The 57671-nt window shown below is 54.4% G+C and carries 52 protein-coding genes, 1 tRNA gene, 1 other RNA gene and 1 pseudogene (2 of these 55 only partly in view); 34 read left to right on the forward strand and 21 right to left on the reverse strand.

Translation table 11 applies throughout. From position 1 onward, the window contains the following. From BEQ56_05180 to BEQ56_05230, 11 genes are all read left to right on the forward strand, one after another. Positions 1 to 2074: the 3' portion of a hypothetical protein gene (locus tag BEQ56_05180; GenBank protein AOH42920.1), read on the forward strand. 392 nt of this gene lie to the left of the window's left edge; 2074 of the gene's 2466 nt are visible here — the last part of the coding sequence; the start codon falls outside the window, past its left edge; it ends in the stop codon at positions 2072 to 2074. A 95-nt stretch (positions 2075 to 2169) separates the two neighbouring features. Next, positions 2170 to 3615 carry a hypothetical protein gene (locus BEQ56_05185; GenBank protein AOH42921.1) on the forward strand — a complete coding sequence of 482 codons (1446 nt, stop codon included), beginning with the start codon at positions 2170 to 2172 and terminating at the stop codon, positions 3613 to 3615. Positions 3616 to 3682: 67 nt separating this feature from the next. Further along, on the forward strand, positions 3683 to 5047 hold the full coding sequence (locus tag BEQ56_05190) for a hypothetical protein (protein ID AOH42922.1): 1365 nt from the start codon (positions 3683 to 3685) through the stop codon (positions 5045 to 5047). A 156-nt stretch (positions 5048 to 5203) separates the two neighbouring features. Further along, positions 5204 to 5600, forward strand: an RNA gene (gene rnpB / locus BEQ56_05195) — RNase P RNA component class A. 360 nt (positions 5601 to 5960) lie between these two features. Then, a complete protein-coding gene (locus BEQ56_05200; GenBank protein ID AOH42923.1) occupies positions 5961 to 7721 on the forward strand; it encodes a hypothetical protein in 1761 nt (586 codons plus the stop codon). 146 nt (positions 7722 to 7867) lie between these two features. Further along, positions 7868 to 8716, forward strand: coding sequence for a hypothetical protein (locus tag BEQ56_05205; protein AOH42924.1), 849 nt, complete (start codon positions 7868 to 7870; stop codon positions 8714 to 8716). Further along, on the forward strand, positions 8713 to 9360 hold the full coding sequence (locus BEQ56_05210; protein ID AOH42925.1) for a hypothetical protein: 648 nt from the start codon (positions 8713 to 8715) through the stop codon (positions 9358 to 9360). Before BEQ56_05205 ends, BEQ56_05210 begins: the two co-directional genes overlap by 4 nt. Before the next feature lie 32 nt (positions 9361 to 9392). After that, a complete protein-coding gene (locus BEQ56_05215) occupies positions 9393 to 10082 on the forward strand; it encodes a hypothetical protein (GenBank protein ID AOH42926.1) in 690 nt (229 codons plus the stop codon). Continuing rightward, a complete protein-coding gene (locus BEQ56_05220; GenBank protein AOH42927.1) occupies positions 10079 to 11533 on the forward strand; it encodes a hypothetical protein in 1455 nt (484 codons plus the stop codon). The genes BEQ56_05215 and BEQ56_05220 overlap by 4 nt, the downstream gene beginning before the upstream one ends. Positions 11534 to 11614: 81 nt before the next feature. Beyond that, on the forward strand, positions 11615 to 12112 hold the full coding sequence (locus tag BEQ56_05225; GenBank protein ID AOH42928.1) for a hypothetical protein: 498 nt from the start codon (positions 11615 to 11617) through the stop codon (positions 12110 to 12112). Positions 12113 to 12349: 237 nt separating this feature from the next. Next, positions 12350 to 13822 (forward strand): hypothetical protein, encoded by a 1473-nt coding sequence (locus BEQ56_05230; protein AOH42929.1) that lies wholly within the window; start codon positions 12350 to 12352, stop codon positions 13820 to 13822. Positions 13823 to 13863: 41 nt separating this feature from the next. Here the strand turns inward: BEQ56_05230 and BEQ56_05235 are convergent, their stop codons facing one another. The 7 genes from BEQ56_05235 to BEQ56_05265 form a co-directional block, all read right to left on the reverse strand. Further along, positions 13864 to 14937, reverse strand: coding sequence for a hypothetical protein (locus BEQ56_05235; GenBank protein AOH42930.1), 1074 nt, complete (start codon positions 14935 to 14937; stop codon positions 13864 to 13866). A 163-nt stretch (positions 14938 to 15100) separates the two neighbouring features. Further along, positions 15101 to 17002: a hypothetical protein gene (locus BEQ56_05240; GenBank protein ID AOH42931.1), complete on the reverse strand. Its 1902-nt coding sequence runs from the start codon at positions 17000 to 17002 to the stop codon at positions 15101 to 15103. 72 nt (positions 17003 to 17074) lie between these two features. After that, complete coding sequence (locus BEQ56_05245) at positions 17075 to 17503, reverse strand: transcriptional regulator (GenBank protein ID AOH42932.1); 429 nt, start codon at positions 17501 to 17503, stop codon at positions 17075 to 17077. 141 nt (positions 17504 to 17644) lie between these two features. After that, complete coding sequence (locus BEQ56_05250) at positions 17645 to 18775, reverse strand: hypothetical protein (protein AOH42933.1); 1131 nt, start codon at positions 18773 to 18775, stop codon at positions 17645 to 17647. Positions 18776 to 18783: 8 nt separating this feature from the next. After that, the gene (locus BEQ56_05255; GenBank protein AOH42934.1) at positions 18784 to 19839 is read right to left on the reverse strand and encodes a hydroxymethylglutaryl-CoA synthase; all 1056 of its coding nucleotides are present in this window, start codon (positions 19837 to 19839) and stop codon (positions 18784 to 18786) included. After that, on the reverse strand, positions 19836 to 21101 hold the full coding sequence (locus BEQ56_05260) for a hydroxymethylglutaryl-CoA reductase, degradative (GenBank protein ID AOH42935.1): 1266 nt from the start codon (positions 21099 to 21101) through the stop codon (positions 19836 to 19838). Before BEQ56_05260 ends, BEQ56_05255 begins: the two co-directional genes overlap by 4 nt. 86 nt (positions 21102 to 21187) lie before the next feature. Further along, positions 21188 to 22057 carry a hypothetical protein gene (locus BEQ56_05265; protein ID AOH42936.1) on the reverse strand — a complete coding sequence of 290 codons (870 nt, stop codon included), beginning with the start codon at positions 22055 to 22057 and terminating at the stop codon, positions 21188 to 21190. On the opposite strand from BEQ56_05265, the gene BEQ56_05270 reads away from it, so the two are divergent. The 7 genes from BEQ56_05270 to BEQ56_05300 all read left to right on the forward strand — a co-directional run bounded on the left by BEQ56_05270 (position 22022) and on the right by BEQ56_05300 (position 30560). After that, entirely contained in the window at positions 22022 to 22819 is a 798-nt protein-coding gene (locus tag BEQ56_05270; GenBank protein ID AOH42937.1) for a hypothetical protein, read from the forward strand. The two genes, BEQ56_05265 and BEQ56_05270, sit on opposite strands and share 36 nt — an antisense overlap. After that, positions 22816 to 24237 (forward strand): dihydropyrimidinase, encoded by a 1422-nt coding sequence (locus tag BEQ56_05275; GenBank protein ID AOH42938.1) that lies wholly within the window; start codon positions 22816 to 22818, stop codon positions 24235 to 24237. The genes BEQ56_05270 and BEQ56_05275 overlap by 4 nt, the downstream gene beginning before the upstream one ends. Then, positions 24238 to 25839: a hypothetical protein gene (locus BEQ56_05280; GenBank protein ID AOH42939.1), complete on the forward strand. Its 1602-nt coding sequence runs from the start codon at positions 24238 to 24240 to the stop codon at positions 25837 to 25839. Beyond that, on the forward strand, positions 25836 to 26480 hold the full coding sequence (locus BEQ56_05285) for a hypothetical protein (protein AOH42940.1): 645 nt from the start codon (positions 25836 to 25838) through the stop codon (positions 26478 to 26480). The genes BEQ56_05280 and BEQ56_05285 overlap by 4 nt, the downstream gene beginning before the upstream one ends. Continuing rightward, entirely contained in the window at positions 26477 to 27940 is a 1464-nt protein-coding gene (locus tag BEQ56_05290; GenBank protein ID AOH42941.1) for a hypothetical protein, read from the forward strand. Before BEQ56_05285 ends, BEQ56_05290 begins: the two co-directional genes overlap by 4 nt. A 76-nt stretch (positions 27941 to 28016) precedes the next feature. Further along, positions 28017 to 29222 (forward strand): hypothetical protein, encoded by a 1206-nt coding sequence (locus tag BEQ56_05295; protein ID AOH42942.1) that lies wholly within the window; start codon positions 28017 to 28019, stop codon positions 29220 to 29222. 24 nt (positions 29223 to 29246) lie between these two features. Continuing rightward, positions 29247 to 30560: a UDP-glucose 6-dehydrogenase gene (locus BEQ56_05300; protein AOH42943.1), complete on the forward strand. Its 1314-nt coding sequence runs from the start codon at positions 29247 to 29249 to the stop codon at positions 30558 to 30560. Positions 30561 to 30684: 124 nt separating this feature from the next. Here BEQ56_05300 and BEQ56_05305 read toward each other — a convergent pair whose 3' ends face one another. Both BEQ56_05305 and BEQ56_05310 read right to left on the reverse strand, forming a co-directional pair. After that, positions 30685 to 31977, reverse strand: a complete 1293-nt coding sequence (locus BEQ56_05305) for a tyrosine--tRNA ligase (GenBank protein AOH42944.1) — start codon at positions 31975 to 31977, stop codon at positions 30685 to 30687. A gap of 18 nt (positions 31978 to 31995) precedes the next feature. Continuing rightward, positions 31996 to 32436, reverse strand: a complete 441-nt coding sequence (locus BEQ56_05310) for a GNAT family N-acetyltransferase (protein AOH42945.1) — start codon at positions 32434 to 32436, stop codon at positions 31996 to 31998. A 189-nt stretch (positions 32437 to 32625) separates the two neighbouring features. Here BEQ56_05310 and BEQ56_05315 point away from each other — a divergent pair, with 189 nt between their 5' ends. Next, positions 32626 to 32955: a hypothetical protein gene (locus BEQ56_05315; protein ID AOH42946.1), complete on the forward strand. Its 330-nt coding sequence runs from the start codon at positions 32626 to 32628 to the stop codon at positions 32953 to 32955. A 156-nt stretch (positions 32956 to 33111) separates the two neighbouring features. Here BEQ56_05315 and BEQ56_05320 read toward each other — a convergent pair whose 3' ends face one another. The 3 genes from BEQ56_05320 to BEQ56_05330 all read right to left on the reverse strand — a co-directional run bounded on the left by BEQ56_05320 (position 33112) and on the right by BEQ56_05330 (position 36130). Then, the gene (locus tag BEQ56_05320) at positions 33112 to 33528 is read right to left on the reverse strand and encodes a hypothetical protein (GenBank protein AOH42947.1); all 417 of its coding nucleotides are present in this window, start codon (positions 33526 to 33528) and stop codon (positions 33112 to 33114) included. 62 nt (positions 33529 to 33590) lie between these two features. Further along, positions 33591 to 34427: a hypothetical protein gene (locus BEQ56_05325; protein AOH42948.1), complete on the reverse strand. Its 837-nt coding sequence runs from the start codon at positions 34425 to 34427 to the stop codon at positions 33591 to 33593. After that, positions 34403 to 36130, reverse strand: coding sequence for a heme ABC transporter ATP-binding protein (locus tag BEQ56_05330; GenBank protein ID AOH42949.1), 1728 nt, complete (start codon positions 36128 to 36130; stop codon positions 34403 to 34405). Before BEQ56_05330 ends, BEQ56_05325 begins: the two co-directional genes overlap by 25 nt. Here BEQ56_05330 and BEQ56_05335 point away from each other — a divergent pair. Continuing rightward, on the forward strand, positions 36110 to 36325 hold the full coding sequence (locus BEQ56_05335; protein AOH42950.1) for a hypothetical protein: 216 nt from the start codon (positions 36110 to 36112) through the stop codon (positions 36323 to 36325). The two genes, BEQ56_05330 and BEQ56_05335, sit on opposite strands and share 21 nt — an antisense overlap. 80 nt (positions 36326 to 36405) lie before the next feature. On the opposite strand, the gene BEQ56_05340 is transcribed toward BEQ56_05335, so the two are convergent. From BEQ56_05340 to BEQ56_05365, 6 genes are all read right to left on the reverse strand, one after another. Next, the gene (locus BEQ56_05340; GenBank protein ID AOH42951.1) at positions 36406 to 36951 is read right to left on the reverse strand and encodes an ECF transporter S component; all 546 of its coding nucleotides are present in this window, start codon (positions 36949 to 36951) and stop codon (positions 36406 to 36408) included. Between the two features lie 69 nt (positions 36952 to 37020). Next, positions 37021 to 37770, reverse strand: a complete 750-nt coding sequence (locus tag BEQ56_05345; GenBank protein ID AOH42952.1) for an ABC transporter ATP-binding protein — start codon at positions 37768 to 37770, stop codon at positions 37021 to 37023. Further along, positions 37770 to 38615 carry an ABC transporter ATP-binding protein gene (locus tag BEQ56_05350; GenBank protein AOH42953.1) on the reverse strand — a complete coding sequence of 282 codons (846 nt, stop codon included), beginning with the start codon at positions 38613 to 38615 and terminating at the stop codon, positions 37770 to 37772. Before BEQ56_05350 ends, BEQ56_05345 begins: the two co-directional genes overlap by 1 nt. Continuing rightward, entirely contained in the window at positions 38612 to 39607 is a 996-nt protein-coding gene (locus BEQ56_05355) for a hypothetical protein (GenBank protein AOH44418.1), read from the reverse strand. Before BEQ56_05355 ends, BEQ56_05350 begins: the two co-directional genes overlap by 4 nt. A gap of 589 nt (positions 39608 to 40196) precedes the next feature. Then, complete coding sequence (locus tag BEQ56_05360; GenBank protein AOH44419.1) at positions 40197 to 41108, reverse strand: hypothetical protein; 912 nt, start codon at positions 41106 to 41108, stop codon at positions 40197 to 40199. Positions 41109 to 41579: 471 nt separating this feature from the next. Further along, positions 41580 to 42782 (reverse strand): hypothetical protein, encoded by a 1203-nt coding sequence (locus BEQ56_05365; GenBank protein ID AOH42954.1) that lies wholly within the window; start codon positions 42780 to 42782, stop codon positions 41580 to 41582. Between the two features lie 461 nt (positions 42783 to 43243). On the opposite strand from BEQ56_05365, the gene BEQ56_05370 reads away from it, so the two are divergent. The 7 genes from BEQ56_05370 to BEQ56_05400 all read left to right on the forward strand — a co-directional run bounded on the left by BEQ56_05370 (position 43244) and on the right by BEQ56_05400 (position 50228). Next, complete coding sequence (locus BEQ56_05370; protein AOH42955.1) at positions 43244 to 44188, forward strand: hypothetical protein; 945 nt, start codon at positions 43244 to 43246, stop codon at positions 44186 to 44188. Positions 44189 to 44203: 15 nt separating this feature from the next. Then, positions 44204 to 45496: a hypothetical protein gene (locus BEQ56_05375; GenBank protein ID AOH42956.1), complete on the forward strand. Its 1293-nt coding sequence runs from the start codon at positions 44204 to 44206 to the stop codon at positions 45494 to 45496. 128 nt (positions 45497 to 45624) lie between these two features. Continuing rightward, entirely contained in the window at positions 45625 to 46725 is a 1101-nt protein-coding gene (locus tag BEQ56_05380) for a hypothetical protein (protein AOH42957.1), read from the forward strand. Between the two features lie 18 nt (positions 46726 to 46743). Further along, positions 46744 to 47628, forward strand: coding sequence for a hypothetical protein (locus BEQ56_05385; protein AOH44420.1), 885 nt, complete (start codon positions 46744 to 46746; stop codon positions 47626 to 47628). A gap of 2 nt (positions 47629 to 47630) precedes the next feature. After that, the gene (locus BEQ56_05390; GenBank protein ID AOH42958.1) at positions 47631 to 48425 is read left to right on the forward strand and encodes a hypothetical protein; all 795 of its coding nucleotides are present in this window, start codon (positions 47631 to 47633) and stop codon (positions 48423 to 48425) included. A gap of 1 nt (position 48426) precedes the next feature. Continuing rightward, positions 48427 to 49455, forward strand: coding sequence for a hypothetical protein (locus BEQ56_05395; protein AOH42959.1), 1029 nt, complete (start codon positions 48427 to 48429; stop codon positions 49453 to 49455). Beyond that, on the forward strand, positions 49452 to 50228 hold the full coding sequence (locus tag BEQ56_05400) for a hypothetical protein (GenBank protein AOH42960.1): 777 nt from the start codon (positions 49452 to 49454) through the stop codon (positions 50226 to 50228). Before BEQ56_05395 ends, BEQ56_05400 begins: the two co-directional genes overlap by 4 nt. A 40-nt stretch (positions 50229 to 50268) precedes the next feature. Here the strand turns inward: BEQ56_05400 and BEQ56_05405 are convergent. The 3 genes from BEQ56_05405 to BEQ56_05415 form a co-directional block, all read right to left on the reverse strand. After that, positions 50269 to 50340 (reverse strand) — tRNA-Gly (locus BEQ56_05405). 362 nt (positions 50341 to 50702) lie between these two features. After that, positions 50703 to 51353, reverse strand: a complete 651-nt coding sequence (locus tag BEQ56_05410) for a hypothetical protein (protein ID AOH44421.1) — start codon at positions 51351 to 51353, stop codon at positions 50703 to 50705. Positions 51354 to 51435: 82 nt separating this feature from the next. Continuing rightward, positions 51436 to 52962 carry a glutamine-hydrolyzing GMP synthase gene (locus BEQ56_05415; protein AOH42961.1) on the reverse strand — a complete coding sequence of 509 codons (1527 nt, stop codon included), beginning with the start codon at positions 52960 to 52962 and terminating at the stop codon, positions 51436 to 51438. 308 nt (positions 52963 to 53270) lie between these two features. Between BEQ56_05415 and BEQ56_05420 the strand changes: the two genes are divergently transcribed. The 7 genes and pseudogenes from BEQ56_05420 to BEQ56_05450 form a co-directional block, all read left to right on the forward strand. Then, positions 53271 to 53981, forward strand: coding sequence for a hypothetical protein (locus tag BEQ56_05420; protein ID AOH42962.1), 711 nt, complete (start codon positions 53271 to 53273; stop codon positions 53979 to 53981). Between the two features lie 143 nt (positions 53982 to 54124). Next, complete coding sequence (locus BEQ56_05425) at positions 54125 to 54892, forward strand: alpha/beta hydrolase (GenBank protein ID AOH42963.1); 768 nt, start codon at positions 54125 to 54127, stop codon at positions 54890 to 54892. A 367-nt stretch (positions 54893 to 55259) separates the two neighbouring features. Then, positions 55260 to 55532, forward strand: coding sequence for a damage-inducible protein J (locus tag BEQ56_05430; protein ID AOH42964.1), 273 nt, complete (start codon positions 55260 to 55262; stop codon positions 55530 to 55532). Then, positions 55529 to 55675 (forward strand): annotated as a pseudogene (locus BEQ56_05435) (addiction module toxin RelE). The gene BEQ56_05430 and the pseudogene BEQ56_05435 overlap by 4 nt, the downstream one beginning before the upstream one ends. Before the next feature lie 165 nt (positions 55676 to 55840). Next, on the forward strand, positions 55841 to 56323 hold the full coding sequence (locus tag BEQ56_05440) for a diamine acetyltransferase (protein ID AOH42965.1): 483 nt from the start codon (positions 55841 to 55843) through the stop codon (positions 56321 to 56323). Positions 56324 to 56430: 107 nt separating this feature from the next. After that, the gene (locus BEQ56_05445; GenBank protein AOH42966.1) at positions 56431 to 57267 is read left to right on the forward strand and encodes a purine-nucleoside phosphorylase; all 837 of its coding nucleotides are present in this window, start codon (positions 56431 to 56433) and stop codon (positions 57265 to 57267) included. 102 nt (positions 57268 to 57369) lie between these two features. Then, positions 57370 to 57671, forward strand: the 5' portion of a protein-coding gene (locus BEQ56_05450) for a hypothetical protein (protein AOH42967.1). The gene runs 385 nt beyond the window's last position; the window shows 302 of its 687 coding nt (coding positions 1-302); the start codon lies at positions 57370 to 57372; its stop codon lies off the right edge, out of view.

The raw sequence follows: 57671 nt of genomic DNA on the forward strand, positions 1-57671 counted from the left end.
GGCAATGGACTGTGTAATGACCGCTCGATGGGCAGAGGGCGCGTCGTCTATGGGACCCGAGACGGGTACATGGACGATCCATGTCAATCATGATTTAAAAGGCGGGTCATTATATAACGGTACACTGCCCTGGCCGCATACCGTCATCACGCCCGTTGGTCAAAATGTGGATATGTTCGTGGCTTTCGAATTCGAGATGGAACATACGCCAGAGAAAGCAGGCAGTACGTTCGGGGGATGGAGCGTCATTTTCACCGACACGGCCACCGGCGATATTGTTTTCGACGGAAGAGATTCTATCTGGAGCCTGTCGGAACCTTTCGCTTACTATCCGGGCAACCCGCGGGAAATGGATCTCCTGATGATCGCCAACTGGAAATCGCCGGTGCCCGAGATTGTCGGAGGGAGCAACCTGTGGAAGGTCCATAACATTTTTGAGATTGACGCAGACGCGCAATGGGGAACTTATATCCCTGATTTTACGATAGCCGCTAAAATCGGCGACAACATGTCTTGGGGCAGCCTGGATCGAGCGAAGAACCCGAACGTCTTCAAACCCGGCTACAGGTTTAAAGGCTGGAGCGTCCGGTTCACCGACGCGGCTACCGGCAGCGTGATCTACGACAGCGGCGATGAGATCTGGGACCTGGATCATCCGTTCGATTACTATCCTGGCAACCCGGTGGAGATGAATTGCCGGTTTCTCGCCAGATGGGAAGAGGACCCGAATGCGAGGGCAGAGATCGATTTCTGGCGCATCGATATCATTTATGATCTGAACGGCGGGCACTGGGGGTCGGAGTTTGAGGGTTTGAAACAACTGATGGCTCCCGAATGGCAAAGCATACCCCTGGATGCCTTAAAGCGTATCGAACCGACAAGGGAAGGCTACAGATTCTCAGGCTGGAGCGTCCGCTTCTCCAATCCGGTCAACGGCTATGTGATCTATGACAGCGGTCAGGAGGTCTGGAACCTGGACGTTCCCTTTAATTATTATCCTGACAACCCGCCGGAAATGGACTGCCGGTTTCTTGCCAGATGGGTCGTGGACGCGCTGCCTCCGGACCCCGACGCGGAGAGTTGGAGCGTCATCGTCAGCCATGACCTGAACGGCGGGCATTGGGGCGCGGTTTCGATCGATCCGCATGTGTTAATGGCCCCCGTTGGTCAGAGCATGCCGTCGGACGGGCTGGATCCGGAGAAGAGTATCGAACCGGTAAACGAAGGCGCCTCGTTCAGGGGCTGGAGCGTCCGTTTCACTGATCCGGCTAACGGCAGCGTGATCTATGACAGCGGCGACGAGATCTGGGACCTGTATCATCCGTTCGATTACTATCCTGGCAACCCGCGGAATATGCATTGTGTCATGACCGCTCGATGGGGGGAGGCGTCGTTTCCGCAGCCCGGCCCGGAGGATACCTGGCGCGTCGTTATCAGCTATGACCTGAACGGCGGGAAATGGCCGCCGGAAGGGGCTCTTTCCCCGCGTACAATAACAGGCGTCGCCGGTCGAAGCATGCCGGACGGTGCGTTGGATCCGGAGAGGAAAATCAAGCCGAAGCATCCCTATCTAAAGCTGGCCCGGTTCAAGGGCTGGAGCGTCCGTTTCACCGATCCGGCTAACGGCAGCGTGATCTATGACAGCGGCGACGAGGTCTGGGACCTGGATCATCCATTCGATTACTATTCTGAAAACCCGAAGGAAATGGACTGCCTGATGATCGCTCGATGGAAAGAGCCGCGGGACGGGGAATGGGGCGTCTATATCGATGTTGATCTGAACGGAGGGTTTAGCGACGCCCAGATTTTTCCGGTGTTGGTAACGGCGCCTATCGGCGAAAGCATACCGACGGAAGAAATAAAGAAAGCGGCTGACTGGGCTCCTCGCTATGACGGGCTTTGGTTCAAGGGCTGGAGCGTCCGTTTCACCGATCCGGTCACCGGCAACGTGATCTATGACAGCGGCAAACATATCTGGGATTTAAACGAGCCTTTCCGTTACTATCCTGAAAACCCACGGGTGATGGAGTGCCTGATGACCGCTCGATGGTCATTGCTTCCCGTGGGGAAGTAAACCGATCCCGGTTCTGGTAACGGGCGGATGGATATGATTCGGAATATGATTTAGAAATCGATTCACGGAATCGAACAGAGAGAAGAGGTGGAAAAATGAAAACGAAACGTTTTGGATGGATGATCGGATTGGCGGCGGTCGTACTCGCCGTTGCCGGATCAGTTTTCAGCGGCGCGTCTGCGGCGCAGTGGATACCGGATTCCAGCGAAGACGGGACCTGGTGGGTGTACGTCAGTCACGACCTGAACGGCGGGCACTGGGACGCGGTTTCGATCGATCCGCATGTGTTAACGGCCCTCAGAGGGCAAAACATGCCGGCGGACGGGCTGGATCAGGAGAAGCGTATCGAACCGATAAAAGAGAACGCCTCGTTCCGAGGCTGGAGCGTCCGTTTCACCAACCCGGAGACTGGCGATGTGCTTTATGACAGCGGCGACGAGGTCTGGAATTTGGATCATCCTTTCGATTATTATCCTGGCAACCCGTTGGAGATGGACTGCCTGATGACCGCTCGATGGGTCGTGGACATGCCCCTTCCGAATCCCGTTGGAAGGGCCGTGGACATGCTGCCTCCGATTCCCGCCCGACGGGGTGTGGACATGCCGTCTCCGAATCCTGTCGGAAGGGACGGGGACATGCTGCTTTCGGATTCTGACGATTGCACGCGGTTTACAATGGTTGAGCATGTGACGGTCCCGCCCGGAACGATCATGAAACCGAACCAGAATTTTCGGAAAATCTGGCGGGTACGGAATGACAGCACCTGCACATGGACGCCGGAATTTTACTGGGAATTTGACGGCGGATATGATTCGGACGCCCCCTGGAAGACATATATACCGCATGATGTCGATCCGGGCGAGACGGTCGATATTGCCATGGAAATGAACGCGCTCTATTATGAAGGCGAATTCTGGGGGAATTGGATTTTGGCTTATCCCGGGCTTTATTGGGAGTTTACACCTGTGAATGAACGGAAATATATTTCGTACAACTATATTGTCGAAGGAGTTCAGGATCAGCCCCCCGCTGTGACGCCTATGCCGGATTCCGACGAATGCACGCGGTTTACAATGGTTGAGCATGTGACGGTTCCGCCCGGAACGATCATGAAACCGAACCAGAATTTTCGGAAGATCTGGCGGGTGCGGAATGACAGCACCTGCACATGGACGCCGGAATTTTACTGGGAATTTGACGGCGGATATGATTCGGACGCTCCCTGGAAGACATATATACCGCATAATGTCGATCCGGGCGAGACGGTCGATATTGCCATGGAAATGAACGCGCTCTATTATGAAGGCGAATTCTGGGGGAATTGGATTTTGGCTTATCCCGGGCTTTATTGGGAGTTTACACCTGTGAATGAACGGAAATATATTTCGTACAACTATATTGTCAAAGAAGTTCAGGATCAGGATTGGTTCCCTGAAATAAATGATACCTCATTGACGGTAATCGATAAGGATCTGCTGAATCTCGATTTACCGGATTTTTTCCCGGAACCGACGATTGCATGGCCGCCGGTTATTCGATGACGGGGGTATCGGAGCGAGGTTGCGAACCTCATGTAAGTTTGGAAGAGATTAAAGAGAGGAGTCCGACATGAAGAAAAAGATATTCTTTTTCATTGGAATACTGATTATCGGATTGATAACGTTTGGGCCGGCGAGCCGGGCGTTCGCGCAGGATTTAATCGCGACCATGGTCAGACAGACGATCGACGCGATGATTACGCCGACGCCGACGGTCTCGATTAAAGATATTAAAATCGGCGTTTTCGTCAACCAGACGGTCGAGGCCTACTATACCGGGACGCCGACGCCGCTCCCGAAGCCGGAGAATCTCGAAACGGCGGTTTACGGGACGTTGGAGGCGATGAAACCGACGGCGACGCCGTCGGCGGAGGATCTCGAAATCGCGATCGCGGTCCATCAGACGGTTCAGGCGCTCTTCCCGCCCGCCCCGACTGCCGACCTGGCCGCGCAGCTGCGGCAGACGATCGCGGCGTTCGAAGCGGCGCGGAACGATTCGGCGGTCCGCGCGCAGACGATGATGGCTCAGACGATCTCGGCGCTGGAGACGGCGGCGGCGGGGCGGAACCCGGTCGTTCCGACCCAGAGCGCGCCGGTCTGGAACCCAGCCGTCCCAGCCGCTCCGCCTGCGGCCCCCCCAGCCGCTCCGCCTGCGCCTCCCCCGGTCGTTCCGACGGCGAGGCCGTGCGAATCGTTCCGCTTTGTCGCGGACGTTTCGATCCCGGACGGGACAGTCATGAAGCCGGGGCAATCGTTTACGAAAACCTGGCGGATCCAGAATACGGGGAGCTGCGTCTGGTCGACGGCGTACCAGCTGTCCTTCGCGCGCGGGGACCAGATGAACGCGCCGGCGGGAGTTCCGCTGACGCGGAACGTTAATCCGGGCGAGTCGGTCGATCTTACCGTTCCGATGGTCGCGCCGATGGCCTCCGGGAAGTACCGCGGGAACTGGCTGATGCGCAGCCCGTCGGGCCAGCTGTTCGGGCTGGGCTCGGGCGGAAAAGACGGCGTCTGGGTCGATATCCGAGTCCAGGCCGGGAGCGCTCCCCCGCCGCCGGCTTCGCCGCCGCAGCAGTTCAGATGCGAACATGTTTCAACGGTTTTCAACGACGTTCGAATGCCTGAAGGGATCGACGCGATCCAGATGACGATCAACCTGAAAAATACCGGGAGCGCGACCTGGTCCAAAGATAACGTTGATCTCGTTTTTACGAGCGCGCGGTTTTGGACGGACGGTTATATCAGCGTCGGCAAGCGCTATGATTTAGCCAATTCAGTTTCGCCCGGGGATTCCGCAACGTTTACGGTGATTTGCGATGACTGCTATGACGATCTCTTTGAAAGTCCGGCGAACAATGTCATCTGGACGCTGATGAGCGGTTCGGATCGGATTTGCGAGTTTGACCTGACGAAAAATAAAATTGAAAACTGGTAACACGGTTCTGTATTTTGTAAAAGAGCCTCAAAGAGGCAGCCGGTCGCGGCAGAGCTTCCGTTTTCAGAAGCCTGCCGCGATGGTTTTTTTTCTGAGGTGAAAGAAAAATCGGGATCTTTTTCAATAGTTTTCAGATTTCGGGTAAAATATAGATGCCGGGTTGGTCAGATGATCGCGGTGTGACGTGGTTCATACCGAGGAAAGTCCGCACTCCTTAGAGCAAGATGCCGGATAACGTCCGGGGCGGGGCAACCTGCCGGAACAGGGCCACAGAAAAAAGATCGCTTCGCGGAAGCGGAGTCAGAGTGAAAAGGTAGTGTAAGAGACTACCGGCGTGGATGGCAACATCGCGGCCAGGCAACCCCCATCTGGAGCAAGGCCAAGCAGGAGCGAAGACTGTCGCGTACAGGCGAGGATCTGCTCGATCCCCATATAAGCTCCGGGTAGGCTGCTAGAGTCGTGCAGTAATGTACGTCCCAGAGAGATGGTCATCTCAGCGGGAGAACTCGAGGTCTCCTCTGAACAGAATGCGGCTTATAGATCAACCCGCTTTTTTATGAATCCGATAAGAGCGACTCGCCGTCGCTCTTTTACGTCTGCGCTTTCAGGCAGCGGCTGCTTTTAGCTGGAAGCAGGCCGTTATATAAAAACGTGTAATCAAATTTCCGCATATGACGTAAAAACTCCGCCTGTCATTCTAAGCTGAAAGCTGTTGATTCGGGTTCCCCTGCGTTTATCTGCATATGAATCGTCGGTTTTATATGCAGAAACGGGAAGCCTGTCTGCATATAAAACCGGAAAAACAGATGCAGAATCGAGGTTCGGTATCTTTTTTTATCTATACCAGTCTTAAACCAAATGAGCGGCCGATCCCGTACAATAAAATCAGGCTTATTGGAAACGGAGGGAAAGGATGAAAATCAATCCATTCAAAGCTTTACGAAGAATTGCGCCGCTGAACGCGGCCGCCGTACTCTTCATCGCGGGCATGATCGTTAACGGGGCCGGCGCGGCGGACGCGGAGACGATCCGCTTCACCGGAACGAGCGCAGACAGCGATTCGTCCGCGGTCAGTGCCGAGGGGTCGACCGTGACGATATCCGCGGCGGGAAGCTATCGGCTGACCGGCGAGCTCGCGGACGGTCGGCTCGTCGTCGATCCGGAGGACGGCGCGAACGTCGTTCTTATTTTCGACGGCGTTTCGATCCATTCTTCGACCGGGTCGCCGCTGGCGATTCTGAACGGAAAAGAAACGGAGATCGTTTTAGCGGATGGGAGCGTCAATAACCTTTCTAACGCGCGCGCAACCGTTTCTCCGGATCCGGAGACCGACGAACCGAACGCGGCGCTTTACAGCAGGGCCGACCTGACGATCAGCGGGACCGGTACGCTCAATCTGACCGGCGCTTATAACGACGGGATCAACGGCAAGGATACGCTGACGATTAACGGCGGGTCAATTAACGTTACCGCGGTTGACGACGGGATCCGCGGTAAGGATGCGCTGACGGTGAACGGCGGGAAGCTGACGGTAACGGCCGGCGGAGACGGGCTGAAATCCGATAACGATTCGGACGCGGCGAAAGGGACGATTACGATTTCGGGCGGCGAGCTCGAAATCGTCGCCGCAGGAGACGGCGTTTCAGCGTATACCGGCGTGATCGTCAGCGGCGGGACCGCGACGATTCAGAGCGGCGGCGGATATCAGTCGTCCGTCTCCTCGGATCAGTCCGCCAAAGGCGTCAAGGCCGGAAGCGATATCCGGATCGAAGCGGGAACGCTGACGGTCAGCGCCGCCGAGGACGGGATCCATTCCGACGGCTCGATTGCGATCCAGGGCGGAGAAATTGTCCTTTCCGCCGGGGACGATGGAATTCGCGCCGAAAGCGCGCTGACGATCGACGGCGGCGCAGTCACGGTCCGGACGGCGTACGAGGGACTGGAGGCGGCGGATATTACGCTCAACGACGGAACGGTAACGGTTACGTCTCAGGACGACTCGCTCAATATTTCCGACGGGAGCGGCGGTTCCCAGGACGGGTTCGGCTTCGGCCGCGGAGGGTTCGAGGTGACGGACGGAAAGCTGACGATTAACGGCGGGACGCTCCTGGTGACGACGGTTTCGGGCGACAGCCTCGATTCGAACGGCGGACTGGAAATTAACGGCGGACTGGTCCTGATCAACGGGACGACGAGCAACGGCAACGGGTCGCTGGACGTCAACGGCAGCTTCACGGTTAACGGCGGAACGCTGATCAGCGTCGGATCGGCGGGTATGGCGCAGGTCCCGGACGCGGCCTCGGCGCAGAATCTGGTAATGATTACGGTTTCGGGCGGAACGGGCGGAGAGCTGGTTCATATCGGCGACGCGAATGGGAACGGGCTGATGACGTTCGAGCCGACGACGGATTGGCAGGCGCTGTATTTTTCTTCGCCCGAATTGGAGATCGGCGAGACGTATACGCTTTCCGTCGGCGGAACGGTCAGCGGCAGCGAGATTTTCGGATATTATCCCGACGGGGAATATTCGGGAGGAACCGTGCTGGAGACGTTTACACTGACGTCGAATATTACAACGGTCGGCAGCGGCGGTTTTGGCAGTGGTCCTGGCGGTCCTGGCGGGGGCCCTGGCGGCCCCGGCGAGTTTGACCGTCCCGGTGGGGGGCGGCGCTGATCGCGGAAGAGTCGGGCAGGCGTTTTACGGGAATGCGTTCCGGAGGCCTTCGGGCTTTCGGGACGCGTCTTTTTCTTTTCTATACGGTTCCTAAACCATTCGCGCCTTCAGATCCGATATGATAAGCGCAGGATGTACAAGGAAAGTTGGAGGGAAAGGAGGCGGCGATGAACATGCCTGTTCACATCCCGCAAACAGATACGATCGCGCGGGTCAGCCTGGACAATCTGGAGCTGCGTGAAACCGCGACGTTGAAGAGGATCGCGGATCGTTTCGACGCGATAACGCTCGCTGAAATGGATTCCGTAAAGCTGATGGATCGGGTCGATCGGAAATACGTTTTAAAGCTGCATGATCTTCCGGAGATTTTAGCGTCGGTTCGCGGCGATTATCGGATTTTATCCGTTGAAGGAGCGCGGCTCAATCATTACCGGACGGTTTATTTTGATACCGACGGTTTCGAGCTTTATGCGAATCATGTTACGCTGCGGAAGAACCGTTATAAGGTCCGCGTTCGCGAATACTCGGAATCGCGCCTGACCTTTTTAGAAGTCAAGCGCAAGACGAATAACGGGCGGACGATTAAGACGCGCGAGCCGATCGGATCTTTTACTGAGATGTCGGCGGGAGGCGAGCGCCTTGAAATCGAGCTGGCTGGAAACGTTCGGCGGCTCGGCGCGAAGCTCTGGAATAATTTCAGCCGCATGACCCTCGTCAGCCGAACCGGACAGGAGCGCGTCACGATCGACGTCGGTATTTCGCTGTTGACGCCGGAAAACGCGCTGTATCTGGATCGGATCGCGGTCGCGGAGGTCAAAACCGGGAGCTCGGCTCAGGCTTCGTTGTTTGCGAATCAGATGAAAGCCTATCGCTATCATGCGCAGTCGTTCAGTAAATACGCCGTCGGGATTAACGCGCTGTACGACGGCGTGAAAAAGAATGCGATGAAGCCGATCATGCTGCAATTAAAAAAGATGATGGGAGGGACGTCATGATGTCAGACGTGAGTTTATATTTTATTGGTTTTTTGATTAATTTCATGGTCGCGTTCGCGCTGGTCCGCTGGATTTATTATCCGTCCTCGCCGGTCAAGTCGCATGTGTTTACCTTTTTAGCGTTCAACACGATTATTTATTTTGTGATCAGTATTCTGACCGATTCTGAAATGGGCGTGGGGATTGGCTTTGGGCTTTTCGCGATTTTCTCGCTGCTCCGCTATCGGACCGATCCGATTCCGATCCGCGAAATGACGTACCTGTTTATTATCGTCGCGCTTCCGGTCATGAATTCGGCGGCGACGTCGGATCGGAAATGGCTGGAAATGATCCTTGCGAACGGGATTGTCCTGCTCGTTCTCTGGGTCCTTGAAAAGGAATGGGGGTTCCGGTATGAGGTTTCGAAAACGATCCTGTATGAAAAGATCGACCTGATCATTCCAGAGCGGTACCCGGAACTGATCGCTGATCTCGAAAAGCGGACAGGACTGAAAATAAAGCGGGCCCGGATTGGAAAGCTGGATTTCATGCGCGATACCGCGACGATCGAAGTTTTTACGGAAGGCGCGGGCGAGAGGGGCCTCGTGAAGTACAATTCGGACAGTCGGATTTCCGTGAAGTCCGATATGGATGACGACGATTAATCAGATTTCTTTTTCAGACAGCGGGGGCGGCGATGGCTCGGAAAATTCTGGTGGTTGACGATACGAAGAATATGCAGGCGATGCTGCGCGATTTTCTCGAAACGCAGGATTTCGCGGTCGTCGCCGCCTCGGATGGCGTCGAGGCGTTCAACGTCCTCAGGAATGGCCCGGTTGATCTGATCCTGCTGGATATTATGATGCCCAATATGGACGGTTTCCAATTTATTACGCAGCTGAAACGCAGCTCGAATATTCCGGTGATAATGGTAACCGCCCGGCAGCAGGAATCGGATATCGTTCGGGGCTTCGAGCTGGGGGCGGACGATTACGTCGTCAAGCCGTTCCGGTTCCGCGAATTGCTGATGCGAATGCGTGCCGTGCTCCGGCGTTCAGCGGCGGCGAGCGAAGAGCCGGACGATCTTGTCGTCGGCCGGCTGACGCTCAGCCGCGCGGCGCATAAGGTTTTCAAGGCTGGGCAGCCGATCGACTTTACCCCGCTCGAATTTTTCGTTCTGGAGACGCTGATGCGCAGTCCCGGGCAGGTCGTCAAGCGCGCCGATCTCAGTATCCGCCTGATCGAAAACGGGTTCAGCGGATCGGAAGCGACGCTGAAAATTCATGTCCGCAATATCCGGCTCAAGCTGGGCGACGACTTGAACCGGCCGGTCTATATCGAGACGGTTTTCGGGATCGGGTACCGTTTTCTCGAAAACGCCGGATGAAAGGACGCGGGGTGAAAAAAATCGAGATCAGGGATTCGATCCGGGGGAAGTTCATCCTCTCTTACTTAGCGGTAGCGCTGATTGTCGTTGGTTTTGTGATCGTTTTTATCTATCTGAACAGCGGGCAATCCTTAATGAGTCTCGTCGTCGAGCAGGAAACGGCAGCGTTGAAAGCGTCGGTCCTGGCATACTATCAGGAATATGGGACGCTCGAAGGTTTCTGGATGGCGAACCGCGGGTTCGGCGGCCCGGGCGGCGGTCCGCCCCCGGACGAAGGCCCGGACATGCATGGGGATTTCCGGGCGGGGAACCTGCGGGGGCTTTGCGGGCTGGTCGACGCGGAGGGAAAAGTCATTCTTCCACTGGACGGGGCTGGCCCGGGGGAAACGGTTCCGGAGGAGTTCCTGAAATACGCGATCGAGGTTGAGGCCGGCGGACGGACGATCGCCAGAATTGTCCCGGAGCGAAAGCGCGAGTTCAAGCTCAGCAGTGAGGAAGAGCTCTATCTGAACCGCATGACGAAAGCGGTGGCGCTGGCGGGGTTATCCGGCGCGGCGCTGGCGATTTTTCTCGGCGTCCTGATATCGAGCGGGATCCTGAAACCGATCCGGCGGCTGACGCTGGCGTCGAAGGCATTGGCCGCCGGCGATCTCAGCCAGAACGTTGAAATTACGTCTAAGGACGAGCTGGGGCAGCTGACCGAGACGTTTAATCGGATGAGCGCGGATTTAGCGCGCGTCGATTCGCAGCGCAAGCGGCTGACCGCCGATATTACGCATGACCTGAGCACGCCGCTCCAGATCATTTCCGGGTATATCGAGATGGTCGAGGATGAAACGATTCAGCTCACGCCGCAGCGTATCCGAATCATCAAGACGGAGCTGGATCACCTGCGCCGGCTGGTCAGCGATCTGACGACGCTGAGTCAGGCGGAAGGCGGCGGGCTGACGCTTCAGCCGGAGCCGATTCAGCCGGCGGAGCTCTTAGACCAGCTCTACAGCACGTATCAGCCGATTGCGGCCGGACAGGGCGTGACGATGCGCTTTGCGGACGGCGGGGGCGCGCCGCTGACGGCCGATCCCGGACGGCTCCGTCAGACGATCCAGAATCTGGTTGAAAACGCGCTTCGATACACGCCGCGCGGCGGCGAAATAACGCTGTTGCTGCAGACGGAGGCCGGTCGGGTAAAAATCGCCGTGACCGACACGGGCAGCGGGATCGATCCCGCGGATATTCCGTACGTTTTCGACCGCTTTTATCGCGCCGATCCGGCGCGGGACGCGAACGCGGGGAAAATGGGCCTGGGGCTTTCGATCTGCAAAGCGCTGACTATCGTCCAGGGCGGAACGATCGCGGTCCGTTCAGCGGGAAAAGGAAAGGGGACGACGTTCGAGCTCTCGTTCCCTGCCGACCGACGCAGCGCAGGCGAACGGAAGCTATACGGGGAATAAATCCCTTCCGCCTCTTCTCTTTCCGCTTTCCGCAGCTATGTTATCATTGATTGCGAAAATGAATTATGACGGGACGCATTTATGAAAATTGGAATCCTTTCAGATACGCATGATCATGGCCCGCGGACGTCAGAGGCGCTTGAAATCTTTCGGCAGGAGGGCGTCCGCGAGCTGATTCACTGCGGCGATATGACCCGTGTCGCAACGGCGGAGCTCTTCCGGGATTTCACGCTGCATCATGTCCTGGGCAATAATGATTTTGATTCGATCGGGTTGAGCCTGACGATTCAAGAGTTTGGCCCGGGCTCCGGAAGCGGCGAAATCTTCACCGGCGAGATCGACGGGAAGCTGTTCGCCGCGATCCATGGGCATCGGCTGGCGGCGCTGACGCAGTTAATTCAGAGTCAGCGTTACGATTACGTCCTGACGGGGCATACGCACCGCGTCCGCGACGAACGGATCGGGAGGACGCGGGTCATTAACCCAGGCGCGCTGGGCGGCGCGCGCCGCGACCGGCGGAATTTCTGTATTCTGGAAATCGAAACGGACGACCTGACGCATTATTCGGCGTTCGATTAACTCGGTTCTCTTTTCTGGTTCAGGATAATCAGCGTAAAACCAAACGCGATAACCATGACGGCAAAATAAATTTCGATTGGATAATGATGTGGTTAGTTTGTGATATTGTCTTAGAGAAGTTTTTTGGAAACTGACCTGCCGTCTATCACGAGGAACTACAGGTTTGTTAAAGAGAATGCAGCGCTTTCCGGCTGTGCATACTCTCTATTACAATTAACCCGATAAAATGGAGGGCGCATGAGTGATTTTCTGGAATCCCGATTGGAAAAAATCGTTCTCGAAGCGCAGCGCGAATTTCAGACGCCGGCGATTTCTTTGGCGATTCTTCGCGGCGGAGAGATCATTTTTGAAGCCGGCTATGGAACGCGGACATTGGGCGCGGAAGAAACGGTCGACGCCGATACGTCGTACGCGATCGCGTCCATGTCAAAGTCGATGACGGCGGCGATCCTGGCGGGGCTTGTCGAGCAGGGCGCAATATCCTGGGACGACCGCGTCAGCGATTATCTCCCCGATTTCCGCTTGCAGGACGGGACCGCGAGCCGGGAGTTCCGGGTCCGAGATCTGCTGATCCATAACAGCGGGCTGCGAAGCGAGGCGGGCGGGACGATCTGGTATGGGTCTGACCGGACCCGGCAGGAGGTCGTTCGGGGGCTGCGTTTTCTTCGTCCGGTCAGCGATTTCCGCGAACGTTTCGCATATCAGAACGTGACATTTCTCGTTGCCGGGTTGGTTGCCGAGGCGGTCAGCGGCGAGCGTTGGGACGACCTCATCCAACGACGGATTTTTGATCCGCTCGGCCTGACGCGGAGCTTCCCAACGCTTTCGGCGCGGGACGCCTCGGCGATCGGCAACATCGCCTCGCCCCACGCCCTGATTCAGGGCCAAACCAGCGTCATTCCGTACCGGGGTCACGATAATATTGCGCCGGCTGCCTCGGTTCATTCGACCGCGCATGATCTGGCAAGGTACCTTGCGATGTTCCTGAATCGCGGCATGGCGGGGGAAAAGCGGATCCTCAGCGAAGCGTCTGTCGCAGAGCTTCATCGCTCGCATATGGTTGGCCGCGACCTGGTCCCAGTTGCTCATCCGCGCCTGAAACCGGCGTTCGCGACGTACGGGTATGGCTGGTTTATCGACAGTTACGGCGGCGAGAAACGCGTTTATCATTCGGGCGGCGTTGACGGCATGCGCGGGCAGATCGCGCTCTTTCCGGAACGCGGTTCGGGCGTCGTCGTCCTGTCGAACAGTGAAAATCAATATGCCTATCAGAGCGTCCTGATGACGATCGAGGACTGGCTGATCGGCGCGGAACCGGTAGATTGGGTTCGAACGTATTCAGAGTTCGCCCGAACGAATCCCGATCGAACGGAGCTTCCGGAACGGATTGCGGGAACGGCTCCGCTTCATGCGCTCGAAGCGTACTGCGGAACTTTCTGCGACAGCGTCGCCGGGGAAATCGTCGTTTCAGCGCGAGCGGGAAAGCTTCGGCTCGAATTCGTCCGGACGCCGGCTTTTCGAGCTGAGCTCAGCCATTATCATTACGACACATTCCGGCTGCGCTGGGACGACCGATATATTCCCGACGGACTGGTCACGTTCATGACAGGCTCGGCGGGGCGGGTCGGCGGGTTGACGCTGGACCAGCCCCGCTTACTGGACGTTGATTTCGGCGAACTCGATCCCGTTATTCGGCGGGCTGAAGCGTGAGCCATGCGTGTAAGAATTCCGGTTCATTTGGCGTTCAGGGCTCAGTAGCAGCCGGTCGGGTCCATCAGGTAAATTTCGCCCGCGCCTCGGCCCAGGCCGAAAACGCTGTACCATCCGTAAATCATCATTTTCGCCCGTCCGACCGTCGTTTTCGCGGCCGGGTTTTCTGTATACCCGCTGCAATAAATTTCTTCAGCCGTGCCGTTGACGACGACGAGCGCATTATTGACGTTCGTTTCGCCGTAAATCGCGCGGCCTCCCGCGTATACCCTGTCGACCCAGCCGTTGATAATGATAAAGACGTTATCCACGCTCGAACTGTGCCCCTTTTGCCCGGATTGTCCGCCGCCGTAGATCCACCAGGCCTTCCCGTTTACGATAATCGTGCTGTTATTGGCATGGACATTATGACGATCGTACGTAATCGATCCGCCCATGACCATACTTTTTTCGGTGAAGACAACCTCAGGCCCGATCACGAGCGGAATCCCGTTGCAGAAGAACCAGAAGGAGCGTCCGGAGGGCCGGACATTTTTGACGCCGCCGTCGGAAGAATGAATCTGGACGTAGGCGATTCCCCGATCGATCGGGATCCCGAATCCGTCCGGCGGCTCTTCCGTGTCGCTTGTCAGGAAGATCATGACTTCGCCGGCCTTCTTCGGAATATTTTTCAGCGCTTCCGCGATGTTCGGATATTGACCATAAGTTCCGACGGTAATTTCAACGCGCCGTGTTGTCGACGGGGGTTTCCAGACCGGCGGCGTATCGTCCGGAATAAGCGGTCGGGCCATCGATGGAAAATTCTGCATCGAGATCATATTTTGAAAGCCGAACGGGGTGGCGGTTGAGTAAAGCGCGGAGTCCTGCGACGCCCAGTTCATCATCCCCCCGCTGACCTGCTCTGGCGATAAGGTCGCTGTTGGTTGGGGCTGTGCCGGCGATGGTTTTGACCCGTTTAACGCGTCGATCGTCGATTGCAGCTGCATGATCTGGATTGACAATTGCAGTGCGTCGACGGTCGCCTGTAAATCCTGCGCGGCGGCTTGCGGCGCGGCAGTCCGGATCCATAGAAACAGGGCGAACCCGGCGGCTGAAAGGAGACGGTTAAGTTTCATGAGCGGTTCCTTGTGTAAATCGCGAATCACAAATAGGCACGAAAGACATGCAGGCCGATACGGCCTATATACAGAATATAGAGTTGTATAACGCTTCAACTGCGTAACGATAGTTTATCGCAAAAAGCGGAACCGTAAATGGGCAAAAAGTGGGCAAAACACTTTATTGCGTCAGGTATTCCATCTCGTCGATGACGACCTGCGTTTCGTCGGATTTCAGACCCTTTTCAAGGATGACCCAGTAGTCGCGGCGATAAGAACGGACCCCATAGGCCGGATCGCTTCGGATCCAGCGCAGGACGTTTTCGTACAGCCCCGGGACTTTCGAATCGCGCAAATCGATCGCGATCACGTCCGTTTCGTACATGAACGCGGTTGGGTATATTTCAGCCCTGCGGGACAGGTGCGAATAGAAATGGCTCGCGCCGGAGGCGCTGAGCTCCGCGGGAACCGCCGACAGTTCTTTTTCGAGCTCGCCGTACACGGTCCCTTCGGCGCAGTATTTATGAAAATAATCCACTTTGGGCAGGTGCGCCGACAGGACGAACAGGACAGTCGCGAGCAGCATGAAAGCGCTCAGCGCGAAGCGTCTGGAGGGCGTTCGGATCGCTTCGAGTTCGGAAATGACGAGAATCAGGAAACAGCTGACCGGCCCCATGAAGTATTGGCTGTCGATCGCCTGCCATTCGAGATCCTGGAGCAGGTTGAACGCAATAAACGGGAGCAGCAGGCTCAGGTTCTTCAAGCGGCGCGCCCCGAAAAGCGGCAGCAACGCGAGCGGCAGGAGCAGGAACGAATACAGCTTGAGCTTTTCGGGCGTGAAGACGCGGGTCAGGATTGCGAACGGCGACGTTATCAGGACCTTCGCCAGGTCGCCGATCGATCCGGTTTCCCAGGCCGGAAGCAGGCTTCGATAGCGGTATGTGAAATCCGATTCGTCGCCGAGGATGAAACCCGTGATTCCGACGAATACAAGTCCGGCGATCAGGATCACAACGATCGCTTTCTTTCTCGCTGAAACGGAGCGGAAAAGCGCGGTCAGCGCGTACGCGATGACGTAGATCGCGGCGTCTTCTTTGACCGCGAGCGTCAGGATCAGGAAAACCACGGTCGGAACGTCGAGAAATCGCTCGCTGTCTTCGTTCCGTTCGAAAAAGTATATAAAGCTCAGGAAAAAAACGGGAAGCAGCTTGATCTCATGAAAGTCTTTCAGCTGTCCGCCGAAGTATCCCGGCTGAAGGAGGAACAGGACGGCCAGGATCAGCGACGTTTTCCGGTCGAGGTGATGGGCCCGGGCGAGGCGATAGAGCGGGACAACCGCCAGCGTCGCGAACAGGCTCTGAAGGAAAAGGAGCGTTTCCGGGCTGGAGCGCAGCTTATAAATCGGGACGAGGAGATAGAAAATCGGCGAGAAATGAATCTCCAGCATGTGGTTCATCGCGTAGCCGACCGAAGTCGTGATCGGAGCGCCACCGCGCGACATCAGGTAAAACATCTGGTCAAAAATGCCCAGATCAAAATCGGACGTCAGGAAGATACGATGGCGAACGATTCCGGTCGCTGCCGTCAGGCAGAGCGTCAGCGCGCCCGCGGCGGTCAGCAGGCTCCCGGCGGCGCGGGCGCTCAGGTCTAACTTCGAACCCATGCCGCGGACGTTAAATAAATAATGACAAAGGTAAGCGGCGCCGATCCAGGCTATCAGCCGGGCTTCATCAGCGGAATCCGTTTTGACCGAAAACGCGATCCAGCCAATCAGGACGAATACCGACAGCGCGGCGATCAGAAGATCGAGCCAGCCGCGCCGGCGCAGCAGGAAAATAAACAGGAAATACAGCGCGGCCGCGGCCGCAAAAAAGAAAAGAAAAAATTTCGGATACCCGGCTATGATTTCGCTGGAAAGCCGGCTGAGCGGAACGCCGCGCGCAGCGCGATAAACCGAAAAGCTCAGGATCAACAGGAACGCGGCGAAAAACGATTCAACGACCTCGCTGACAATCTCGGCGAAGGATTTCGGCTGCGCTGGAGCGGGCGAAGGATTTATCATGGATTCAGCGCCCAGGACCAAAGCGAAAAGATTTCGTACAGTGTAGATTCAGCTCGTTCATTCCGCACTCGCGTCCAGTCGCCCGAAAAATAATCAGCCTGCGGTTCTCTCCGCCGCGGGAACTTCCTGCAGGATGGGGCGGAATTTATACCCGTAAAGAATTGCTCCGTGACGGTCTCCGTCGTCGCGAAGCTTCCGCGTTACCATCTCGACCGGCGTTCCGATCTTGATTTCTTCGTCGCCGATGTCGGTTAGCTGCGCCGTGATAATCGGGCCTTCCTGGAGCTTGATCAGCGCGACGAAATACGGTGCGTTCTGACGATAGCCGGCTGGTCCTTCGGTTAACTTCGTGTAGGAATAAACCTCGCCTTTCCCGCTGAACTGATACGCGGTTTTGGCTTCCAGTCCGCAATGCGGGCATACGTCCCGCGGCGGGAAAATTTTTCCGGCACAATGCGGGCATTCTTCTCCAATCAGCGCATATCGTTGTTTTTTTAGCCGCCAATGGCGAGGATTTTCCATACCGTTTCGCAAGTCTCCCATTCGTTTCGCCCGACTCCATCCGCGTTATCAGACGGGGTCGGACCCTTTTTTTATTCAACGGTTCGGATTATAGGCAAGTTTTCATGTCAGAAGCTATCCTGATAGGTTTTGAAAGCTTTTTCATGACGCTAAGACATGCGATATGGCGGTCGCGGCCCGTCCGCCGAGCGCCTGGACGAAGACGGTTCTCGCAGGCTTCTGCGTTCGGAGCCAGTCGATGGCTTCGATAACCTGGTAAATTCCGGCCGCTCCGGTTGGATAGCCGCGGCCTGAATTCCCGCCGCCGTGATTCAGCGGGATCCGGTCTGCCCGCCATCCCTGCCCTGGATGGGAAAGGCCGATCGCTTCAAGCGAGAGAATCAAGTCAATCGCGGTTTTATCGTCAAGTTCGAACGCGTCGATTTTCTTCAGTCGGATATTGGCCTGATTCAGCGCGCGTTCGGCGGATTGCGCCGCGGCGGTATACGTCAGGAGCTGGGGACGGTCATGGATCGAGAGCTGGGCCGTCGCGTTCGCGGACGCCAGGATCCGGATCGGCGGCGCGGAAACGTTCGGCGGAACGTTGCCGGCGCGCGTGACGACAACCGCGGCGGCGCCGTCGCCGAGCTGCGCCAGGTCGAACATGCCGAGCGGAGGCAGCGGGATAGCCTGCCGGTCGTAGACGTCGGGGCGAAGCGAACCGCGCGGGCGGGCGTACGGATTCATGGCCGCGTTTTCGCACGCGCGCTGCGCGAGCGCTCGGAAGATGTCACGCGGATGCGCATAGGTTTCGAGATATCGGCGCGCGATCAGGGCTGCCTGACTTTCGACGGTCAGTCCCTGCGAAGATTCATATTCGTAATTCAACGTCAGGTTGGCGGCGTCGTCGGCTTTCGATCCGACGACGTCGGTTATTTTTTCGACGCCGACGGCGACGGCGGTTTTAATCCAGCCTGATTCGACGGCGAGGAAGGCGGCACGGAGCGCGGCCGCGCCGGACGCGCCGGCCGCTTCGAAGGTCGTGCTTTCCAGGTGTGGATGCCCCACGGCTTCGGGAACAAGCGCGCCGAGGTTCGCCTGACGCGAGAGGATCGTGGCATAGGCATTCCCGATATAGATCGCGTCGGCGGGCGGGTCCCCGGCGTCGCGGAGCGCCAGGCGAACGGCCTCGGATGCAAGGCTGACGATCGAACGATCCCAATATTCGCCGACCCTGATCCGGCCGGCGCCGATAATAACGGATTCGGAAGCGGAAACTCTGACGTTTTTCATTGCTGAGCCTACGCGTCCATATCGATTTTTTCGCGGCAGCGCGCGTAAGTCGCATAGTCGATCTCAGTGCGTCGCCGGAGGTAGGCCTGCGTTGAAGGGGCGAACGAGCGGACGGCGTCGATTTTTTCGGTCACGATCAGTGAGAACGCGTCGGCTCCCGCGCCGGAACCGAAGCTGACCGCCAGGATCCGATCGCCGGGCCGGGCGATATCGAGCGTCGCGCAAAGCCCCAGCAGCACCGCGCCGGAATACGTATTCCCGATGACAGGCGAGAGGAGACCGAGGGTCAGCTGCTCAGGCGTGAACCCGGATTCTTTCGCGATTTTCTGAGGGAATTTTGCGTTGGGCTGATGAAATACGACGTAGGTATAGTCTTTCGCGGCCGTTCCGGTTTCCTCGAAATACGTATGGAGCGCGTGTTCGATGTGATTGAAGTAAGCGGGTTCGCCGGTGAAGCGCTGCGCGTGTTCCGGGTATTTCGCTGTCTGGCGGCGCCAGAAATCCGGCGTGTCGCTGACGAACGAATAGGCGCTTTCGATCGCAGCGCAGCTTTCGGCGGCAGCCCCAAGTATCAGCGCCGCGCCGCCGGCGGCGGCGGTATATTCGAGGACGTCTCCGGGCTTTCCCTGCGCGGTATCCATGCCGATAACCATGACGTAATCGCCCATGCCCGATCCGACGAAGCCTATTCCCGCGACCAGGGCTTCGGTCCCGGCTTTGCAGGCGAACTCAAAATCGGCGGCGGAAATCGAATTGCCCGCGCCGAGCGCTTCGGCGACGATCGTTCCGCTGGGTTTTACGGCGTAAGGATGCGACTCTGAGCCGATCCAGACGGCGCGCAGCGAAGCGGGGTCGATTTTCGCGCGGGAAAGCGCGTTTCTTCCGGCTTCGATCGACATGGTAATCGTGTCTTCGTCGAGGCCGGGAACGGATTTTTCTTTGACCGGTCCGGCTCCTTCGCCATGCCAGACGCGGGCGATTTCAGCCGTGCGGATCCGGTAGCGGGGAACGTACGCCCCATAGCCGATAATCCCGACCGGGCGTTCAGGTTTAAGAAGTTTCATAGCGTTGAAAGGATCTCCTTGGCGGATTCTATCGATATGCTTCCCGCGGCGCGCATTTTTTCAGCGACGCGTTCGATCTGGCCCCCGACGGCCCCGGCGGCGATGGCGACCTGCCGGGCGTGAAGCGCCATATGCCCTTTTTGGATACCGACGGTTGCGAGCGCGCGGAGCGCCGCGAGATTCTGCGCCAGGCCGACGGCGGCGAGGATCCCGGCGAATTCGCGCGAGTTCGCCGGGTTTATCAGCTTCAGCGCGGCGCCTGCGGTCGGATGCACGCGGGTCGCGCCGCCGACCGTTCCGACCGCGATCGGTAAATCGATCTCCCCGACGAGTTCGCCCGATGGGCTTTTTCGCCATCGTGTAAGCGTCTGATAAACGCCGCTGCGGGCCGCGTAGCCATGCGCCCCGGCTTCAACCGCGCGCCAATCGTTCCCAGTCGCGAGGACGACGGCGTCGATTCCGTTGAGGATGCCTTTATTCTGCGTCACGGCGCGATAAGGATCGACTTCCGCGAGCGCGGCCGCGTCGAGGATCCGGTCCCGAACCTGTTCCCCGTTGAATCCCAGAGTCGCTAACGTATCCGGATTGAGAACGCAGCGGGCGCTCGCAATCCGACGGTCGGCAAGATTGGAAAGAATCCTCAGTCGCGCTTCTCCGCCGCTGAGCGCTTCGAGCTTCGGCGCGATGGCTTCCAGCGCGCTGTTGATCGCGTTCGCGCCCATCGCGTCCGCGACGTTCATCTCAAGATAGACGACTAAAAACGGGCCGATCGGAGAATCGTCGAAGATTCTCGTTTTCAGCTCGACAGGCCCGCCGCCGGCGGAAACGAGAACCGGATTCAGCGCGCGTACCTGATCGAGGAGATCGTCCCGGCTCGCGCTGATCGCCTTTACGGCGCGCGGAAGCTCTGGAACGCCGACGAGCTGAATTTGTCCAATCATGATTGGATCGGCGGCCTGCGCCGTGAAGCCGTTATTCTTCGCGACGAGCTTCGCGGCGTTCGAAGCGGCCGCGACGACCGACGGTTCTTCGATGACCATCGGGATATCGTAAGTTTTCTGGTTGACGAGGAAGCCGCGGGCGACGCCTAACGGGAGCGTAAAGGTCCCGACGACGTTTTCGATCATGAAATTCGCGGTATCGAGCGTCAGTCCGGCTTCGCCGCGGAGCCTGCGCTGATCCGTGTCGCTGATTCCATGCTCCTGCGTCAGGATCGCGAGCCGTTCGGCCGGGGTTGATTGGTAAAATTTTTTCTCAGGCATGATGTCTCAAAAGGTCTCTTTCCGACGATGAATTATGACGGAGGAATCCTGTCAAAAGCTATCGGATTCCGTTTCGCCGGCGGATTTCAGCGGGCAAGCGTCATCAGTGCCGGCAGCGACCCCAGCATGATAAACGTTGAGAGCGCGACCGTTTTCGACGCCAGGTTCACGTCGCAGTCGTATTCGTTCGCTAAAATAACGTTCATCGCGCCGCTGGGCAGGCCGCATACCATGATCAGTACCGCAGTCAGCGTCGGATCCAGCCGCAGCGGTTTCAGGACCAACGCCGCAATTGTCGGGAGGACCGCCAGGCGGACGGCGGTCAGGATCCAGGCGAGCCCATCGGTAAAGAAGCTCAGGAAGCGGATCGACGTCATCCGGCAGCCGATAATCAGGAGTGAAATTGGCGTCATCATGCTCCCCATTAGCTGGAAGCAGTCGGCGATCACGTTTGGAAGCTTGACCGGAGAGACGAAGAGCGGAATCGCGAGGAACGAAGCGACGATCCCCGGATCGGTCAGGATCGACCGGACGACGTTTTGCCGCTTGCCGGAGATATATGTCTGCGCGAAGCCGAGGAAAAAGAACTGGAAAACCAGATTGAATATAACCGTATAAATCAATCCGGTCGGGCCATATAGTTCTTCCGTGATCGGAAATCCGAGGAATCCGACGTTCTGAAACGTTCCGAGGGTTACGAAGATTTTTTTCGTTGTCTCCTGAAGCTTCGTGAAGCGCATGATCAGGATCAGCGCGGCGATCGCGAACGCGTAAAAGGCGACCGCGAACAGGGCCGCGTGAGCCAGGTTCAGCGACATACCCGGGTCGAACGTCGTATTCGCGGACCGGAGGATACTGAACGGAAGAATCACGCGCATCAGGAACGCGCCTAAGTCTTTTTCCAGCCGGGAAGAAATCGTATGCGTCTTTCGCAGGATATACCCGATCAGGATCAAAAGAAAAAATTTCGTCAGAAGTACAACCAGCGTCGTTTCCGTATGGCCTCCGATTTTGATCCGAATGCGGTTAAGTTTACAATAAAATCAACTTTGGAAGCTTCTGACAGGCGGGGAACGATGATTGTTCGGCGGGACGGGCGAGAGTATAATTCGGGTATGGAGCTTCAACCGTCGTCGATGATTTTAGTTGCGCTGATGCCGAAGGCGCGCGACATGGAAATCGCGCGTTTATTCGGCTGGTACCGGATCCCGATGAAATCCGCGCCGAAGATTTTACGCGTCGACTATATCGCGTTTTATCAGACGGCGGATTTCGGCGCGGATCGGGCGGGCCGGATCGAGCGGTACGCGCCGGTCAACGGCGTCGAGCTGACGACGCGGTCGGAGCTTTTCCGGGATGAGCGGGATCATCCGCGCGCGAACGAGTATTACTATAAGATTCAGCTCGGCGCGCTCCGGACGCTTCCGACGCCGATTTTAGCGGGTCGATGGCGGCGGTTCCTTTTTATTTATACGAACGGGCGGCAATTTCTCTCAGCAAAAACGATTCAGGATCTGGCGGTTACCGGGGCTGAGCATAAGGTCTTCTGGCAGTCGCTCCGGGAGCGCGGGTTGAGCGGGCCTGGAACGGAATTCCCGTTTTCAACCGAGGACACGGGGAGCGCTTTAACTGCGTCAGGCGAGCTGATGTACCTGCTGGGGAATTTAGCTATCTCGAATATAAACTTTTCAATAAATGATATGGAGAAAAAACCATGAGCTTAAAGATTATCAAGAACGGTACGATTGTAACGACCGCGGAGACGTACAGCGCGGAAATCCTGATCAACGGCGAAGTTATCGAGGCGATCGGGCGTGATTTTGAACGGCTTCATCCCGAAGCCGAGGTGATCGACGCGGCGGGGAAGTACGTTTTCCCCGGCGGAATCGATCCGCATGTGCATTTGGATTTGCCGATGCCCGGGACGGTTTCAAGCGACGATCACTATACCGGGACGAAGGCGGCGGCGTTCGGCGGGACGACGACGGTGATCGATTTTGCCAATCATGATTGTCCGTCGCTGGTGGAGAGCATGTTGACGATCAAACGGAAGGCCGATCCGATCGTTGCGGTCGATTACAGCCTGCACCAGAATTACACGCGCTATAACGAAGAGACGCTGGCGGAGATTCCGAAGCTTCTCGAGTACGGCGTCCCGACGATCAAATTGTTTACCGCGTATAACGGCCGTCTCCGGACGGTCGACGAGGGCGTTCTTCGCGTCTTGCGCGTTACGAAAGAAAACGGAATGATGGCGCTGGTGCACGCTGAAAACGGCGATATTATCGAGCGGCTTATTCAGGAAGCGAAAGCGGCGGGGCATACCGAACCGATTTATCACGCTGAAACGCGGCCGGACTGGACGGCGACGGAAGCGACGTTCCGGGTTTGCGCGATGTCGGAGCTGGCGGGCGGCGCGCCGGTTTATATCGTGCATATGAACGCCGGAGAGGAACCGGACGTCCTGAAATATGCGCAGTCGAAAGGTATTCCGGTTCATGGCGAAACCTGCCCGCAGTACCTTCTCTTTACCGACGATGAATTGAAGAAGCCCGACGGGGCGAAATGGGTCTTTTCTCCGCCGCTTCGGAAAGCGAAGGACAACGCCGGTCTTTGGAAGGGGATTCAGGAAGGGACGATTCAAACGGTCGCGACGGACCATTGTCCGTTCATGTTCGACGGGACAAAGACGATTTCTTACGAAGGCGAACCGTTTTCCCGCCCGGGAAAGGAATTGGGGCGCGACGATTTTACGAAGATCCCGAACGGACTTCCGGGCGTCGGCGAGCGGCTGATCGCGCTCTGGAATTATGGCGTCCGCGCTGGGAAGATCACGATGAACCAGTTTGTCGCCGTGACGTCCGCGAACGCGGCGAAGATTTTCGGGCTGACGCCGAAGAAGGGGGTTATTCAGCCCGGAGCGGACGCGGATCTGGTGATCTGGGACCCGGCGAAAACGTTCCGCTATTCGGTCGCGTCGTCTCGCTCGCGGACGGATTACAGCTATCTGGACGGCGCGGAGATCGTTGGCGCGCCGGAAATCGTCCTTCTCCGCGGCGAACGGATCGTGGACGGGGACCGATGGCTCGGCCGGAAGGGCGGCGGACGCTTTATTCCGCGGAAGACTTCCGCTTAATTGACGATGTTTTTAGCGGTTCCATGCGGAATTTTACTGTTGACCGGGTTGGTTATTCCGGTCCAGAACCGGCTTCGGGAAAACGTGGGCCTTTCCTGGCTAATCGCGACGGTTTCGGCCGGGGCCGTTTTGGTCTGGTCGATTTATTCCGCATGGATCCCGGATCAGGAAATAACGCTGCTTCCGACGGTTACGGTCGGGTCCTATCCGCTCGTTTTCGTTTTTGACCGCTCGGTCGCGGCGTTGTTTATAACGTTGTCGTCGGTATATTTCATGACGATGGTGACGCTGGTTTCCGAGTTCAGCGTCGATCGGGGAATCGGGCAGTTCCTGCTGCTGATTGCGATTGTTGGGGTCGCGTTCCTGAGCGCCGCGTCGAAAAGTATCTGGAACTTTATTTTTTGTTGGACGCTGTATGACCTGATAACAGGGTCGCGGCAGTTCCGCGCGACAGGCGAGCGGAAAGATCGGGAAGCGAGGCTGGGGTTGTATGGGCTGCGATTATTCGCGGTTTTCCTTTTGACGGTCAGCTTCGCGATCACGGCGCGGAAAATCTGGCTGGCGACGGCGGCGAGCGGGGCGGCGTACATACCGGCTCTCCTCGCGGTTCTCGCGGCCGGGATCCGCAGCGGCGTTCTTCCGCCGCATCAAAGCGGGCTTTCGATTGCGGGGATGCCGCCGAAGGCAGAGACGCTCGGACGGGTCATCGGGATTCTTATCGTCGTTCCGGTCTATCTTCGCGTCGAGACGGCCGGGTTCCCGTCGGCGGTTTTGTCCTGGCTGCGCTTTTTTACGGTTCTGGCGGGGATAGCGGGCTGCGCCGGGTGGCTCCTGTCCAACCGGTCGGAGGTCGGGCGCAACTTTTTCCTGCTGATCTGCGCCGTGTATCCGCTGGCGGGGGCGCTTAGCGGGAGTCCGACCGCGGCGCTGATTTTCAGTGTCGTTTATCCGATCGCGGCGATCGCGATTTATCATCATTTCGCGAATTACGTAGTGATCCGCGTTTTGCTGGTTTTCTTCCTTCTGCTGTTCAGCGGGCTGCCGTTTACGCCGGCAGCGGCCGGCTGGCCATACCTGATCGAAGCGGGGATTTCGTTCTTTACCGCGGGCCTGATCCTGACGCAGGCAGTCGCCATGATCGGGTACGCGTTGTCGATCCTGCGTCCGCGCGCGTATGATCCGGGGGCGACCGACCGATGGACGCGGACCGGCTTCCCGTTTACCTACGCGATCCTTTTCGCGTCAGGCGTTTTCGCCGCTTATACTGGATGGGGCTACGCAGGGAAGGCTGGCGATTTTCGCCTGATGATTTGGACGGGCGGGACAATCTTCCTTTTCGGCGCGTTCTATTATCGTTACCGAACGTCCGAATCGTATCATGATTTGAATCTCTGGGCTCGGGAGGTCGCGGGGCGGACGACGGTTTTCCTGATCCGTCTGATTGATTTTTCCGGTTTTGGTTTCCTGACGCGTCCGGCTTACCGGCTGTTGACCGGAGCGAACGGCCTGATCGCGGCTGCGCTGGAATCGGAGGGCGGGTTGATTTGGGAGATTCTGCTGCTGATTGTGATTCTGGTTGGCGTGGCGGCGGGGACGGTATGACGACGTTCGATTGGGCGGCCTGGGGCGGCGTGGCGCTGACGTTGATCGGTTCGTTTTCCGTCTTCCTGATGAGTTCGGAAAAGGAGGTTCAGCCGCGCCTGATCGCTTATATGATCGTTTTTTTTGGCGTTGGTCTGGTTTTCCGGCGTTCGTTCTCGACGCAGCTGGTTTTTGCGACGGTTCTGACCGGAACGATCAGCGCGGTTATTCTCGGCGCGCCGAATTTCTCGCGTCCGTTCCGCTTCCCGGCCCGGATGTCGCGGAGCGTATTGCTGATGCGGGCGTTGATCGGGCTGATATTCGCCGCGGCGGTCTGGCTTTATCTTCCGCGGTTCGCGAACTGGCTCCCGATCGTGACGGAAACGCTTTTGAGTTCGATGCTGATTTTTGTATTCGGGCTGCTGACGTTCGGGCTGGGGACGCGGCTGATCGATCGTTTTTTCGGGCTGCTTTTCCTGACGCAGGGATTCCTGATGATGTATGTGTCGCTGGAAAAATCGACGGCCGTTTTCGGTTTTCTCCTCTTCTTCGAACTGGCGCTGGCGTTGCTGGGATCATATTGCCTGACGAACGCGGACGGCGAGGGCGAAAGGGGGCTGTCGGATGAAGCGGGCGGACCCGAATCGATTGGAGGCGAATGAACGCGCCGACGCTTTTTATATTCATCCCGTTTATTTTCGGCGCGCTGGAGTTTTTTTTCGCGGAAAAGCGAAAGCTGATCGCGGCGCTGAGTTTGCTGATCTGCTTTTTTTTAGTCGGCGTATCGGCGTCGATTCCGATCAACAGCATGATTATTTATGGGGAAAATTCGCTGATCTATACGTCGAGCACCGATATCTTCGGAAGAACGCTGGCGCTCGAACGGTCGCAGCAGCCCATTCTTTCGTTTTTCTACGCGGTCGCCGCGATCGGGATTCTTCTTTCGCTCGCGATCCCGTCAAGCCGGTTTTTCGTCCCGGCCGCGTTGACGACGACGGCGATGGTCGTGACGGTTATCGCGGTCAAGCCGTTTATCTTCGGGGCGATGATGGTCTTTCTGGCGACGCTGATGATGTTCCCGCTGCTCTGGAACGAGCGGCGCGGCACGGGCGACGGATTGCTGCGGCTTGTCTTCTGGCAGCTGATGGGCATGATCCTGCTTTCGCTCGGCGCGTGGCTGGCGACGCTCGTCGATATCAATCCGACGAATCGGGGGCTGATGCTGCGGGTCACGCTGATCCTTTTTCTCGGACTGGCCTTTTGGCTCGGTTTTTTCCCGACGCATTCCTGGCTGGGAATGGTTCTGGAGGTAAGCTGTCCGTTTATCAGCGGCTTTCTGGTAACGCTGCTCCAGTTCGCTTCGCTGTATATCCTGCTCAATTTTATGAATTCGTTTATCTGGGTACGGACGAACGCGACGTTCCTGTTCGGGTTGAAGAATCTTGGAATGGTCATGATGATTCTGGGCGGGATTGAAACGCTGACGCAGCGTTCTTTTCAGCGTATTCAGTCAGCGGTTTATCTTGCTGAAAACGGCGTGGCGCTGATGCTGCTGGGGTTCAGGACGCCGGAATCGCTGACGATCTTTTTTTCGCTGCTGTTTATCCGCGTCCTGTCGGGAATATTCTGGGCGACGGCGAATAAATCCTACCTGAGCGGCGAGCGTGCGCGGGAAGCGGGGACGGGCGCCGGTTCGAATCGTCCGGCGACTGTTTTCATGATGATCCTTGCTTATTTTTCGATAACCGGTTTCCCGTTTCTGGCTTCCTTCCCGCTCAAGGTTTCGTTTTTATCGCTTTCATTTTCGCAATCGGAAACGATCGGGGGGCTTGCGTCGGCCGGTTGTTTGCTGCTGACGATTGGCGGATTCCGTTATGGGTACGGACTGCTGGCCGGGCTGCGCCGGTCCGTCCCGGCGGCGGACGGGGACGAAACGCAGCGGGCCGAAGCGGGCGAACGCGAACCGGGAGACATGAAGCCGTCGGACGACGAGAGCCGCGGACTGAAATTCGCGTTTTATGGGGGCGGAGCTTTCCTGATTTCGATCCTGCTTTATCCGGAGCTGTTGAACGCGTTTCTCGTCGGAATCCGGAATCATTTCTCGCTGATCGTCGGCGGCTGAGGATTTGAAAAGTCGCCGCTGAATCTTCGGAGATAACGGTATAATTGCTTTATATTTTTGGGAGTAACAGACTTTTATGGCACAATCCTGGAACCGAACGGTTGATGACGGCTTCGTCGACATGGAGCAGATCATCAAGCGGCTTGAATGGCTCGATAACGAGCGCCGGAAAGATAAGAGTCGGATTACGGCGTTGGAAAGCCGGATAACCGACCTGAATACGAACCATTCTCTTTTACAGAGCGAGATCAAGGACCTTCAGGAAGAATTCGCCAGGTTTTCGAGTTTTCAGAATCGGATCGACCTGTTGGATCATCAGATTTCCCAGCTGCGGATCGACGCCTTCCGGCAGATTGAAGAGCGCGATAAGACGCATACGGAACGCGAAAAGGAGATCGATAGCGCGCGCCGGAACGGGCTGGATTCGGCGAATCGGACGCTCAGCGAGCTTCGGAAGTCAATCGAACCGCTTCAGGAAATCCGAAAGACGCTCCTGACGCGGAACGAGGAATATTTCCGCCTGAACCGCATGATTGAGGAGGTCAATTCGCGGATTGAATCCGCCGCGCTTGATAAGGAAGAGTACAACCGATTTCAGAAGACGATCGAAGAAAACCGGAAGCAGGACGCGAAGCGCGTTACCGACGTGCATACCGAAATGGGGGCGTACCGCAAGCGGATCGACGAGATGCGCGGACGGGTGGACTTGGTGAACGATAATTTGCGTAAGGTTGAACAGCGCATGAACGAGCTTCTCTCGTCGGAAAGCGAGCGGAAGCAATCGTCGATTTCGTTCCAGGAAAAACAGTCGCTGACGCTGCTTGAATTCGAAAAGACGTGGCAGGAGTGGAAGAAGGCGTTCGACGAAATCGTCGTTAAGGCGGCAGGTCTCGAAACGCAGATGCAATCGATCGAGAATACGCAGCGATCCGTCAAGCGTTCGCAGGATACGCTCGACGAGGTTACGAATCGTTTCGACCGGCGGACGAACGAGCTGGTCGAGATGGAACGGCTGATGGAAGAGAAACTGCGGCAGGAATGGTCAACGTTTAAGGAAGACAATCAGAAGCGTTGGCAGTCTTATCAGCTCGGACAGGAAGAAATCCTCAACGATCAGAAGCGAACGGCCGACGTGCTGCAAACGCGGATACAGCTGATTGAGGATAATTACGCGACGCAGATGGACGACGTTAACCTGCGGGACGAATTATACGTTTCCCAGATGCAGGAGCTGTACACGATGGTACGCGGTTGGCTCGAAAAAATGGGCAAAACTGACTAACAACATAAGGGAATCGATTCATTCATGAAGAAAATTACTGTTATTGGGACTGGTTATGTCGGGTTGGTCACCGGCGCGTGTTTCGCGGATTTAGGGAATTTCGTAACGTGTCTGGATATCAATGAAAAGCGGATTTCGGACCTGCGGGCGGGCGTGATGCCGATTTATGAGCCCGGGCTTGACCAGATCGTCGAACGGTCTTACCGCGCCGGCCGGCTGAGGTTTTCGACGGATTACGCTGAGGCGCTGAAAAACGTCGAGATTATTTTTATTGCGGTCGGGACGCCTTCCGGCGAAAACGGTGAAGCGGATTTATCGTACGTCGAATCCGCGGTGGAGCGGATCGCGGAGGTCGTCGAGGGGGCGTTTATTATTGTCGATAAATCGACGGTTCCGGTTGGCACGGGCGATTGGATTGACGACATGCTCCAGCATCACGCGAACGGGAAGACGTTCGATTTCAGCGTCGTTTCGAACCCTGAGTTCTTACGCGAAGGATCGGCGATCGGCGATTTCATGCGTCCGGACCGCGTCGTTCTGGGGTCGAAGAATCCGCGCGCGGTCGACATGATCGAAGAATTGTACGCGCCGCTGCGCTGTCCGATCGTGAAGACCGATATCCGAACGGCTGAAATGATCAAGTATGCGTCGAACGCGTTTTTAGCGGCGAAAATTTCGTTTATTAACGAGATCGCGAATATCTGCGAAAAGGTTGGAGCGGACGTGATCGACGTCGCCAGGGGGATGGGGCTGGATAACCGGATCGGGCCGAAGTTCCTGAACGCCGGGATTGGCTGGGGCGGGAGCTGCTTCCCGAAGGACGTAAAAGCGCTCGCGCATATCGCGCGGGAATACGGGACCCAGCCGCAGCTTCTCGAAGCCGTTATCCGGATCAATCAGACCCAGCGAATGCGCGTCGTTGAAAAGCTGGAAACGCTCTTCGGCGACGTAAAGGGGAAGCGTATCGGAGTTCTTGGGCTGGCGTTTAAGGCGGATACCGACGACATGCGCGAGAGTCCGGCGGCGGATATTATCGGGATTCTCGTCAGGAAGGGCGCTGTCGTTCGAAGCTATGACCCCGAGGCAATGGAGCAGGCGCGATCGCTGGTCCCCGCGGAGGTGACGCTCTGCGAAAATCCGTATCAGGTTGTCGAAGGCGCGGACGCGCTGGTCCTGGCGACGGAATGGAACGAGTTTAAGCAGCTCGATTTTGATAAGGTCTCGAAGCTCATGGCGCAGAAAATCGTTCTCGACGGACGGAACCTCTGGGATCCGGAGCTGCTGACGTCGATGGGGTACCGGTATTTCGGCGTGGGGTTGGGGAAATATACGATTTGATCTTTTAATTCCGGGAATAAAAAAAGCGGGACGCGGGCGTGAGACGGCTTCCTCAGGTCAGATTCTGGCCTGATTTTCAGAGGCAGCTCGCAGCGCGATCCCGCTTTTTCGTACGCTGGACGCGTTATTCTTCGCTCAGGCGAACCAGGAAGTAGTTTTTCTTTCCGCGGCGGAGGACGAGGAACGCGCCTTCGATAAAGTCCGATCGGGTGACGATTGCGGCCGCGTTGTCGGCGCGATGATTATTCAGGTAGATTCCGCCTTCGGCGATCGCCCGGCGCGCCTCCCCTTTCGATTTCAGGAAGCCGCTCGTCTCGCTCAGGAAGGCCGCGAGGTCGACCGGCGCGCCGCTCAGCTCGGCGGGACGGATTGTCTTCGACGGAACGTCGGCGAAGATATCCTGAATATCGTCGGCGGAAAGGCCGTCGATATCGCCGCCGAAAAGAGCCGAGGTCGCCTGACGCGCCTTGTCGAGCGCTTTCTGCCCGTGCATCAGGTACGTCATCTCTTCCGCTAAGGCCCGCTGCGCCGCGCGTTCTTCGGGGCGGTTCGCCGTTTTATCTTCCAGCTCGGCGATTTTTTCCGGCGTAAAAAACGTATAGAAACGGATAAAGTCGATGACGTCGCTGTCGTCGGCGTTGAGCCAGAACTGATAGAACTTATATGGCGAGGTTCGTTTCGGATCGAGCCAGACGGCGCCGCCGGCGGTCTTCCCGAACTTCGTCCCGTCTTTCTTTTTGATCAGCGGGTAAACGATCCCATAGGCCGTTTGTCCGAGTTTCCGGCGGATCAGCTCGACGCCGGCGGTAATATTCCCCCATTGATCCGAGCCGCCCGCCTGAACCGTGCAGCCGTAGTTTTTATACAGGTGATAAAAGTCGTACGACTGAAGAAGGCTGTAACTGAACTCGGTAAACGAAATCCCGTTTTCACGGTCGATCCGACTTTTAACCGCGTCCTTCGCGAGCATGGCGTTGACGGTAAAATGCTTCCCGATACTGCGGAGAAAATCGATCAGGTTCAGCTGGTTGAGCCAATCAGCGTTGTTCATGATCCGCGCGGGGTTGGTCTTAACCTCGAAATCGAGGAAGTGCGCTAATTGCTTCTGGATCATTTCGACGTTATGATGAATTTCGTCCGGCCCGAGCAGGTTCCGTTCGTCGGATTTTCCGCTGGGATCGCCGATCATTCCGGTCCCGCCCCCGGCGAGCGCGATTACATGATGTCCGCAGCGCTGCCAGCGCGCCAGCGCGAGCATGGGGACCATATGCCCGACATGCAGCGAGTCGGCGGTTGGGTCGAATCCGTTATACAGCGTTACGGATTGTCCGGCGAGGATTTCCGGTAAACCTTCGATGACATCGTGGACCATGCCGCGGGATTTCAGCTCGGTAAAGATATTTTTTGGGATCGTCATGGGGTTGGTCGCCTTTCGTTAACTTTCGATTGAGAGCCGATAAATATTCGTTTCACGCTGAACGAAGCCGCAGCGCCGGTACAATCGGTTCGCGGCCTCACGGGAGGGGCGGGAGGTCAGGTCGACGGTAATCGCGCCCGCGGTTTTCGCGCGCTCGATCGCGGCTTGAACCAGCCGTTCGCCGATTCCCTGCCCGCGGCTGTCCTCGTCGACGACGACGTCTTCGATCCAGGCGCGGACGCCGGTCGGGATCCGGAATACCGCGAGCGTCAGCATCCCTGCCGCCGCGCTGCCCTGATCTTCCTCGACCGCCATGAGTAAAATCGATGCCTCCCCCCGGATCAGGTCTTTAATTTCCGCGGTCGTCGGTCTTTTTGCAGAAGCGGAAAGCTGCGGGAGGAGGCGGAGAATCGCTTTCTCAGCCGCTTCGGAATATTCGGTTACTTCGATTATTTTCATCTTTTCCTTCTTTTGCTTGCTTTTCCGATCGGAGCCGACCGGAATTGTCCTTGATTATACTATTCAAACGTTGCCACGATTAACAGGCTGGTCAATTTTACAGCTTCGGTCGGCATAGTTATTGCATGAGGTACAATTATAGAAGTTGGCGTTTGTCAAGGTCTATAACGATTGTTGTCGGAGGACAGGATGCAAAAAGGGTTTGTTCGGTTTGTCGGGGTGATTCTGATTTTTTTCGGACTGTTTCAGCTGCTTCCGATGCTGAATATTTCGGTTGTGATTGGAAATTTTAACTTTGTGAAATGGTTCCCGATCGCGTATGTCCTGATCGGGCTGGTCGAGTTCGCGAACGGCGAAAACGGCGGCGGCTGGTTCTGGGGGTTGTTCGCGCTGCTGTTCGGTTTGATTGCGCTGCGTCCGTTGATTGAAGTGCCGCTGCTGAACGCGATCCCGTTAGAGGGGTTCTTTGCGCCGGTTCTGGTCCTGGCTTATGGAGTTAAAACGTTGACGGAAAAATAGCGGATTTCGGCGCGGGACAGGGTTTCATCCACCCGCCGCCGATTGCCGCACAGGGAAATACCTTCCCCGCAGGTCAAAAGTGCAGGGGCTGTTATCGATCGGCAGCTCCGGACGATTCGGAAAAAGCGCAGACCAAAAACGCGGTCTCCGGTCCTTTTACGAAGCGACGTCGGGACCCGGCTGGCTTTCGTTTTTTTCCTCCGATTCCTCGAATTTCCTGACGAAATCTTTTATGCGGCTGAACGTTTCCTGGCTGATGACATGTTCAACACGGCAGGCGTCTTTCGTCGCGTTCGGTTCAGAGACCCCGAGCATCCTGAAGCACCGGGACAGCGTCGTATGCCGTTCGTAGGTGCGTTCGGCGATTTTTCGGCCTTCCGGAAGCAGCTCGATCAGGTTGTTATGATCCATGGAAACGAGATTATTTTCGCGGAACTTCTTCATCGCGATACTGACGCTGGGTTTTGAAAACCCCAGGTAGTTCGCGATGTCGACCGATTGAACGGCGCCATTCTTCTTTTCCAGAATCAGGATCGCTTCCAGATAATCCTCAGCAGATTCTTTGATTTTCATGATCCTCTTCTCCTTTCATGTATTAATAATCATAGCATAATTTGCGGCGACTAACGAGAATGTTATCGAAAGGGGTTGAAGAAACGTCCGCCGTTCGCGAAGGTGATCGCGATCCCGCCCAGGCTCAGCAGCGCGGCGACGATCAGGACTGCGTAATCGGATCGGGTCATCGGCCGTTCGCAGTACCACGTCCGCCGTTCTTTTTTTCCGAACCCGCGCAGGTCCATCGCGTTGGAGATCAGCTCAATCCGTCCCAGCGACGAGAAGATCAGCGGGATCGCGACCTCGGTCAGTCCGGCGATCCGTTTTCGAAGCGGCGCTTCCCGCGACAGGTCGGTCCCGCGCGCCTGCTGCGCCTGCGAAATATTGTGAAGATCGGTCTGAATATCGTCGATATAACGGAGGGTGATCGAGACGGCGTAGCTTATCCGGTAGGACAGTTTCAGTCGGGTTAACGATCCGGCGAATTCGCTTGGGTCGGTCGTGACGATAAACAGGAGCGCGATCGGAACGATCGTTATATATTTCAGCGTAACGTTAAAGAGGTAAAAGAGCTGTTCCCGCGTGACGGTAAAGTTAGTCGTGAAGCGGAAGTATTCCCGCCGGGTTCCATAGATTTCGACGCCCTGTTCCGGGGCGAAAAGATAAATTGTCAGGTCGTTCAGAAGAAGAAAAATCAGGATGAAGAGGACGACGGCTCGGATTTCGCTGAATTTTATCCGCGCAATTTTCAGAACGATGATCGACAGGATCAGCGCCAGACCTAGGACGCGGGTATCGTAGCTGATCATGCAGACAATCGTCCAGAGCAGAAAGACGATCAGTTTCGTCGCGCCGGTGAGGCGATGAACCGGACTGTCTCGATCAATATAGCTTAGCAGGTTGTTTTCAGACGCCATTTCTCCCTTTCTTCGCGGTCGAAGTCGATAAACCGCTGGACGAAGCGGATCGGGTCGGCAATTCCGGACGCTTTCGCGATCGTCAGCAGGCTCGTTTCCTTCAGGTTGGCCTTCCGGATAACGTCGCCGTCGGTCAGGACGCGGGACGGCAGCTCGTCGCAGATCAGCTTTCCGTCGGCGATAACGATCGCGCGTTCGGTATATTCGAGCATGAGGTGCATATCGTGGGTGACCATGACGATTGTCAGCCCGCGCCGCTGGAGATCGACCAGAAATTCCATGATTTCGGTATAGTGACGGAAGTCCTGCCCGGCGGTCGGCTCGTCGAGAAGAAGGACGTCCGGTTCGAGGACGAGGATCGCGGCGATCGTGACGCGTTTTTTCTGACCGTACGAGAGCGCGGAGACGGGCCAGTTCCGAAACGGATACAATCCGCAGATTTTCAGGACCTCGTCGACGCGCCGGTCGATTTCCTGTTTTTCGACGTCGCGCAGCTTCAATCCCAGTCCAACTTCCTCGCGGATCAGGACCTTCGAGAGCATCTGGTTCGGGTTTTGCATGACGTAGCCGATCGAATCGGCTCGGCGGCGGATCGATACGTCTTTCAGGCTCTTTCCGCGCAGCCGGATCTCGCCGCTCGTGGGTTTTTCAAATCCGCAGATCAGCTTGCACAGCGTGCTTTTCCCCGCGCCGTTTTTTCCGACGATCGCGATCATTTCGCCTTTGTGGATCGTGAAGTTAATCTCTTTCAATACTTCGCGCGTATCGTTATAAGCGAACGAAACGTCGTCGAACGTCAGGATCTCTTCTTTTTCTTCGCTCGTTTGAGGAACGTTAATCGACCGGTACCAGCGCTGGATCGGTTCGCGGATTTTTTCGATCGGAAGCTTCGCGACGGACGCGGGGCGAAGCTCCGGCGTAACCGGAACGCCGGCGTAGCGGAGCGCAGTCAGGTAGAGCGGTTCGCGAATCCCGTACTCGCGGAGCATCCCTGAGGCTAAGATCCGGTCAGGCGTGTCGTCGGCGATAACCGTCCCATGATCCATCAGGAAGATCCGGTCGATTCCGCGCCAGAGTACGTCTTCGAGCCGGTGTTCGATGATGAGGATGGTTTTGCTCTCGTCCTGCGCGAGGCGGTCGATCAGTTCGATCGCGTACTGGCCGGTCGCGGGGTCCAGGTTCGCGAGCGGTTCGTCGAAAAGAAGAATATCGACGTTGTCGATCAGGACGCCAGCCAGCGCGACGCGCTGTTTCTGCCCGCCGGAGACTTCCTGCGGCGTGGATTTGAGATGGTGATCGATGTCGACGAGGCGGGCGACCGCTTCGACGCGCGGGATCATTTCGCTCTGCGGGACGCAGTCGTTTTCCAGCGAAAACGCAATATCTTCGCCGACGGTCTGACCGACGAACTGCCCGTCCGAATCCTGGAGCACGGTCCCGATCATCTTCGATCGGTCATAAATTACAGTGTCGTTTGCGACGGAACCCTGAATTTCGATCGTTCCGGTGATCTTACCTTTGTAATAATGCGGGGCGAGACCGTTGACGCAATGTCCCAGCGTGCTTTTCCCGCTTCCCGACGGGCCGAGGATCAGGATTTTTTCGCCGGCGTAAACGGTTAAATTGATATCTTTGAGCGTTGGTTTCGCTTGCGCAGTGTAATGAAAGGAGAAGTTTTTAAATTGAATGACGGGCTGTTTCATCGGCTTTCCGGTCGAAGCTGCGTTTGGACGCGCGAACCGCTCGGCGGAAAGCCTGTCCAAACCTGCGTGGGAAGCGGGCGCGCGATCATCTATGATAACGATCTGATTCGGAACTTTTCCCGGTTTGGGAGGTTAATTCAGGCGAGGAAGCGGGAGAGCGTCCCCGCTTCCTCATCCCGCCACGCTCAGGTTTGAGCGCCAACACGTTCCAAATTGTATAGCGTTACCGTAGAATGGAAACCGGTCCCGCTTTTTCCTGACGAGGAGCGTTTTTTTTATTCTTCCCGAAGACTTCCGGACTGGGTTCGCGTTTTCGAGTAAGCGAACAGGAAGAGCGAGCCTAAGATCAGGATGGAAAGCATGTTAGCGAGGCTGGCCGCAGCTGCCTGACTGAATACTTTCTGCGCCGGTTCAGCGTAGATCAGCATGTCGAGCCCCGGAGCGATCAGTCCCCAGGCGATGGCGTTGCCGATGATCTGGAAGACGTTGAACGTAATGAAATCGGAGAGCTTCGTTTCGCCTCGTTCGATCGAGAGCCGGTTCCAGCAGGAGCCGACGATCGCGCCCAGCGCGATTGAGCCGACGACCCAGCTCCACCAGACGCCGCCGTAGAAGAGCATATCGGTCAGCGCATGACCGATCAATCCGATCAGCGCGCCGGCGATCGGGCCGAAGAGCGCCGCCATGAATGCCAGGAACGGATACGCGGTCGAAATATTCGTATTCGGAATCGGGGTCGGGATTGAAACGAAACGGTTCAGGACGAGGAAGATGGCTGAGCCAATGCCTATCGCAACAATGGTTCGGGTGTTCAATTTCATTTTGGTACTTTTCCTTTCCGGTTTTCTGTTGCCTGAATTATACTTAGAATTATCAGAAAAAACGTAATTCTAAAAATAATAAGCTCCCGGTTCCCCGTTCCCGGAACCATTCCCGCCGCCGAGATACGCAGCCTGAACCTTCGGATTGTTGAGCAGCTCTAAACCCGTGCCGGTTAAAACGATTTCGCCCGTTTCGAGGACGTAGCCGCGATCGGCGACCGCCAGCGCCATTTGCGCGTTCTGCTCGACGAGGAGAATCGAGGTGCCCTGAGCGTTGATATCGACGATGATATCGAAGATCTGCTCGACGAGGATTGGAGAAAGCCCCATCGACGGTTCGTCGAGGAGCATTAAGTCCGGATTCCCCATCAGCCCACGTCCGATCGCGAGCATCTGCTGTTCCCCGCCGGAGAGGGTGCCGCCGGCCTGGCTTCGCCGTTCTTTCATCCGCGGGAAGAGTTCGTAAACGCGGTCAAGGTCGCGGCGGATCTGCGCCGGGTCGTTCTTGAGGAACGCGCCCATCTCCAGATTTTCCTGCACGGTCATTTTCGGGAAAATATGCCGTCCTTCCGGGACCTGAACGAGGCCCTTTCGAACGATCTGATCGGTGGGGATACTGGTGACGTTTTCGTCCTGATACGTAATCGATCCGCTGGTAATTTCGACGACGCCGGAAATCGAATTCAGCGTGGAGCTTTTCCCTGCGCCGTTCCCGCCGATCAGCGCGACGATTTCGCCGCGATTAACGGTCAGCGAGATTCCCTGAAGCGCGTGGATCGCGCGGTAATAGACGTTGAGGTCTCGAATCTGAAAGTACATTATGCTTCTCGCTTTCCCTGTTTTTTCCGCTGCGCATATTTCACGACGAGATTTTCGGTTCCCGCCCCGAGGTACGCTTCGATAACGCGCTGATCGTGGCGGATGACCTCCGGGGTTCCTTCGGCGATTTTTTCGCCGTGGTCGAGAACGACGATATGGTCCGAAATGTTCATGACGACTTTCATATCATGTTCAATGAGGATGATCGTGATTTTGAGCTCTGAACGAAGCGTGTTGATCAGCTCGATCATCGCGTCCGATTCATGCGGATTCATTCCGGCGCAGGGTTCGTCCAGGAGGAGCAGGTGCGGATTGTTCCCCAGCGCGCGGGCGATTTCGAGCCGGCGCTGCGCCCCATAGGGAAGGTTTTTGGATAGTTCGTTCGCGTAGCCGGTCAACCCTACGAAGTCGAGGAGGTTGGCGGCTTTTTGAATCGACTGCTTTTCCTCGCGGCGGTTGCGGTAGGTCTGGAAAATTGCGTCGACCGGATTTGAACGCAGCCGCGGCTGCTGTCCGATGAGGATGTTTTCGATGACCGACATGCTGGAGAAGAGCCGGATATTCTGATAAGTTCGCGAGATTCCGAGGTTAGCGACTTCGTCGGTCGGGATGCCGTTGATCGGGCGGCCCTGGAAGAGGACGGTTCCCGAGTCGATTTTATAGAAGCCGGAGATGCAGTTGAAGAAAGTCGTTTTTCCGGCGCCGTTCGGACCGATAATTGAAAAGATCGACTGATACGGGACTTTGACGTTGACGTTATTCACGGCGGTCAGCCCGCCAAAGTTGATAATAATATCTTCGGTTTCGAGGATATTGAGACGGCGAGAGGGGGCGGCTTCGCTCATGGCTTCAGTTCCTCCTTCAGCTTTTCCAGATTTTTATCCGGCTCCGCGTAAATTTTCCTCCTGCGGATCGGGAATAATCCTTCCGGCCGGATAATCATCATCGCGATCAGCAGTACGCCGAACACGACCATCCGGTAGTTTTCAAGATCGCGGAGAAGCTCGGGAACGCCTTTGATCATGAACGCTCCGATCAGCGCGCCGGGGATCGACCCCATGCCGCCGACGACGATGACCGCGAGCGAGTTTACGGAGACCATGAAGACGAAATCGCCCGGCCCGATATACGTATTCCGCGAGGCGTAAAGCGCGCCGGCGGCTCCGGCGATGACCGCGCCGATAATTACGGCGAGGACTTTATAGCTCCCGACGGAAACGCCGCAGGCCTGCGCAACGGTTTCATCCTCGCGCATCGCTTCCCAGCTTCGCCCGACGCGCGAATATTGGAGCCTGTAAACGACGTAGAGGCAGAGCGCGAACAGGAAGATCATCACATAAAGGAAATATAGATTATCTGGGATGGGTTTCCCGAAGAGCCGGTCGATGAACTCGAATCGTCCCGGCTGCCCGATGTCTTTGATCCCCTGCGGACCGCCGGTAAAGTCGGCGAGCAGGTTTGAATTTACGAGCGCGCGGACGATCTCGGCGAACCCAAGCGTCACGATCGCCAGGTAATCGCCGCGCAGGTTCATAATGGGCAGCCCGACGATGACGCCGCCCAGCCCAGAGATGACGAGGGCGATAATGAACGCGAGCGGAAATGAGAATTCGAGCCCGAGCGGCTTTGGCGCGGTCAGCAGCGCGAACGTGTACGCGCCGATCGCGTAAAAGGCGACGAAGCCGAAAACGAGCTGACCTGAGAGTCCGACGATCAGGTTCAGCCCGAGGCCCAGGATCGCGTAAATCAGGATCAGTCCGAGGACGGAAATCCCGTAGGGACTTAGAACCAGCGGGAGCGCGAGGCAAAGCAGGATGACGATAACGGGGAAAGTCATCCGAACGGTTTTGTTCCTGCGGATGCGGCGGATCGCTTCGTTTCCGGCGACGCTTTTCTGAAGCGCGCGCCAGGATTTCGCCGGCTGGTCGGTCGTCTTGAGGATCCAGGCAAGGACTCCGCCGCAGAGCGCGCCGGCGGCGGTCAGCCCGATGTAGACGGCGATCATGCGGGGGATTTCGAGCCCAAACGCGGCGGTCCGGATTGCATCGGGAGACATCATGTCTAAATAGGCGCGGATTTTTACTCCGTCCGCGTTTAACCTTCCAAGAACCGCGTTCAGCGCCGCGATCAGGACGCCGGCGCAAACGCCGAGCAGGAGCGACTGGCCAAGGCTGCGCCCGAGCGACGGTTTGGCCGTTCCGGGACGGTAGAGCGACCGGATGTAGCTGAGCGCTGCGAAAAAGGCGACGAGCGCGACGACGCCGGCGTAAAACGCCGGAGAGGACGTTTTGACTTTATCGTTCGACGTCAGCAGCTTTTCAAGCATGATCCCAAGCGCGGCGGTCATGTTAATCAATTCAAGGAAAATGAGAATGACGCCGGCGAGAACCCCTTTTATCGCCGCGTTTCCGAATGAATTTTTCATGTCAGACTTTCTCCTGTGTCGATAGGTTTCGGGTAAAGAGGCCGGACGGTTTAAGGATCAATACGAGGATCAGGATCGAGAACGCGATAACGTCTTTCAGCTGGAAATCGATTCCGAGAAAAGCCGGGCCGATCGATTCGACGATCCCCAGGATCATTCCGCCGGCCATTGCGCCCGGGATATTTCCGATTCCTCCGAGGACGGCGGCCGTGAAAGCTTTGATCCCCGGGAGGAAGCCGACGTAATGATTAAAAAGGCCGTTATGGATCCCCCACATGACGCCGGCGGCTCCGGCGAGGAAACCGCTGATAATAAACGTCTGGCTGGCGACCCGGTCGGTATTGATCCCCATCAGCTGTGCGGTATTTTTATCCTGCGACACGGCGCGGATCGATTTCCCCAGCCTGGTTTTCTGAACGAAGAGGTATAGCGCGATCATCAGGATCAGCGCCAGAACGAGGCTGAAAACGCCGGTCTTGGTAATCACGATCATGCCTTCGCCCATTTCGATATTCCAGCCGCTCCCACGAGCGAGGATACCGGGGTTTTTATAGGTTTTCTTTGTCGCCCCGAACATCAGTTGCGCGGCGGTTTCGATAAAAATCGACGCGCCGACGGCGCTGATCAGCGGGGCTAATCGGACCGGAGAGTTTCGCAGCGGTCGGTATGCGATTTTTTCGAGGAGGAACCCACTGAGCATTGAGACTGACGTTCCGATCAGGAAGGCGACCGCGATCGCCAGGACAGGGTAGGCGTTCATGAAATTCGATTCGCCGATTTGCCATGCGTCAAGCGCTTCGAACGTAAAAAATCCCGCGAAGCATCCCAACATCATGATATCGCCATGGGCGAAGTTAATCAGCGCCATGACTCCGTAAACGAGCGTATAGCCGATCGCGATCAGCGCGTACATTCCGCCGACGATCAGCCCGGTGTTCAGGAAGCTGAGCCAGAAAACCGATCCATAGGTTGGACGGGTGATCAGGATGATCGTCCGGTAAATCAGGAACGATAAAGCGCCGAGACCGACGATTATCCGAAGCCAGTTGATCCGGCGGACGCCGGTCGGCTTCTTTTTGCTCGAAGAAAATAAGTTAAACGCCATGGAATTGCATGTCCTCTCTGTCAGACACAGCTTAAGTCAGCCCGGATTTAGAAATTAAAGATTACCTGAGGAGGGCGTTGTCAAGTCGGATTCAGGTTGGTAACCGCTGCGGCTGAAGTTAATTGTGTCAATTCTACCATTGCCGACGGATCATTTTTCTACAGTAGCAGGATAATGTGACGTAGATAAAATCGGATTCTGCGCTTATACATGTTTGAAAAACCTGCCTCATGAAGACACAGACGAGGCAGGTTTGGCTAACGGGTTTGCGAACGACGGTTATTCGGAGATAATTTCCCATTTGCCGTCGACGACGCGGTAGAAGGTCGGTCCTGACGCGTTGCATTCGCCGACTTCCGAGCATGTGATTTCGCCGGTGATCCCCTGGAACCCGGAGGTCGTCCGAACGGCTTTCACGAGTTCAGCGCGTGGAACATACAAGTTTCCGTCTTCGCCAACGAACGCGACGGAACGGATCCGATCGGCGAGCACCTGAACGGTGTCATACGAGAACCAGGCGAACGAGCTCATCGATCCGGGGACGCGTCCGTATTTTTCCTCGTATTCCGCGTCGAAGGCTAATTTCGCTTCCGATTCTCCCGGAACGGTCGAGGTCCCGATCAGGCCTTCAGCGTTGGCGCCGGCTTTTTCGAGGACTTCGACGCCGAACGCGCCGTCGTCGGAGAAGATCGGCGTTCCGGCAAGACCGAACTGCGCTTTCTGGTTCAGGAGAACAGAGAGTTCAGCCGTGAAACCGCCGTAGTAGATAATCTCGGGTTTTGTTGAGGCGACGGCGGCCAGAACCGCGCCGTAGTCGGCTTCTCCGGCGGTAATCGATTCATAGGCGACCGGTTCGATTCCGGCGTCGCGAAGCGTCGACACGACGGTATCGGCGATTCCTTTTCCGTAGTCTCCGCCGTCATGGATAATCGCGACTTTCGAGAATTTCAGCGTGTTGAGGATGAACTCGGCGGCGAAAGCGCCCTGGGCCGAGTCCTGGAAGACGAGCCGGTTGAAAACGTCGTTGTCTACGGTCAGGTTTGCGCCTGTCGCGGACGGGGACATCATCGGGATAAACGCTTTCTCGAAGATCGGGATGACTGCGGCGGATTCGGCGGTGAAAACGTTTCCGGCGTCGGCGACGAAGGTTGGATCGGTGATCCATTTATTCGCGACCGCGACCGCGGTCTCGGCCGACCCTAACGTGTCTTCCGGGAGGAGCTCCCAGCCGAAGCCTTCGATCGGTTCGAGATTTTCGATCGCTATCGCCTGAGATTCGGTGATGTCCTGTCCGTACATCGCGTATTCGCCGGTAATCGGACCGGCGACGCCAATTTTAATCGTGTCGCCCGGTTCAATCCTGGCGCATCCGCCTTCAGCGTCGCAGCGGGTCATATCGGACTGAGCGGAAACGCTTAGCGCCGAAAAAGCGATCGCGAGCAGCGCGATCCAAAAGACGAGGGAGTTTTTTTTGTGGTTCATTTTTGTTTTCTCCTGAATCAGAGGTATTCCGGTTCGGTCGCTTCAGGTAGGTTGAATCGTTCGTTCCGCCGAGGGCGTGCGTTCATGTTGGGTATGAAATTGACTCCTACGTTTCGAAACCGATTAGGAAAATTCTCTCATCGATAAGAATGAATGTCAAGAAGGGCAGGAAAAAACATGACAACGGCAGAGTTGTTGTAAATTGAAAAGGTATAATGTAGCCAGATCCCGAATATAACTTTGAATATATATGTTACGTCAGAAAGCTTCAAAATCCCAAGTGTGACAATTATCTCTGTTTATTTGGCCGAAAATCCTGTTTATGGAAAAAGCACGTTGAAATGCTTGACATATTTCTCTTTTAGGTTAGAATTCCAACAATAAACAACAATTTGCCATAAAATGCAACGCGTGATGTTTTTATTATGCCACAGGGTATGTTTCAATCATAAAAAGGAGGAATGATGCTTGGTTTTGCTACAGATTATGCAGGCGAGTCGGCTTCGGTCGAAGAGATGTACAGGACGCTTTCGGATATTTCCGAAGCTGGTTTTTCTCATATTCATTGGACGCATGAATGGAGTGGCGACTATACCTATTCCGTTTATGAAATGATCCAGATTCGCGAGTGGATGGACGCGTTAGGGCTTAAATCGAAAGGGCTTCATGCGACGGAGGGCAGCAATCGAAGAAATATTCAAGGGAAATATTCGTACCGTTGGTCGGAACAGGATCGGCGCGATTATACGTCGGAAAATGATTTGAATCGATTGGCCGGGGTGGAATTAATTAAAAATCGGATCGATCTCGCGGCGGTTCTGGGCTCATCCGAAATTGTTCTGCATATGCAGTTGCCATATATGCAATTCGAGAAAAGCGAATCGTTTAAAGAAAAATACTATTCGCAGGTCTGCAAGTCGTTTGATGAGATTGAGGCTTATTCGAAGGCAAGGAAGGTTCGCGTCTGTTTGGAGAACCTGTTGGGGACGCCCAACCGTTATCAGGTTGAACAGTTCGATTTACTCTTTAAACGATACGACGCTGACTTTTTGGGTTTTTGCTTTGATACGGGGCATGGAAATATAACGGGCGATTATTCTTTTGAATTGTTAGAACGGTATCTGGATCGATTGTTCTCGGTGCATCTGTCCGATAACCATGGCCTTCGGTCGCAGGATTGCTGGAATGTCGATAGCGAAATGACAAAATGCGACGAGCATTTGATTCCATTCGAAGGGTCTTTAGATTGGGAGCGCTTTGCCGAGATTGTCGCAAGATCTCCTTATGAAATGCCGATCGTTCTTGAGGTTTCGAATAAAGGACGGGACAATAAAAGCTATTTGGCTGCATGTCTGGAGGCAGGGAACAGAATTACAGAATCTATTCTGTCATTTAGAAAAAACTAAGGAAAAGGAGTCTATATGGGCAATAAGTTAAGTAAGTTGGATTTTTCAAGGAAACAGTTGGTTCAATTTCTACTGATCGTTTCGAATAGTCAATTGGTATACGCGTTTATTGCGATCCGAAGTGTGCTGTATGATCCGTTCCTGGAGGCGTTGGGGGTTAATAATACTCAATTCGGCGTTCTGATGGGCTTCATTGGCTTGATAACCACCTTTGGGAATATCGCGTTTGGATGGGTGCAGGATCGTTTCTCGACAAGGAAGGTGCTGGCGGTCAATTCGTTTGTCTACGGAATCCTGGCTTTATTTGTGGCAATTATGCCTCAGTCTCCTTTTTTCATATTGGCGATCGTATTTGTCGGATTCGGCTTTACCGGCGATGCGCTGTATTGGGCGAGCGTTTTGAAAAGCGTTCGGAACATTGCGCCAGAAACCAAGCAGGCGACGGCATTTGGAATTATGGAATTTATTCGCGGCGGGTGGGAGTTTATTACAAACGCGTTAGCTGTCGCGGTTTATACCTGGCTTGGTTATACGATTTTTGGTATGAAAGTCGCGATGTGTATCAATGCCAGTTTAACAATATTATCAGCATTAACGATATGGTTTTTTGTCCCTGAAGAGAATCTTCTTCAGACAAACGTCAGCAGCGAAAAGACAAGGCTTGCGTTTAAAGGGTTCCTGCAAGTGCTTCGGATGCCCGCTGTTTGGATGACTGGGCTTGCAGCCTCATGCGTATATGCTACATTTGCGGCAGTGAATACATATTTCGTTCCATATCTCAAAAATGTTTATCTTTTGCCGATTGCGTGGGTAAGTATCTTCGGATTGATCAATGGGTCTATTACACGCCTGACCGCCGGACCGGTCGCCGGTTTTATTTCGGATTATGCGTTCAAATCCAGCGCGCATCTGATGAAGATTTGCTATGCGGTTTTAACCATTTTGCTGGCAGTTGCATTATTCCTTCCAAAACAGTCAAGCGTTTTTATTCCGGCTGCGATCGTGCTGATCCTGGTTTCAATAACTTGCTTCCTGATTCGAGGAGTGTATTATTCTCCAATCGGTGAAATGGGTGTCCCAAAGGAAATGGGCGCTGCTGCGATGTCGGTTGCATCGTTTATCGGTTATTCTCCTTCTTTTTGGGCTTATCCGATTTATGGGTCGGTTATCGATAGCTTCCCTTCAGCAAAGGCCTATAGTATAATTTTCATCATCTTGATTGGTTTGGCAATCTTGGGCTTTACTTTGAATTTCTTTCTTGGAAAAAAGATCCTGGAACATCGAGAATCGAATAAAGCTGGCGTTTGATCGAGGCCTGCGCGATCCTTTAGGAGGCAGATAATTATTAATAATATGATTTAAATTATTCGTATGGTCAATTGAGCTGTTCGGCTCAATTGACCATATCTGTGTTTCAGGTGAAAAAGGGGATAAAGATGAAAAAAAGGATTTTTCCGATATGCTTTATGGTTGTATCTTGTTTTCTTATAGGCGCGTGTAAATCGGGCAGGCCAGATTCTCAAGAAGTTGATCTGACTTCCGTTCCGTTGGCGACGATCATCCAAAACGCCCAGGAGGAAGGTATTATCGAGAGTGTTGGGATGCCGTCTAACTGGGCCAATTGGGGCGCAAGTTGGCTTGCGATGGAACGTAAATATGGGATTAATCATAATGATATAGATTTATCTTCTTCTGAGGAATTATCGACGTTTGAGGTTGAAAAGAATAGCCCTACGAAGGATATTGGCGATGTCGGATATTCCTTTGGAAAGATTGCGATTGAAAAAGATCTCGTTCAGCCTTATAAAGCTTCTGTTTGGGAGTCTATTCCTGCTTGGGCGAAAGATCCGCAGGGCCGATGGGTCGTATCCTATACGGGCACGATCTCGTTAATAACCAATACGAAATTGGTGGAAGACGCTCCTCGACAATGGGCAGATATCTTAGACGGCGATTATAAAATCACGCCGGGGGATGTGGTGCGCGGCGCATCCTCGCAAATGGCTGTTCTCAGTGCGGCTTTAGCGTTTGGCGGAAGCCTGGAGAATGTTCAACCTGGAATTGATTTCTTTGTCAATTTAGCGAAAGAAGGGCGGATCGATCCAGGAGAAATTTCGGAAGGCCGGATGGCGAAGGGGGAGGTTGCTGTCGGGCTTCATTTTGATTTCGCTGGGCTCTCCTGGCGTGAATCGATTGGCGAAATCAATCCTGATTTAATAGTCGAAACGCATATTCCTCAGGATGGGGCTGTGCAAAGCGGGTATTGCCTGATTATAAATAAATATGCGCCGCATCCGTACGCTGCTGCTTTAGCTGTAGAGTATATGTTAAGCGACGAGGGTCAAATTGATCGGGCGAATGGTTTTGCGAGGCCAATCCGCTCCGACGTGAAAATACCTGATGAGATTCAGGCGAAATTAATTCCTGACGTAGAGTATCAGAACGTGTATACGAGCTCTGATATCGACGCGATCAATAAAGCATGCAGCGAAATTTCAAGATTGTGGGAAGAAGAGGTTATTCCGAATATGAAATAATCTCCGGAGTAAATGATCATGTTTGGCATACTGCGTCAGGTAAACGAAAAAGGCAGAAGACTGGTTTTCAGATATAAAAGCGCGATTCCGTTTTTTGTGATTGTGCTTTTCTTTGAAGTCATTCCGATCGTGAATATGATTTCGCGTAGCTTTCTGAGCTCAGGAATGCGATTTACGTTGGATAATTACATTCTTATTTTTACTAAAGCCGTTTACCTTGTCGCGATCCGGAACAGTCTTTTCTTGTCGTTTGTCTCTTCATTCTTTGGGCTGATCATTTCTCTCGCGACCGCGCTATCGATTCCATTCTTATCGGATCGACATCAAAAAATTTTTCTGTCGATGCTGAATATGCTTTCAAATTTTGCCGGGTTACCATTGGCTTTTGCGTTTATTATCATCTTAGGGAGTTCTGGGGTGCTAATTCTTACGGCGAAGGCGATAGGATTTTCTTTTCTTGCTGATTTCCGACTTTATACGATACAAGGTCTCGCTATCGTCTATATTTATTTCCAAATACCATTAGGCATTTTGCTGCTATTGCCGGCGATGGACAGTATAAAGAGGGAATGGAAAGAAGCCGCTTACCTCCTGAAAGCCAATTCGTTTCAGTTTTGGCTTCGAGTTGGTGTGCCTGTCTTAATGCCCAGTTTGATCGGAACTTTTTCAACGTTGTTTGCGAATGCGCTTGCGGCTTACGCTACCGCATACTTGTTGGTCGTGACAAACGTTCCGCTGTTGCCAATCCAAATTGCGAGCATGTATGTGGGGGACATGCGGCAGCGGCCTGAATTGGGATCGGCCCTTTCAATTACATTACTTTTGATTATGTTGATTGTGACCGCTCTATCGAACCTATTGACAAGGCGATGTGAAAAGTATCTGATTCGAAAGGACAATTGAGTATGAGAAAAGCTTTAGCGTATATTTGGATACTCATTGTTTCCATCATTCTGATCTGTCCTTTACTTTTGACTTTTGTGTATTCTTTCAGCCAGAGTTGGGATTCAATTTTTCCAGGAAAATTTACACTTCTTTTCTACCAAACCATTTTTAACGATCCAACTTTTATTCCTTCTGTGCTCAGGGGTTTTATTATCAGCTTTATTCCTATATTACTGATGAATATAGCTGTAGTCTTTCCTCTTTATTATTCGATTATTTACAGTTCGGTATTAGAGCGAATCCTGCAAGTTTTATGTATCTTACCCTATTCAGTTCAAGGGGTTATTTTAGCAACATCAATTCTTGGGCTTTATTCAGGCTTTGGTTTATTTCTGTCGAATCGAATTCTTTTGTTAACTCTGGCTTACTGTATTATTATTCTTCCGTATATTTATCAATCAATTCGGAACGCTTTCTACACGGTAAACCTTAAAAGATTAGTAGAGGCTGGAGAAATTTTAGGCGCAACAAAATTGGAAATTTTATTTAAAATCATATTTCCTTCATTAAAACCTGGGTTGCTCATTTCAACGTTGCTGTCAATGGCTCTGATTTTTGGAGATTTTTCAATTATTAAAATCATAGCGGGAAATCAATATCAAACCGCCCAGATGTATTTACATAATACGCGAAATATGCCCAACCAGATTGCGAGCGCAATTGTTGTGATTATGTTTTCGATAACGTTCATAATTTCAAATGCAATATTGGCACTTAGAAAAGACAATCGGGCTTCGATTGGCAGGGGAATGTAGAATGAATTATATCGAAATTGAAGACTTGAAGAAATATTACGGTCAGAATAAGGTGTTGGATGGGATAAACATTTCGGTTCCAGAGGGAAAATTAATTTCCTTCTTAGGCCCTTCTGGTTGTGGAAAGAGTACTTTATTGCGCTGTGTTGCAGGGCTGGAGAAAGTATCCGGCGGAAAAATTTTCCTGGATGGTATAGATATTACTGATGCCGCTATTCAGCAGCGGGATGTCGGCATGGTTTTTCAGCATTACAGCTTATTCCCAAATCTGACAGTTGCAGGAAATATTGGGTTTGGTCTGAAAATAAAACGTGTTGAGACGAGGATTATCGAAAAAGAAGTTGATTATATTCTGGATATGGTTGGATTGCAACATAAAAAAAACCAATATCCTGCTTTTCTTTCTGGCGGTGAACAGCAAAGGGTTGCTTTGGCGCGTGCGTTGATCATGAAGCCAAAGGTCTTGTTGTTGGACGAACCTTTAAGCGCGCTTGACGCGCTTTTGCGACGCACCTTGCAGGCTGAAATCCGCAGGATTCAGCGCCAGCTGCGGATTACGACCCTGTTTGTGACGCATGATCAAAATGAAGCGATGGCGATTAGCGACTTGATTTATTTGGTTAATAGAGGAAGGATTGAACGATTTGGCTCTCCAATTGAAGTGTATATGTCTCCAGAGACTGAGTTCGCGGCCAGATTTATTGGGAGCTATAACTTGCTTTCTTCTGAGGATTTTTTTGATCTGACGCAATGCAGATTGGATGCGCCTTATATTGCTTTCCGTCCTGAAATTATCAGAATTTTGAATTCGGATATGGATCGTTGTTGTTATCATTTCACGGCGGTGGTTAAAGACGTTTCTATTCATGGCAATTTCATTCGATACAAGCTTCTGTCAACAGATATTGAGGTTTTGATGGACAGTTTGTGTGATCTGGATGTATCTTTAGTCGCTGGCGCTTCTTATACGTTTGGACTTCGAAATGAGGATGTATTAAAGATCCAAGGGGAAGGGCAAAATTTAGTATGATGAATTATATTCAAACTGAACGGATTAACGATATCGAACGATTAATTCAGCAGCAAAGCATTATAAAAATTTCAGATCTTGCGAAAAAATTTAATGTATCTTCGGAAACGATTCGGCGTGACCTGAGCGAGCTTGAAAATCGCGGCGTCTTGCGACGCGTTCATGGCGGTGCAGTCAAGATGAATCAGTTGGCTGAAGAGGTTCCGTTTCAATCTCGCCAGGTTATTCATTTGGCGGAAAAAGGTGTTATTGCTTGTGCTGTTGCGGATTTAGTATCCGATGGAGATTCATTAATTCTTGATGTCGGGACAACGGTGCAGGAGGTTGCTAAACGCCTGGTGGAGAAGAGCGATTTATTTGTTGTTACGAATTCTTCTGTTGTTGCAGGAATCTTATCTCCGAATAAAAGTCATAAAATCGTGCTGTTAGGCGGCGAACTTCGTGCAGACGAACTGTCTACGCATGGGCCAATTGCGATCGAGCAGGTCCGGCGCTTTATAGCGAACAAGGCGATTTTAGGGGCTGGCGGCATAACGGAAGAGGCGATTACAGATTTTCATTTTGAACAGGCTCTGCTGCGTCGTGAGATGATTTGCCGAAGTAAGGAAACTGTTTTTGCGATTGATTCGAGTAAATTTGGCGCGACCGCGCTGCATCAAATCTGCAAACCGTCTGAGATAAATTTGATTGTTACGGATCGCGGCGTGAAGGATAACGAGTTCGGGATGAATTTAAGCGCGTTTCCGCTCATGATTGCTGAGGGAAGATCCTGATCGTGCGTCTGTCAAAACAGCCATAATTTAAATAAAAAAGAGCGGGAGACCGGATTCGAACCGGCGCGTGTTAGCTTGGAAGGCTAATGCCTTACCACTTGGCGACTCCCGCTTAAGAACAAATCAGATTATATCAGACTCCGGAAAAATTGCAAAATCAGACAGAAGCGGAAAACGAATTCGCAGATTTCCGCTTAGCCGGCGCAAATGCATTATAATTATTTATCTCACGTACAATCGCATATCCGTTCGCATGAAAGGGGCTCGTCAGCATGAACAAGTTTCCATTTAAGATAGAATCTGAAGCCTTATCCGCCTGTTGCCGCATGTTCGCGCAGCAGCTTCCTTCCTAAACCGAAGCGTTCGCAGAAATTCTCTCCATCGCGGAAAAACTGAGCGCAGGCGAATCGGCCGGCTTGGGTTTTTAAACCAGAAATGCCCCATCGGGCATTCGAATTACAACCTCGATCTTCGCTATTTCTCTCGCTTCGCCTTTCGCGGCAGCGCCAGCAGTATAAAGCAGGATAAAAGCATGCCGCAAACGGCAAAAATTGCGAATTGCGGGGGAAACCACTGCGCAACGGAAACGACGCTTCCCAGTCCTGCCCCAACGAAGAAGACGACCGTAATCAGGAAATATTGCCATGCCTGATCCAGGGCGCTCCGCTCCCGCGTCCGGAGATAGACGCTGAATGCTTCCATCCCGCTGCGGACGTTCCCGATACACATCGTACTCGCGTATGTATAACCGTTAACATTTCGAAATGTCTGAACCTGCATTGCGCAGGAGAACGAGGTCAGAACATTGGCGACCGGGTTAAAAAAATCGCTGACAGGAAGGAGCCCGACGATCGCCAGCAAACAGATTTTGGTTGCGAGAACGATATGGCGCCAGTCGAAGGATCCGTCGGAACGGCTATGGGCGTGGATCTGGTCCGCGACGATAACGCCGAATCCGAACGCAATAATCGGAAAAAGGTAACGGACCGCGCCGCTGAAATCCCCTGTGAAAAAATGGTGCCCCATGAGAACGAAATTCCCGGTCAGCGCGTTCGCGAAAACTTTTCCTCTCACGAAATATGAATACGCATCCTGAAATCCGCCGGCGAGCGTCAGCGGGATCATGACAGCGGTCGTATCCGATCGCGGAAGATGCGGCTGGCTTTTTGTCATTTTCTCGTTGCGTTCATGCGTTCGCTGTCGACCGCTATTCCCACTCGATCGTCGCGGGCGGTTTCCCTGAGATATCGTAAACGACCCGTCCGGCTCCGCTGACTTCGTTCGAAATACGCGCTGAAATTTTCGCAAGAACGCGATGCGGAAGCTGCGCATATTCGGCGGTCATGAAATCGGTCGTATAGATTGCGCGGACGCCGATTACGTAATCATGCGCCCGTTCGTCGCCGACGACGCCGACCGAACGGATCCCAGGGAGGACGGCGAAATACTGATCCGGTTTTTTCTTTAATTTTCCGATTTCTTCCCGGACGATCGCGTCGGATTCGCGAAGGATGCTGAGTTTTTCCCCGGTAATTTCGCCGATGACGCGGACGGCGAGACCGGGGCCTGGGAACGGCTGACGGTCGACGAGGTCGTCGGGCAGCCCGAGGCTTCGGCCGATCGCTCGGACTTCATCTTTAAACAGGCCGCGGAGCGGTTCGATCAGGCCTTCGAATCCGATATTTTTGGGGAGACCGCCGACGTTATGATGGCTCTTGATTGTCGCGGCGCTTGCGTCCCCCGATTCGATAACGTCAGGGTAGATCGTTCCCTGCGCGAGGAAGGGGATCTTTCCGAGTTCTTTCGCTGCGTCTTCGAAGACGCGAATAAACGTTTCGCCGATCGTTTTGCGTTTGCGTTCGGGATCGCTGACGCCGGAGAGCGCGTTCAGGAAACGGTCCTGCGCGTTGATCCGGACGAAGTCGATATCGCGTTTCGTGAAAACGGCCTCGATTTCGTCGCCCTCGTTTTTCCGCATGAGGCCATGATCCACGAAGACGCAGGTCAGCTTATTCGGTAGGGCTTTCGCGATCAGCGCGGCGCAGACCGACGAATCGACGCCGCCGGACAGCGCTAAAAGGACGCGGTTTCCGCCGACGCGGGCGCGGATTTCGGAAATCGCGCTATCGATAACGTCGTCCGTATTATAGTCGCCCGTCAGTTCGCAGACGTCGAACAGGAAGTTTCGAAAGATTTCCGTACCGTGCTGCGAATGCTTGACCTCAGGATGGAACTGGACGCCGTAAAGCTTCCGGCGATCGTCGGCGATCGCGGCGATTGGGCAGCGGCTGGTCGCGGCGGTTACGCTGAATCCGTCGGGAGCGGCGGTCACGGCGTCAAAATGGCTCATCAGCGTCTTCATTCTCGCCGGCATGTTCCGGAAGAGGGTTGATTCAGTCAGCGACGCCATGGCAATCCCGTATTCGCCGCCTTTTTTAGCCGGTTCGACTTTTCCGCCGAGAACGCAGCTCATGAGCTGCATCCCGTAGCAGATCCCCAGTACCGGGATCCCAAGCTCGAATATTTCGCGGCTCGTCGTCGGCGATCCGTCTTTATAAACGCTTTTCGGTCCGCCCGTCAGCACGATCCCGCGCGGAGCGATCGCCCTGATTTCCGCCGCGGTCAGGCTCCCCGGCCTGATCATTGCGTAAACGCCCAGCTTACGAATCTGCGACGCGATGAGTTCCTTGTACTGCCCGCCGAAATCGAGAACTAAAACCGTTTGATTCTTCATTCTTCGCCCTCCATGCTGATTATTGATTTTACCCGATCGGCGCGCTGAGGAAAAATCTTCCGTTCTATATCCGGTTTTTCAGAAACCGTCAAGAAAACGCACTTCAAAATTACGAATTTCCGCGTGATATTTCCATGATTTCCGGCCTGTTTTGCCGCGCCGGATGGCCCTGGTTTTATGACGCCGGGTATGACGGAAAGAATCTTGTTTCATCCGGCATGATTCCGTAAAATTTTAATCGGGCTTTGAAACGTTTGATGGAGATTCAATTCAAAGGAGAAAAAAAGATGAAGAAAAGTCTAAGTTTGTTGTTCAGCGTCCTGTTTATTTTGGTTTTCGCCGCCGGCGTCAGCGCGCAGACCGCGGTTCCCGGCTATGACGTCGTTCTTCGCGCGGAAGCGCCGGAAATCGACGGCGATCTTTCCGACGCGGTTTGGGCGGAGGTCCCAGTCCTTAACGGCGCGTTCCGTTTTCCATGGGAAGCGGTCGAGGCCCCGGCTACGACTTTCAGGTCATTCAGCGACGGTGAAAAGCTGTATTTCATGTTCTCTGTAACCGACGGAGCGGTTTTGGCCGAAGACGAATGGTCGGGAGAATCAACGGTCGACGACGAGGATCGGGTTGAACTGTTCTTCGCGGCGGGGCCGGTCGATTTACCCGTCGATTATGAGCTTCCGCTGTATTACTGTATCGAAGTCGATCCAAAGGGAAGGACGCATGACTATTCCGTCAAATATTACCGTGATTTCGACAGCGAATGGAGCATGGCCGGGTTGGAAACGGCCGCGGCGCTGACTGAAACCGGATATTCCGTCGAGGGGGCGGTTCCGCTGACGACGTTCGCCGGTCTGGACCTGATCGACGAGATGGGGACGATGAAGGTCGGCGTTTTTCGCGCTGAATTTACGAAGCCGGCGGACGAAATCGTTATGCAGTGGATCTCATGGGTTGATCCGAAGACGCCGGTTCCGGATTTTCATGTCGACAGCGCGTTCGGCGAATTCCGATTTCTGAAATGATTGAACCTGGGTCTTGAAACCGTACGGGCCCGGAAGCGCGACCGCTGTAAACGCGGCCGCGCTTTTTTCAATGCCGCAGCGGCAAAGGATAAAATAAACACGGCAGGTTGGTTTGTCAGAGTTTACGCGAGCGTGGAGAAAAAATGACGATTCATGAGTTTGGGGAGGAAAATAAGGAGCTCCTTGTTTTGTTCCACCCGCTCGGCGTGCGGTGGGATGTTTTCAATTATGTGACGCCGATCTTGAAAAAAGACTATCATCTCGTTATTCCTGCAATGCCCGGCTTTGATCCGGATGCGCCGAAGACAGATTTTACAAGTGTGGAGCAGATTGCCGACGAAATGGCTGTATGGCTGATCGATCATGGTTTCGGAAGGATTAAATGTCTTTACGGCTGTTCTATGGGCGGAGGTATCGTGGCGCGGATGCTGGCGGTTGGAAAGGTCGACGCTGACTGCGCTGTGATGGACGGAGGCATGACTCCGTATCCGTTCTGGAAGCCGCTGACCTACCTCGTTGGCGTTCGTGATTTTGTAATGATGGAGATTGGCAGGCATATGAGCGTCAAGGCGCTGCGGAGCATGTTCGACCTTGAAAAATACACGGACGACGATCTCAAATATATCAGGGAGGCCATGCACAGCATGAGCGCGAAAACGATCTGGCGCTCGTTTTACTCCTGCAATAATTACTCGATGTCGGAGCCTGTTCCGCCCGTCAGCTGCAGGATAGCATATTGGTACGGCTCTGACGAGAAAAAGTCGCGGGGATGGGACATCGCCTATATCCGAAAAGCGTTTCCCAATGCGAGGATCGTCGAAAACGCAGGGCTGGATCATGCGGAGTTTTTTACGCTGCATCCGAAGGAGTTTTGCGAAAAACTGATTGCATGGATCCGTTTATCTGCATGAGACAAAGGACGATAACTACAACCTATGGCGATTGATGACAGGAAAAGATTTTCAAAATAAGAGATACGGTAAGCAAGCGGTTGAAAAAGCATTGGCATACATCAGGACATTTCCCTGCGGAAAAGCGAAGTGCTGCTGGCTGTCTTACGAGCGTGAAAACGCGGCGGCGGGGCATTGATATGCGTCCTTTGGCTTTAGGGAAACCTGGGATAAAGACGGCGAAGAAATCATAGCGGTTCTCGAACTGTAAAGCGAACGTTCGCTTCAAGAAGACGCTAACCATATCCTGGCCGTGCAGTATAATGACGAAGTGTTGATATTAAACGAATAATCGTGTATGCTGCTATCAGAAACGGAGGCATATGCAATGGCTACCACGAACTTGAATATCAGAACAGATAAGGACGTTAAGGAACAGGCTGATCGGATTTTTTCCGAACTGGGGCTGAATATGACCACTGCTATCAACATGTTTCTCAGAACAGCCATCCGTGAAAATGGGATTCCCTTCTCACTGAAGCTGGACACGCCAAATGAGGTGACGGCAGCTGCCATCGAGGAAGGCAGACGCATCGCTTATGACAGCAGCGTAAAGGGCTATACCAATATGGATGACCTCAAGGCGGCGCTGGAAGCATGAAATACGAAGTCAAATTCACAAATCAGTTTAAGAAAGACCTGAAGTTGGCAAGGAAGCAGAACAGGGATCTGGATAAGCTGTTTGCCGCGGTAAATATACTTGCGGGCGGCGGCACGCTGGATGCAAAATACCGCGATCATGACAAAAAAGGTATTACCAACCCTGACTACTGCGTTTTGAAGCTTACAGCAATAAGTGGTAGATATTATTACGATTTAAAAAATAGAAAATTTTACCGTTGAATAAGATAACTCCCGGTTTGCAGAACTAATAAAAATGGGTAAATTTAACTTTTCAGGAGAGGGGAAATGGTCCGTTTAAAAAAAGCAGACGGAAAGAATGTCTGGGATATTCTGAAATTAGAAATAAAAGACAGCCAGAGAGGCTTTGTAGCTAAAAATGAAACCAGTATCATTCAAGCCTGGATCGCTGATCATGCGAACGGTACGGCGCTGCCGTTCGGTATTTATGACGATGAATTGCTGGTGGGATTTTTGATGATCGGTTTTGATAAAGATGATTATTGGGTCGACGCGCCGGCGATTGCGAGCAATAACTACAATCTATGGCGATTTATGATAGGAAAAGAATTCCAGAACCGGGGATACGGTAAGCAAGCGGTTGAAAAAGCATTGGCATACATCAGGACATTCCCCTGCGGAAAAGCGAAGTACTGCTGGCTGTCTTACGAGCCTGAAAACGCGGCGGCAAGGCATTTATATGCGTCCTTTGGCTTCAAGGAAACCGGGGATAAAGACGGCGAAGAAATCATAGCGGTTCTCGAACTGTAAAGCGAACGTTCGCTTCAAGAAGACAATCGCCCGCTGCTTGAGAGTTCTTTGCGGGATTGTGTTCTATTTCCTGTATAATAAGAAGAAACGCAGGCAAGGAGCAAAACATGATCAAACAGATTAACGCAGCGGCGTATCACGAAGCGGCGCGGGAAATTCAGAAGCGGATTCAAATCCAACCGGAGATTGGGCTGGTTCTGGGCTCCGGACTGGGCCCGTTGGCCGACGAGGTTGAAAATCCGGTCGTGATCGAAACGGCGTCGATTCCGGGTTGGCCGCGGTCGACGGTCCAGGGTCATTCCGGCAGGCTTGTCGTCGGGACCTGGGCGGGGCGGAGCGTTCTCGTTCAGCAGGGCCGGGTCCATTTTTACGAGGGATACGAACCGAGCGATCTGATTTTTGCGGTACGCGTCATGCGGCTCCTGGGGGTTCGGTCGCTCGTCGTTACCAACGCGGCCGGCGGGATCAATCCGAAGTTTAAAGCTGGCGACGTCATGATGATCACGGATCAGATCAGCTTTGCTGCGATGAGCGGGTTTCATCCGCTGCGGGGAAGGAATCTCGATGAATTCGGGACCCGTTTCCCGGACATGTCGCAGGCGTACGATCGCGAATATCAGGCGCTCGTCCGTCAGGCGGCGGAAAAAGTCGGCGTTACGGTTCAGGAAGGCGTTTATACCTGGCTTTCCGGGCCTTCCTTCGAGACGCCGGCGGAAGTTCGCTTTCTGGGTGCGATGGGAACGGACGCGGTCGGCATGTCGACAGTTCCGGAGGTTATCGCCGCGAATCATTGCGGAATGCGCGTGTTGGGGTTTTCGGGGATTACGAACGCCTGTACGCATGACGGTGAAGCGAAAACGACGCATCAGGAGGTTCTCGAAGCCGCCGGTATAATCGGCCCGAAAATTATCCGGATCTTAAAGGAAGTTCTTCCGAGCCTCTAAAGGCTTTGGACGGCGGCGCGGCGCGGAACCGGCGGAAAACGGGCTGGTCCGTTTGATGACGCGCGGATGTTTTCAGAGCGGTTGGCGGGATGAAGGCGGAGAATGGATTCTCTTTTTATTTTTCTGGTCCGTTATCAGACCTGGATTTACGTAATCCTGGGGTTGATTCTGGCGATCTATCTGAAAAAGCTGCTGGCCGCGACGCAGGACTGGAACGCGACGATTTTCGGTCTGGAACGCGATTATGCGCAGAAAAAGCTGAATACCGCGCTGGTCATGGTCGTCGTCACCGGGCTGCTCTTAGCGGCGGAATTCGTGTCTGTGAATTACCTGATTTCCGATTTGCCGGCGTTCGATCCGCTGACGGGCGCGGCGCTGACGACGGCGGAAGTTGATGTGGAAAT

Source organism: Anaerolineaceae bacterium oral taxon 439 (assembly GCA_001717545.1).
Classification (GTDB): Bacteria; Chloroflexota; Anaerolineae; order Anaerolineales; family Anaerolineaceae; genus Flexilinea.

Bases quoted from the DNA above. Each gene is read 5' to 3' on its own strand.
- BEQ56_05210 (AOH42925.1), top strand. From the start codon at position 8,713: ATGATGTCAGACGTGAGTTTATATTTTATTGGTTTTTTGATTAATTTC.
- BEQ56_05275 (AOH42938.1), top strand. From the start codon at position 22,816: ATGAGCTTAAAGATTATCAAGAACGGTACGATTGTAACGACCGCGGAG.
- BEQ56_05225 (AOH42928.1), top strand. From the start codon at position 11,615: ATGAAAATTGGAATCCTTTCAGATACGCATGATCATGGCCCGCGGACG.
- BEQ56_05375 (AOH42956.1), top strand. From the start codon at position 44,204: ATGGGCAATAAGTTAAGTAAGTTGGATTTTTCAAGGAAACAGTTGGTT.
- BEQ56_05425 (AOH42963.1), top strand. From the start codon at position 54,125: ATGACGATTCATGAGTTTGGGGAGGAAAATAAGGAGCTCCTTGTTTTG.
- BEQ56_05440 (AOH42965.1), top strand. From the start codon at position 55,841: ATGGTCCGTTTAAAAAAAGCAGACGGAAAGAATGTCTGGGATATTCTG.
- BEQ56_05190 (AOH42922.1), top strand. From the start codon at position 3,683: ATGAAGAAAAAGATATTCTTTTTCATTGGAATACTGATTATCGGATTG.
- BEQ56_05380 (AOH42957.1), top strand. From the start codon at position 45,625: ATGAAAAAAAGGATTTTTCCGATATGCTTTATGGTTGTATCTTGTTTT.
- BEQ56_05300 (AOH42943.1), top strand. From the start codon at position 29,247: ATGAAGAAAATTACTGTTATTGGGACTGGTTATGTCGGGTTGGTCACC.
- BEQ56_05260 (AOH42935.1), bottom strand. From the start codon at position 21,101: ATGCCTGAGAAAAAATTTTACCAATCAACCCCGGCCGAACGGCTCGCG.
- BEQ56_05230 (AOH42929.1), top strand. From the start codon at position 12,350: ATGAGTGATTTTCTGGAATCCCGATTGGAAAAAATCGTTCTCGAAGCG.
- BEQ56_05270 (AOH42937.1), top strand. From the start codon at position 22,022: ATGCGTCTTTCGCAGGATATACCCGATCAGGATCAAAAGAAAAAATTT.
- BEQ56_05360 (AOH44419.1), bottom strand. From the start codon at position 41,108: ATGTACGCGCTGATCGCGATCGGCTATACGCTCGTTTACGGAGTCATG.
- BEQ56_05395 (AOH42959.1), top strand. From the start codon at position 48,427: ATGAATTATATCGAAATTGAAGACTTGAAGAAATATTACGGTCAGAAT.
- BEQ56_05355 (AOH44418.1), bottom strand. From the start codon at position 39,607: ATGACTTTCCCCGTTATCGTCATCCTGCTTTGCCTCGCGCTCCCGCTG.
- BEQ56_05310 (AOH42945.1), bottom strand. From the start codon at position 32,436: ATGAAAATAATCGAAGTAACCGAATATTCCGAAGCGGCTGAGAAAGCG.
- BEQ56_05345 (AOH42952.1), bottom strand. From the start codon at position 37,770: ATGTACTTTCAGATTCGAGACCTCAACGTCTATTACCGCGCGATCCAC.
- BEQ56_05400 (AOH42960.1), top strand. From the start codon at position 49,452: ATGATGAATTATATTCAAACTGAACGGATTAACGATATCGAACGATTA.
- BEQ56_05415 (AOH42961.1), bottom strand. From the start codon at position 52,962: ATGAAGAATCAAACGGTTTTAGTTCTCGATTTCGGCGGGCAGTACAAG.
- BEQ56_05385 (AOH44420.1), top strand. From the start codon at position 46,744: ATGTTTGGCATACTGCGTCAGGTAAACGAAAAAGGCAGAAGACTGGTT.
- BEQ56_05215 (AOH42926.1), top strand. From the start codon at position 9,393: ATGGCTCGGAAAATTCTGGTGGTTGACGATACGAAGAATATGCAGGCG.
- BEQ56_05315 (AOH42946.1), top strand. From the start codon at position 32,626: ATGCAAAAAGGGTTTGTTCGGTTTGTCGGGGTGATTCTGATTTTTTTC.
- BEQ56_05350 (AOH42953.1), bottom strand. From the start codon at position 38,615: ATGAGCGAAGCCGCCCCCTCTCGCCGTCTCAATATCCTCGAAACCGAA.
- BEQ56_05340 (AOH42951.1), bottom strand. From the start codon at position 36,951: ATGAAATTGAACACCCGAACCATTGTTGCGATAGGCATTGGCTCAGCC.
- BEQ56_05235 (AOH42930.1), bottom strand. From the start codon at position 14,937: ATGAAACTTAACCGTCTCCTTTCAGCCGCCGGGTTCGCCCTGTTTCTA.
- BEQ56_05430 (AOH42964.1), top strand. From the start codon at position 55,260: ATGGCTACCACGAACTTGAATATCAGAACAGATAAGGACGTTAAGGAA.
- BEQ56_05245 (AOH42932.1), bottom strand. From the start codon at position 17,503: ATGGAAAATCCTCGCCATTGGCGGCTAAAAAAACAACGATATGCGCTG.
- BEQ56_05325 (AOH42948.1), bottom strand. From the start codon at position 34,427: ATGGCGTCTGAAAACAACCTGCTAAGCTATATTGATCGAGACAGTCCG.
- BEQ56_05365 (AOH42954.1), bottom strand. From the start codon at position 42,782: ATGAACCACAAAAAAAACTCCCTCGTCTTTTGGATCGCGCTGCTCGCG.
- BEQ56_05390 (AOH42958.1), top strand. From the start codon at position 47,631: ATGAGAAAAGCTTTAGCGTATATTTGGATACTCATTGTTTCCATCATT.
- BEQ56_05250 (AOH42933.1), bottom strand. From the start codon at position 18,775: ATGAAAAACGTCAGAGTTTCCGCTTCCGAATCCGTTATTATCGGCGCC.
- BEQ56_05220 (AOH42927.1), top strand. From the start codon at position 10,079: ATGAAAGGACGCGGGGTGAAAAAAATCGAGATCAGGGATTCGATCCGG.
- BEQ56_05320 (AOH42947.1), bottom strand. From the start codon at position 33,528: ATGAAAATCAAAGAATCTGCTGAGGATTATCTGGAAGCGATCCTGATT.
- BEQ56_05295 (AOH42942.1), top strand. From the start codon at position 28,017: ATGGCACAATCCTGGAACCGAACGGTTGATGACGGCTTCGTCGACATG.
- BEQ56_05255 (AOH42934.1), bottom strand. From the start codon at position 19,839: ATGAAACTTCTTAAACCTGAACGCCCGGTCGGGATTATCGGCTATGGG.
- BEQ56_05185 (AOH42921.1), top strand. From the start codon at position 2,170: ATGAAAACGAAACGTTTTGGATGGATGATCGGATTGGCGGCGGTCGTA.
- BEQ56_05445 (AOH42966.1), top strand. From the start codon at position 56,431: ATGATCAAACAGATTAACGCAGCGGCGTATCACGAAGCGGCGCGGGAA.
- BEQ56_05370 (AOH42955.1), top strand. From the start codon at position 43,244: ATGATGCTTGGTTTTGCTACAGATTATGCAGGCGAGTCGGCTTCGGTC.
- BEQ56_05305 (AOH42944.1), bottom strand. From the start codon at position 31,977: ATGACGATCCCAAAAAATATCTTTACCGAGCTGAAATCCCGCGGCATG.
- BEQ56_05330 (AOH42949.1), bottom strand. From the start codon at position 36,130: ATGAAACAGCCCGTCATTCAATTTAAAAACTTCTCCTTTCATTACACT.
- BEQ56_05410 (AOH44421.1), bottom strand. From the start codon at position 51,353: ATGATCCCGCTGACGCTCGCCGGCGGATTTCAGGATGCGTATTCATAT.
- BEQ56_05290 (AOH42941.1), top strand. From the start codon at position 26,477: ATGAACGCGCCGACGCTTTTTATATTCATCCCGTTTATTTTCGGCGCG.
- BEQ56_05285 (AOH42940.1), top strand. From the start codon at position 25,836: ATGACGACGTTCGATTGGGCGGCCTGGGGCGGCGTGGCGCTGACGTTG.
- BEQ56_05200 (AOH42923.1), top strand. From the start codon at position 5,961: ATGAAAATCAATCCATTCAAAGCTTTACGAAGAATTGCGCCGCTGAAC.